Origin of the sequence: Streptomyces hiroshimensis (assembly GCF_014650335.1) — a bacterium.
Lineage (GTDB): Bacteria > Actinomycetota > Actinomycetes > Streptomycetales > Streptomycetaceae > Streptomyces > Streptomyces hiroshimensis.
Window position 1 is genome coordinate 1 of record NZ_BMUT01000010.1, and the last position, 54,894, is coordinate 54,894.

58 protein-coding genes and 1 pseudogene (1 of these 59 only partly in view) are annotated in these 54,894 nt (G+C 72.2%); 23 read left to right on the plus strand and 36 right to left on the minus strand.

The features are described 5' to 3' along the window. Positions 1–348 precede the first annotated feature (348 nt). Positions 349–1,020 carry a DNA-3-methyladenine glycosylase gene (locus tag IE241_RS21990; RefSeq protein ID WP_190023526.1) on the minus strand — a complete coding sequence of 224 codons (672 nt, stop codon included), beginning with the start codon at positions 1,018–1,020 and terminating at the stop codon, positions 349–351. Between the two features lie 82 nt (positions 1,021–1,102). Between IE241_RS21990 and IE241_RS21995 the strand changes: the two genes are divergently transcribed. Continuing rightward, the gene (locus IE241_RS21995; protein ID WP_190023527.1) at positions 1,103–1,885 is read left to right on the plus strand and encodes a sporulation protein; all 783 of its coding nucleotides are present in this window, start codon (positions 1,103–1,105) and stop codon (positions 1,883–1,885) included. A 67-nt stretch (positions 1,886–1,952) separates the two neighbouring features. Here the strand turns inward: IE241_RS21995 and IE241_RS22000 are convergent, their stop codons facing one another. Further along, positions 1,953–2,384, minus strand: coding sequence for a barstar family protein (locus IE241_RS22000; protein WP_190023528.1), 432 nt, complete (start codon positions 2,382–2,384; stop codon positions 1,953–1,955). Further along, the gene (locus IE241_RS22005) at positions 2,381–2,848 is read right to left on the minus strand and encodes a guanyl-specific ribonuclease (protein ID WP_229899637.1); all 468 of its coding nucleotides are present in this window, start codon (positions 2,846–2,848) and stop codon (positions 2,381–2,383) included. Before IE241_RS22005 ends, IE241_RS22000 begins: the two co-directional genes overlap by 4 nt. 93 nt (positions 2,849–2,941) lie before the next feature. On the opposite strand from IE241_RS22005, the gene IE241_RS22010 reads away from it, so the two are divergent. Beyond that, positions 2,942–3,481: a YbhB/YbcL family Raf kinase inhibitor-like protein gene (locus IE241_RS22010; RefSeq protein ID WP_190023529.1), complete on the plus strand. Its 540-nt coding sequence runs from the start codon at positions 2,942–2,944 to the stop codon at positions 3,479–3,481. Between the two features lie 429 nt (positions 3,482–3,910). Then, positions 3,911–4,405 (plus strand): HNH endonuclease, encoded by a 495-nt coding sequence (locus tag IE241_RS22015; protein WP_190023530.1) that lies wholly within the window; start codon positions 3,911–3,913, stop codon positions 4,403–4,405. Between the two features lie 18 nt (positions 4,406–4,423). On the opposite strand, the gene IE241_RS22020 is transcribed toward IE241_RS22015, so the two are convergent. From IE241_RS22020 to IE241_RS22035, 4 genes are all read right to left on the minus strand, one after another. After that, positions 4,424–5,194, minus strand: a complete 771-nt coding sequence (locus tag IE241_RS22020) for a sulfite exporter TauE/SafE family protein (protein WP_190023531.1) — start codon at positions 5,192–5,194, stop codon at positions 4,424–4,426. Positions 5,195–5,295: 101 nt separating this feature from the next. After that, entirely contained in the window at positions 5,296–6,240 is a 945-nt protein-coding gene (locus IE241_RS22025; RefSeq protein ID WP_190023532.1) for an SPFH domain-containing protein, read from the minus strand. A 167-nt stretch (positions 6,241–6,407) separates the two neighbouring features. Beyond that, positions 6,408–6,830, minus strand: coding sequence for an NfeD family protein (locus IE241_RS22030; protein ID WP_229899639.1), 423 nt, complete (start codon positions 6,828–6,830; stop codon positions 6,408–6,410). 116 nt (positions 6,831–6,946) lie between these two features. Further along, on the minus strand, positions 6,947–7,756 hold the full coding sequence (locus tag IE241_RS22035) for an ABC transporter ATP-binding protein (RefSeq protein WP_190023533.1): 810 nt from the start codon (positions 7,754–7,756) through the stop codon (positions 6,947–6,949). Between the two features lie 90 nt (positions 7,757–7,846). Here IE241_RS22035 and IE241_RS22040 point away from each other — a divergent pair, with 90 nt between their 5' ends. Beyond that, positions 7,847–8,653 carry an Rv1486c family protein gene (locus tag IE241_RS22040; protein WP_190023534.1) on the plus strand — a complete coding sequence of 269 codons (807 nt, stop codon included), beginning with the start codon at positions 7,847–7,849 and terminating at the stop codon, positions 8,651–8,653. A 76-nt stretch (positions 8,654–8,729) separates the two neighbouring features. Here IE241_RS22040 and IE241_RS22045 read toward each other — a convergent pair whose 3' ends face one another. From IE241_RS22045 to IE241_RS22060, 4 genes are all read right to left on the minus strand, one after another. After that, positions 8,730–9,158, minus strand: a complete 429-nt coding sequence (locus IE241_RS22045; RefSeq protein ID WP_190023535.1) for a chaplin — start codon at positions 9,156–9,158, stop codon at positions 8,730–8,732. Between the two features lie 180 nt (positions 9,159–9,338). Then, positions 9,339–9,578, minus strand: a complete 240-nt coding sequence (locus IE241_RS22050; protein WP_229899641.1) for a chaplin — start codon at positions 9,576–9,578, stop codon at positions 9,339–9,341. A 163-nt stretch (positions 9,579–9,741) separates the two neighbouring features. Next, positions 9,742–10,389 carry a response regulator gene (locus tag IE241_RS22055; protein ID WP_190023537.1) on the minus strand — a complete coding sequence of 216 codons (648 nt, stop codon included), beginning with the start codon at positions 10,387–10,389 and terminating at the stop codon, positions 9,742–9,744. Then, positions 10,382–11,560 (minus strand): GAF domain-containing sensor histidine kinase, encoded by a 1,179-nt coding sequence (locus IE241_RS22060; protein ID WP_190023538.1) that lies wholly within the window; start codon positions 11,558–11,560, stop codon positions 10,382–10,384. Before IE241_RS22060 ends, IE241_RS22055 begins: the two co-directional genes overlap by 8 nt. A 121-nt stretch (positions 11,561–11,681) precedes the next feature. On the opposite strand from IE241_RS22060, the gene IE241_RS22065 reads away from it, so the two are divergent. Together IE241_RS22065 and IE241_RS22070 are read left to right on the plus strand one after the other, a co-directional pair. Further along, positions 11,682–12,380 (plus strand): nitroreductase family protein, encoded by a 699-nt coding sequence (locus tag IE241_RS22065; RefSeq protein WP_190023539.1) that lies wholly within the window; start codon positions 11,682–11,684, stop codon positions 12,378–12,380. 341 nt (positions 12,381–12,721) lie between these two features. After that, complete coding sequence (locus IE241_RS22070) at positions 12,722–13,429, plus strand: transglycosylase SLT domain-containing protein (RefSeq protein ID WP_190023540.1); 708 nt, start codon at positions 12,722–12,724, stop codon at positions 13,427–13,429. Positions 13,430–13,516: 87 nt separating this feature from the next. Here the strand turns inward: IE241_RS22070 and IE241_RS22075 are convergent, their stop codons facing one another. Then, a complete protein-coding gene (locus tag IE241_RS22075) occupies positions 13,517–16,123 on the minus strand; it encodes an ABC transporter ATP-binding protein/permease (RefSeq protein ID WP_190023541.1) in 2,607 nt (868 codons plus the stop codon). A 230-nt stretch (positions 16,124–16,353) separates the two neighbouring features. Here IE241_RS22075 and IE241_RS22080 point away from each other — a divergent pair, with 230 nt between their 5' ends. Together IE241_RS22080 and serB are read left to right on the plus strand one after the other, a co-directional pair. Continuing rightward, positions 16,354–18,024: a streptophobe family protein gene (locus IE241_RS22080; RefSeq protein ID WP_190023542.1), complete on the plus strand. Its 1,671-nt coding sequence runs from the start codon at positions 16,354–16,356 to the stop codon at positions 18,022–18,024. A 93-nt stretch (positions 18,025–18,117) separates the two neighbouring features. After that, positions 18,118–19,350 carry a phosphoserine phosphatase SerB gene (serB, locus tag IE241_RS22085; protein WP_190023543.1) on the plus strand — a complete coding sequence of 411 codons (1,233 nt, stop codon included), beginning with the start codon at positions 18,118–18,120 and terminating at the stop codon, positions 19,348–19,350. Between the two features lie 126 nt (positions 19,351–19,476). Here the strand turns inward: serB and IE241_RS22090 are convergent, their stop codons facing one another. From IE241_RS22090 to IE241_RS22100, 4 genes are all read right to left on the minus strand, one after another. Continuing rightward, positions 19,477–19,995: a SixA phosphatase family protein gene (locus IE241_RS22090; RefSeq protein ID WP_190023544.1), complete on the minus strand. Its 519-nt coding sequence runs from the start codon at positions 19,993–19,995 to the stop codon at positions 19,477–19,479. Between the two features lie 86 nt (positions 19,996–20,081). Then, positions 20,082–20,294: a hypothetical protein gene (locus IE241_RS22095; RefSeq protein WP_190023545.1), complete on the minus strand. Its 213-nt coding sequence runs from the start codon at positions 20,292–20,294 to the stop codon at positions 20,082–20,084. Positions 20,295–20,513: 219 nt separating this feature from the next. Further along, on the minus strand, positions 20,514–20,633 hold the full coding sequence (locus IE241_RS34660; protein ID WP_268254421.1) for an SGM_5486 family transporter-associated protein: 120 nt from the start codon (positions 20,631–20,633) through the stop codon (positions 20,514–20,516). 94 nt (positions 20,634–20,727) lie between these two features. Beyond that, the gene (locus IE241_RS22100) at positions 20,728–22,005 is read right to left on the minus strand and encodes a CynX/NimT family MFS transporter (RefSeq protein WP_190023546.1); all 1,278 of its coding nucleotides are present in this window, start codon (positions 22,003–22,005) and stop codon (positions 20,728–20,730) included. A gap of 43 nt (positions 22,006–22,048) precedes the next feature. Between IE241_RS22100 and IE241_RS22105 the strand changes: the two genes are divergently transcribed. Beyond that, positions 22,049–22,732: a FadR/GntR family transcriptional regulator gene (locus IE241_RS22105; protein WP_190023547.1), complete on the plus strand. Its 684-nt coding sequence runs from the start codon at positions 22,049–22,051 to the stop codon at positions 22,730–22,732. 33 nt (positions 22,733–22,765) lie between these two features. Here the strand turns inward: IE241_RS22105 and IE241_RS22110 are convergent, their stop codons facing one another. From IE241_RS22110 to fabG, 3 genes are all read right to left on the minus strand, one after another. Beyond that, on the minus strand, positions 22,766–23,161 hold the full coding sequence (locus IE241_RS22110; protein ID WP_190023548.1) for a hypothetical protein: 396 nt from the start codon (positions 23,159–23,161) through the stop codon (positions 22,766–22,768). A 221-nt stretch (positions 23,162–23,382) separates the two neighbouring features. After that, positions 23,383–24,153 (minus strand): enoyl-ACP reductase FabI, encoded by a 771-nt coding sequence (gene fabI / locus IE241_RS22115; protein WP_190023549.1) that lies wholly within the window; start codon positions 24,151–24,153, stop codon positions 23,383–23,385. Between the two features lie 5 nt (positions 24,154–24,158). Further along, positions 24,159–24,878 carry a 3-oxoacyl-[acyl-carrier-protein] reductase gene (gene fabG / locus IE241_RS22120; protein WP_190023550.1) on the minus strand — a complete coding sequence of 240 codons (720 nt, stop codon included), beginning with the start codon at positions 24,876–24,878 and terminating at the stop codon, positions 24,159–24,161. 287 nt (positions 24,879–25,165) lie between these two features. Between fabG and IE241_RS22125 the strand changes: the two genes are divergently transcribed. From IE241_RS22125 to tyrS, 3 genes are all read left to right on the plus strand, one after another. Continuing rightward, positions 25,166–26,689, plus strand: a complete 1,524-nt coding sequence (locus IE241_RS22125) for a TldD/PmbA family protein (RefSeq protein WP_190023551.1) — start codon at positions 25,166–25,168, stop codon at positions 26,687–26,689. An 82-nt stretch (positions 26,690–26,771) separates the two neighbouring features. Further along, complete coding sequence (locus IE241_RS22130) at positions 26,772–28,163, plus strand: metallopeptidase TldD-related protein (RefSeq protein WP_190023552.1); 1,392 nt, start codon at positions 26,772–26,774, stop codon at positions 28,161–28,163. Positions 28,164–28,310: 147 nt separating this feature from the next. Beyond that, positions 28,311–29,711 (plus strand): tyrosine--tRNA ligase, encoded by a 1,401-nt coding sequence (gene tyrS, locus IE241_RS22135; protein ID WP_190023553.1) that lies wholly within the window; start codon positions 28,311–28,313, stop codon positions 29,709–29,711. Between the two features lie 166 nt (positions 29,712–29,877). On the opposite strand, the gene IE241_RS22140 is transcribed toward tyrS, so the two are convergent. Continuing rightward, positions 29,878–30,168, minus strand: coding sequence for a GlsB/YeaQ/YmgE family stress response membrane protein (locus IE241_RS22140; protein ID WP_190023554.1), 291 nt, complete (start codon positions 30,166–30,168; stop codon positions 29,878–29,880). A 230-nt stretch (positions 30,169–30,398) separates the two neighbouring features. Here IE241_RS22140 and IE241_RS22145 point away from each other — a divergent pair, with 230 nt between their 5' ends. Next, positions 30,399–30,773: a DUF3099 domain-containing protein gene (locus IE241_RS22145; RefSeq protein ID WP_190023803.1), complete on the plus strand. Its 375-nt coding sequence runs from the start codon at positions 30,399–30,401 to the stop codon at positions 30,771–30,773. Between the two features lie 215 nt (positions 30,774–30,988). Then, positions 30,989–31,213, plus strand: coding sequence for a hypothetical protein (locus IE241_RS22150; RefSeq protein ID WP_190023555.1), 225 nt, complete (start codon positions 30,989–30,991; stop codon positions 31,211–31,213). A 26-nt stretch (positions 31,214–31,239) separates the two neighbouring features. Here the strand turns inward: IE241_RS22150 and moaA are convergent, their stop codons facing one another. The 3 genes from moaA to IE241_RS22165 form a co-directional block, all read right to left on the minus strand. Then, positions 31,240–32,229 (minus strand): GTP 3',8-cyclase MoaA, encoded by a 990-nt coding sequence (gene moaA / locus IE241_RS22155; RefSeq protein WP_229899643.1) that lies wholly within the window; start codon positions 32,227–32,229, stop codon positions 31,240–31,242. A 188-nt stretch (positions 32,230–32,417) separates the two neighbouring features. Further along, positions 32,418–34,064, minus strand: a complete 1,647-nt coding sequence (locus tag IE241_RS22160) for a monocarboxylic acid transporter (RefSeq protein WP_190023557.1) — start codon at positions 34,062–34,064, stop codon at positions 32,418–32,420. Continuing rightward, the gene (locus IE241_RS22165) at positions 34,061–34,348 is read right to left on the minus strand and encodes a DUF485 domain-containing protein (RefSeq protein ID WP_373300741.1); all 288 of its coding nucleotides are present in this window, start codon (positions 34,346–34,348) and stop codon (positions 34,061–34,063) included. Before IE241_RS22165 ends, IE241_RS22160 begins: the two co-directional genes overlap by 4 nt. Before the next feature lie 686 nt (positions 34,349–35,034). Here IE241_RS22165 and IE241_RS22170 point away from each other — a divergent pair. After that, a complete protein-coding gene (locus IE241_RS22170) occupies positions 35,035–36,576 on the plus strand; it encodes a S8 family peptidase (protein WP_190023559.1) in 1,542 nt (513 codons plus the stop codon). Here IE241_RS22170 and IE241_RS22175 read toward each other — a convergent pair. Beyond that, a complete protein-coding gene (locus IE241_RS22175) occupies positions 36,534–37,229 on the minus strand; it encodes a lysoplasmalogenase (RefSeq protein WP_229899645.1) in 696 nt (231 codons plus the stop codon). The two genes, IE241_RS22170 and IE241_RS22175, sit on opposite strands and share 43 nt — an antisense overlap. Positions 37,230–37,279: 50 nt before the next feature. Continuing rightward, positions 37,280–38,248, minus strand: coding sequence for a sterol desaturase family protein (locus tag IE241_RS22180; RefSeq protein WP_190023560.1), 969 nt, complete (start codon positions 38,246–38,248; stop codon positions 37,280–37,282). Between the two features lie 256 nt (positions 38,249–38,504). On the opposite strand from IE241_RS22180, the gene IE241_RS22185 reads away from it, so the two are divergent. Genes IE241_RS22185 through IE241_RS22200 form a run of 4 tightly spaced genes read left to right on the plus strand, consistent with a single transcriptional unit; the run spans position 38,505 to position 42,939 of the window. Next, positions 38,505–39,512, plus strand: coding sequence for a DEDDh family exonuclease (locus tag IE241_RS22185; protein WP_190023561.1), 1,008 nt, complete (start codon positions 38,505–38,507; stop codon positions 39,510–39,512). A gap of 52 nt (positions 39,513–39,564) precedes the next feature. Beyond that, on the plus strand, positions 39,565–40,365 hold the full coding sequence (locus IE241_RS22190; RefSeq protein WP_190023562.1) for an SURF1 family cytochrome oxidase biogenesis protein: 801 nt from the start codon (positions 39,565–39,567) through the stop codon (positions 40,363–40,365). Between the two features lie 29 nt (positions 40,366–40,394). Next, complete coding sequence (locus IE241_RS22195) at positions 40,395–42,179, plus strand: glycoside hydrolase family 15 protein (RefSeq protein ID WP_190023563.1); 1,785 nt, start codon at positions 40,395–40,397, stop codon at positions 42,177–42,179. Positions 42,180–42,183: 4 nt separating this feature from the next. Then, on the plus strand, positions 42,184–42,939 hold the full coding sequence (locus IE241_RS22200; protein WP_190023564.1) for an SDR family oxidoreductase: 756 nt from the start codon (positions 42,184–42,186) through the stop codon (positions 42,937–42,939). A 63-nt stretch (positions 42,940–43,002) separates the two neighbouring features. On the opposite strand, the gene amaP is transcribed toward IE241_RS22200, so the two are convergent. The 5 genes and pseudogenes from amaP to IE241_RS22225 form a co-directional block, all read right to left on the minus strand. Beyond that, positions 43,003–43,596 carry an alkaline shock response membrane anchor protein AmaP gene (amaP, locus tag IE241_RS22205; RefSeq protein ID WP_229899647.1) on the minus strand — a complete coding sequence of 198 codons (594 nt, stop codon included), beginning with the start codon at positions 43,594–43,596 and terminating at the stop codon, positions 43,003–43,005. Next, positions 43,593–44,237, minus strand: a pseudogene (locus IE241_RS22210) (DUF6286 domain-containing protein); the annotation flags it as partial. The pseudogene IE241_RS22210 and the gene amaP, both read right to left, overlap by 4 nt. Continuing rightward, complete coding sequence (locus IE241_RS22215; RefSeq protein WP_190023805.1) at positions 44,132–44,518, minus strand: Asp23/Gls24 family envelope stress response protein; 387 nt, start codon at positions 44,516–44,518, stop codon at positions 44,132–44,134. The pseudogene IE241_RS22210 and the gene IE241_RS22215, both read right to left, overlap by 106 nt. Positions 44,519–44,562: 44 nt before the next feature. Further along, the gene (locus tag IE241_RS22220; RefSeq protein ID WP_190023565.1) at positions 44,563–44,760 is read right to left on the minus strand and encodes a hypothetical protein; all 198 of its coding nucleotides are present in this window, start codon (positions 44,758–44,760) and stop codon (positions 44,563–44,565) included. A gap of 11 nt (positions 44,761–44,771) precedes the next feature. Next, positions 44,772–45,200 (minus strand): Asp23/Gls24 family envelope stress response protein, encoded by a 429-nt coding sequence (locus tag IE241_RS22225; protein ID WP_190023566.1) that lies wholly within the window; start codon positions 45,198–45,200, stop codon positions 44,772–44,774. Positions 45,201–45,448: 248 nt separating this feature from the next. Between IE241_RS22225 and IE241_RS22230 the strand changes: the two genes are divergently transcribed. Further along, the gene (locus IE241_RS22230) at positions 45,449–46,120 is read left to right on the plus strand and encodes a nucleopolyhedrovirus P10 family protein (protein ID WP_308433735.1); all 672 of its coding nucleotides are present in this window, start codon (positions 45,449–45,451) and stop codon (positions 46,118–46,120) included. A 34-nt stretch (positions 46,121–46,154) separates the two neighbouring features. Continuing rightward, a complete protein-coding gene (locus tag IE241_RS22235) occupies positions 46,155–46,928 on the plus strand; it encodes a hypothetical protein (RefSeq protein WP_190023567.1) in 774 nt (257 codons plus the stop codon). An 83-nt stretch (positions 46,929–47,011) separates the two neighbouring features. On the opposite strand, the gene IE241_RS22240 is transcribed toward IE241_RS22235, so the two are convergent. From IE241_RS22240 to IE241_RS22255, 4 genes are all read right to left on the minus strand, one after another. Further along, positions 47,012–47,803, minus strand: coding sequence for an enoyl-CoA hydratase/isomerase family protein (locus IE241_RS22240; protein WP_190023568.1), 792 nt, complete (start codon positions 47,801–47,803; stop codon positions 47,012–47,014). 117 nt (positions 47,804–47,920) lie between these two features. Beyond that, a complete protein-coding gene (locus IE241_RS22245) occupies positions 47,921–48,142 on the minus strand; it encodes a helix-turn-helix domain-containing protein (protein ID WP_030366669.1) in 222 nt (73 codons plus the stop codon). Positions 48,143–48,555: 413 nt separating this feature from the next. Beyond that, entirely contained in the window at positions 48,556–50,154 is a 1,599-nt protein-coding gene (locus IE241_RS22250) for an ABC-F family ATP-binding cassette domain-containing protein (protein ID WP_190023569.1), read from the minus strand. 247 nt (positions 50,155–50,401) lie between these two features. After that, on the minus strand, positions 50,402–51,067 hold the full coding sequence (locus IE241_RS22255) for a hypothetical protein (protein WP_190023570.1): 666 nt from the start codon (positions 51,065–51,067) through the stop codon (positions 50,402–50,404). 141 nt (positions 51,068–51,208) lie between these two features. Here IE241_RS22255 and ypfJ point away from each other — a divergent pair, with 141 nt between their 5' ends. Both ypfJ and IE241_RS22265 read left to right on the plus strand, forming a co-directional pair. Then, positions 51,209–52,096, plus strand: coding sequence for a KPN_02809 family neutral zinc metallopeptidase (gene ypfJ / locus IE241_RS22260; RefSeq protein WP_190023571.1), 888 nt, complete (start codon positions 51,209–51,211; stop codon positions 52,094–52,096). A 68-nt stretch (positions 52,097–52,164) separates the two neighbouring features. Then, positions 52,165–52,566, plus strand: a complete 402-nt coding sequence (locus tag IE241_RS22265) for a VOC family protein (RefSeq protein ID WP_190023572.1) — start codon at positions 52,165–52,167, stop codon at positions 52,564–52,566. Between the two features lie 40 nt (positions 52,567–52,606). Here the strand turns inward: IE241_RS22265 and IE241_RS22270 are convergent, their stop codons facing one another. Next, positions 52,607–54,019: a hypothetical protein gene (locus tag IE241_RS22270; protein ID WP_190023573.1), complete on the minus strand. Its 1,413-nt coding sequence runs from the start codon at positions 54,017–54,019 to the stop codon at positions 52,607–52,609. Between the two features lie 111 nt (positions 54,020–54,130). Beyond that, on the minus strand, positions 54,131–54,894 hold the 3' portion of the coding sequence (locus IE241_RS22275; protein WP_190023574.1) for an alpha/beta hydrolase. It continues 364 nt past the right edge of the window; the window shows 764 of its 1,128 coding nt (coding positions 365–1,128); its start codon lies beyond the right edge, outside the window; its stop codon occupies positions 54,131–54,133.

Below are 54,894 nucleotides of genomic sequence, written 5' to 3' on the forward strand. Positions count from 1 at the left end.
TCTCAAGGAACGGACGCTTCCTTTGTACTCACCCTCTCGGGCTTTCCTCCGGGCGCTTCCCTTCGGTATTTCGTGTTCCGACTCTATCAGATCGTTTTCCTTGCCGTTTCCGGCTCGAAATTCGTTTTCCGATCCCCGTCGGCGGGGTGTTCACTACTTTAGCGGCTTTCCCGTCCGGCTCCTAATCGAGCCGGTCGAGTCCGTCCGGCGTCATATTTCGGCACAGCAAAATATGACCCCGATCCGGGGCGACCTCGTAGGTAGTGAGTGGTGCCGCCCACCGGTCCGTGCACACGGCACGTCCGTCTCAAGCGGCTCGGGCTACGTTAGGGCCTCGGCGTCCGGGAGTCAAGCACCGGCCTGCCGCCCGGCCTTGTCGCGTCCTGCGCGGTGCCGCGGAACGTGTGCGCGGTACGGACTGACCGTCGGATCGCCGTCGGTCCAGAAGCGCCAGGGGTGGGCCGCCCCCTCGCCGCCCACGCCCGTGCGCGGGCCGTTGCGGATGCGGTCCGGGGAGACGGGGTGGCCGGCGAGGACGGAGAGCGGGGCGCCGGGACCGGCGCAGACGTCGGTGCCGTTCAGGCTGCGGTCGACACTCAGTGCCGTGGCCAGGCGGGCGGGGCCCTGCGCCAGCTCCCGGTCCTTGCGTGCCTTCGGGCGGCGTTCCCGGGCCAGGGCCTGTCCCTTGATCACTTCGCCCGCCCTGAGGAGGACGCCGCTCGCGGTGCCCTCCTCCCCGCAGACGAGGTTGAGGCTGAACCACATGCCGTAGATGAAGTAGACGTACGCGTGCCCCGGCGGTCCGAACATCGAGGCATTGCGCTCGGTCCGGCCGCGGTAGGCGTGCGAGCCGGGGTCCGCTTCGCCCGCGTACGCCTCGACCTCCGTGATGCGGACCTCGATCGGTCCGTCGGAGGTGGTGCGGACGAGGGTCCGGCCCAGCAGCTCGGGGGCGACCTCGAGGACGGGACGGTCGAAGAAGTCGCGGGCGATTGGCATACGGTCAGGCGCGGCGATCATGCCGATCGAGCGTAACGGACAAGAACGGAAGGACCTGCTCCGAATCAGTGGGGGCACGGGTCCGGTGAGGAGAGTCGCGGTCATGGGGTTCAAGAAGCTGCTGGCGAGCCTGGGCGCCGGGGGTGCCTCGGTGGAGACGGTGCTGTTCGAGGAGAACGTCGTCCCGGGCGGCATCGTCCAGGGTGAGGTGCGGATCCAGGGCGGTTCCGTCGCGCAGGAGATCCAGGGGCTGTCCATCGGGCTGCAGGCCCGCGTGGAGGTCGAGGGCGACGACAGCGAGTACAAGCAGGACGTGGAGTTCACCCGCATGCAGCTGGGCGGGGCGTTCACGGTGGAGGCCGGGGCGGTGCACTCCGTGCCGTTCGGGCTGGAGATCCCGTGGGAGACGCCGGTCACCACCTTCCTCGGGCGGCACCTGACGGGCATGGACGTCGGGGTGACGACGCACCTGGCGATCGCCCGCGCCGTCGACTCCAGCGACCTCGATCCGGTGAATGTGCACCCTCTGCCGGCGCAGCAGGCGATCCTGGACGCGTTCGGGCAGCTGGGCTTCGCGTTCAAGAGCGCCGACCTGGAGCGCGGCCACATCCGGGGGACGCGCCAGCGGCTGCCCTTCTACCAGGAGATCGAGTTCCGCGCCCCGGCTCAGTACCGGGGGCTGAACGAGGTCGAGCTGTCGTTCGTCGCGGACGACCGCGAGATGGACGTGGTGCTGGAGATGGACAAGAAGCCGGGGCTGTTCTCCGAGGGCAGCGACACCTACCGGTCGTTCACGGTCGACCTGCACGCGTACGGGCAGACGGACTGGGCGGCGTACCTCAACCAGTGGCTGGCCGAGGTCGGCGGCAAGCGCAACTGGCTCTGACCGTCGCATCCGGCTGCCGCCCGAGGGCCCGCGCCCACCGCGCACGGCCCGCCCCCGCCCATCGCGGTCACCCCAGCAGCACCGCCAGCGGTGACTCCTCCCCGGCCCAGTAGTCGACGGCGTCGCCGAAGATCGCCTCCGCCGTGCGGGCGTCCTTCGGTGCCGCCTTGCGGAAGGCCGTCCACTCCTCGGCGAGGACCAGATAGCCGCGTGCCTTGCCTTCCTCCCGCCACCACGAGAGGTCGGTGAGGCAGTCGGCGAGGGCGTCCCAGTTGCGGCCGAACCACTCGGGGAACTCCAGGTCGGTGGCGCACCGGTCCAGGAAGGCGGTCTTGGTGGTGACTCCGCCGAGGCGCAGGGTGGCTCCGCGCCAGTCGGCCTCGGCGGCGAGCGACACGACGCGCGGCGTGGTGTCGGCGGGGGGCAGCCGGTAGACGCCGGGCGGGGTCGCGCCGAGGAGGAGTCCGGTGAGTCCGGGGGCGGGCAGCAGGTCGGTCATGGCTGTACCACCGCTTCGAAGGTCTCGTAGTGGTCGCTGGTGTAGAAGCGCTCGGCGTGGCTGCCGGCGATGATGCGGCGGGCGCCGCGGTTGCGGGAGCCGGGGGTGGGGACGGTGTACTCGTGGTAGTAGCCGCGGGCCTGCTTCGGCAGCCGGTTCTCGTAGTTGCCGAAGACGGTGCCGTCCTTGTCGTACGGGAAGGGCCCGCCCTTGTCGATGAGGTCGAGGGTCTTGCGGGCCTCGGGCGGCAGCTTCTCCCGGGCGACGGTCTTCATGCCGCGGGCCCACGAGGGAGCGGGCGGCGCGGCGGTCGAGGCTCCGCCTCCCGCGCCCTTCTTGCCGCCCCCGTCGGAGGAGGAAGAGCAGGCGGGCAGGAGGAGCAGGGGGAGGGCCGCGAGGAGGACGGTCAGGGTGCGCAGGGCGCGGCCGGCCGGTCGTCCGATGGGGCCAAACTGTCGAAGCACGCTTCGTATGGTCTCAGCCGGAGGCTCTGAGGGCTCGTTAGGCTGGCGTCTTCAGTGATCCGCAGCATTCCGCGCGTTACAGGAGGCACAGAGGTGTCCGAGCAGAAGCGACGGCCGCTCCCCCACGATTTCCATCCGCCGGTGCCCTCGTTCACGGTGGTGAGCGACGATCTGACGGATGGTGGGACGCTCGGCCGGGAGCAGGTCCACAGCGGCGGGAACGTCTCTCCGCACCTGCGCTGGGAGGGTTTCCCCGCAGGCACGAAGAGCTTCGCGGTGACGTGCTACGACCCGGACGCGCCGACGGGCAGCGGGTTCTGGCACTGGGTGCTGTTCGACATCCCGGCCTCGGTGACGGAGCTGCCGGCGGGTGCGGGCAGCGGGGATATGAAGGGCCTGCCGGCGGGCGTGGTGCACGCACGCAACGACTACGGCACGCGGGACTTCGGCGGAGCCGCTCCGCCGGCGGGCGACGGGCCGCACCGCTACGTGTTCACGGTGTACGCCGTGGACGGGGAGAAGCTCGGCCCGGACGCGGACGCGTCACCGGCCGTGGTGGGCTTCCACCTGCGGTTCCATGCGCTGGGGCGGGGTCAGCTGATCGGCGAGTACGAGGTGCCGGCCGCGGGCTGAGGCCCCTTCACGGGCCCGCTGCAGGCCCGTACCGGCGTGGTGCACCCGGAAATTCCGTTGCGCCCCGCCGCCCTTGAATCGCACAGTGGTGCATGGCTGACGGCTCCGCATAGGCCGTCGGGCAGTGGACACCGCAGTGGCGGGGGCGGCGGGGCGCAGTTGCGTCCGCGGTCTGCCGGAGCCGGGCTGCGTGCCGGGCGACCGCGTCCGCTGCCGTCGCTCCGGGCCCTGTTCGTCACGGGGGAAGGGCCCGGAGCGTCGCCCTCGTCCCTCCGCCCGCCGGTGCCTCCTGCCGCACCGGCACTCCGCCTGCTCTACCTCCCCAACTCCCTTCTGTCGCACCGAAATTACGTTGTCCGTCGTACGAGGTCAGCGGCACAGTTGGGCCATCTCCGCCGCCGGGGCGGGGTGTGCCGGGAGGTGACCGGGATGCGGGAGACGTTGGTCCTCAATGCGAGCTTCGAGCCGTTGGCGACGGTGTCGCTGCGGCGTGCGGTGGTGCTCGTCCTGCAGGGCAAGGCCGTCGTCGAGCAGGCCCGCCCCGGGCGCCGGATGCGAGGTGCGGCGGTCGACGTACCCGTGCCCCAGGTGATCAGGCTCTGCCGGTACGTACGGGTGCCGTTCCGAAGACGGGCGCCCTGGTCGCGGAGGGGGGTGCTGGTGCGGGACAGGCACCGGTGCGCGTACTGCGGGCGGCGGGCCACGACGGTGGACCACGTGGTGCCCCGGTCGCGCGGCGGCGAGGACAGCTGGCTGAACACGGTCGCGGCGTGTGCGGAGGACAACCACCGCAAGGCGGACCGTACGCCGGAGCAGGCGGGGATGCCGCTGCTGAGCCTGCCGTTCGAGCCCACTCCGGCGGAGTCGCTGCTGCTGGCCACGGGGGCGTTCGGCGCTCCCGGCCGCCGCAGCTCCGCGGCCTAGCGCAGCGCCGTACGGCCGCTAGCGCAGCACCATCTGCACGATGGCCACGACGCCCACGGCGACGATGACGCCGCGCAGCGCCGTGGGCGAGAGGCGGCGGCCGACCTTGGCGCCTATCTGACCGCCGAGGGTCGAGCCGGCGGCGACGAGCAGGGCGGCGGTCCAGTCGACGTGGGCGACGCAGACGAAGAAGAGTGCCGCGACGCCGTTGACGATGACGGCCAGCAGGTTCTTGAGGGCGTTGATGCGCTGGAGGTCGTCGCGCAGGAGCAGGCCCATGAGGGAGAGGTAGAGGACTCCCTGGGCCGCGCCGAAGTAGCCGCCGTAAGCGCTGGCGAGCAGCAGGCCGGCGAGGAGGGCGGGGCCGCCGTCGGTGTGCTCGCCCTCGGTGCCGTTGCGTTCGCGGCGGCGGGCGAGAGCCTTGGCGAGCCGGGGCTGGAGGACGACGAGGACCAGGGCGATGCCGATGAGGGCGGGCACGATGGCGTCGAACGCCTTCGAGGGCAGGGCGAGCAGCAGGACGGCTCCGGCGAGGCCGCCGACGAGTGCGGTGAGGCCGAGGCGGACGGCGCGGGCGCGCTGGCCGCGGAGTTCACGCCGGTAGCCGAGGGTTCCGCTGATGTTGCCGGTGACCAGGCCGATGGTGTTGGAGACGTTGGCGGTCACCGGCGGCAGGCCGACGGCGAGGAGCACCGGGAAGGTGAACAGGGTGCCGGAGCCGACGATGGTGTTGATGGTGCCCGCGCCGATGCCGGCGGCGAAGACCGCGAGTGCTTCCCAGATGGACAAGGCCATCTCCTTCATGATCAGGGTGTCGCCTCCCCGCCGTGGAAGGTCGGGGGGCCTTTCTGATCATGCAGGAGGGAGGGGGCGCCGGTCGAGGGTGGCCGTCAGTCGATGCCCGGCTGCTCGCGGCGCGGGGGCTCCTTGGGGGACTTGGGCGACTTGGGCGCCCCGCCCATGGGGCCGAGGCTGCCGACGGCGCCGCTGAGGCCCTTGAGGGCGTCACCGATCTCGCTGGGCACGATCCAGAGCTTGTTGGCATCGCCTTCGGCGATCTTCGGGAGCATCTGGAGGTACTGGTAGGCGAGGAGCTTCTCGTCGGCATCGCCGGCGTGGATGGACTCGAAGACCGTACGGATGGCCTGGGCCTCGCCCTCGGCGCGCAGGGCGGCGGCCCGGGCCTCACCTTCGGCGCGCAGGATCGCGGACTGCTTCTCGCCCTCGGCAGTGAGGATCTGCGACTGGCGGATGCCCTCGGCGGTGAGGATCGCGGCGCGCTTGTCACGGTCGGCGCGCATCTGCTTCTCCATCGAGTCCTGGATGGAGGTCGGGGGCTCGATGGCCTTGAGCTCGACGCGGTTGACGCGGATGCCCCACTTGCCGGTGGCCTCGTCGAGGACGCCGCGGAGGGCGGCGTTGATCTCCTCGCGGGAGGTGAGGGTCCGCTCCAGATCCATGCCACCGATGATGTTGCGCAGGGTGGTGACGGTGAGCTGCTCGATGGCCTGGATGAAGCTGGAGACCTCGTAGGTGGCGGCGCGGGCGTCGGTCACCTGGTAGTAGATGACGGTGTCGATGTTGACGACCAGGTTGTCCTGGGTGATCACCGGCTGCGGGGGGAACGGCACGACCTGCTCGCGCAGGTCGATGCGGTTGCGGATGGAGTCGATGAAGGGGACGACGATGTTCAGGCCGGCGTTGAGGGTGCGGGTGTAGCGGCCGAAGCGTTCCACGATGGCGGCGCTGGCCTGCGGAATGACCTGCACCGTCTTCATGAGGGCGATGAAGACGAGCACCACCAAGATGATCAGGACGATGATGATCGGTTCCATCGGGGCTCCCCGTGCCGCTGGTCGTTGATCGGGTCGATCGGGTGGACCGGGTTGATCCAGTTCGAGTCTTTCAGAACGCGGTGCCGCCGTGCAGGCGTTGACTCCACTTCACGGAGATCGCTTCCTCCGGGATCGCTCCCCCGGAGATCGCCGTCACGGACACCGCGTCACATCACAATGGCCGTGGCGCCCTCGATCTCGACGACGTCGACGTGCTCACCGGCCTCGAACGTGCGCTCGGAGTCGAGTGCGCGGGCCGACCAGATCTCGCCGGCGAGCTTGATGCGGCCGCCGCTGCCGTCGACCCGCTCCAGGACGACGGCCTGCCGTCCCTTGAGGGCCTCCACGCCGCTCGCCAGTTCGGGCCGCTGGGCGCGGTGCCGCATGGCGACCGGGCGCACGACGGCGATGAGGGCGACCGAGACGGCGGCGAAGACGATGAACTGCGCCACGGCGCCCGCACCGAGCGCATTGGTCACGGCGGCGGCGACGGCGCCGAGCGCGAGCATGCCGAACTCGGGCATCGCGGTCACCACCAGCGGGATGCCCAGTCCGACGGCGGCCACCAGCCACCACACCCATGTGTCCACAAGGTCATGGTAGGCGCGGCGACCGCCCCGGGACAGGGTGCCCGGCGGCCGGGCATCCCGGTCGGGCACCCCGGCCGGGCACCCCGGTCGCGGATCCGTCGCGGATCCGCCGCGGGTCAGGAGAGCGGCAGGCCCTGGGCCGTCCAGCGGTCGCCCCTACGCTCGACGACCAGCGGGAGGCCGAAGCAGTGGGAGAGGTTGCGGGAGGTGAGCTCCAGCTCGACGGGGCCGGCGGCCAGCACCTTGCCCTGACGGATCATCAGCACGTGGGTGAAGCCCGCGGGGATCTCCTCGACATGGTGGGTGACCATGATCATCGACGGGGCGAGCGGGTCGCGGGCGAGCCGGCCGAGGCGGCGTACGAGGTCCTCGCGGCCGCCGAGGTCGAGGCCCGCGGCGGGCTCGTCGAGGAGCAGCAGCTCGGGGTCGGTCATCATCGCGCGGGCGATGAGGGTGCGCTTGCGCTCGCCCTCGGAGAGGGTGCCGAACTTGCGCTCCAGCAGGTCCGTCATGCCGAGGACGTCGAGGAAGGCGCGGGCGCGCTGCTCGTCGACCTCCTCGTAGCTCTCCTGCCAGGTGGCCGTCATGCCGTAGGCGGCGGTGAGGACCGTCTCCAGGACGGTCTGGCTGCGCGGCAGCTTGTCGGCGAGGGCGATGCCCGCCACGCCGATGCGCGGGCGCAGCTCGAAGACGTCGACCGCGCCGAGCTTCTCGCCCAGGACCTTGACCGTGCCCGTGGTCGGGAAGAGGTAGCTGGAGGCGACATTCAGGAGGGTGGTCTTGCCGGCGCCGTTGGGGCCGAGGATGACCCAGCGCTCCCCCTCCTTGACCGACCAGGAGACCTGGTCCACCAGAGCCCGGCCCTCGCGGACCACGGATACGTCCACCAGTTCCAGCACTTCGCTCATGAGCGCGTTGTCTCCCATTGCAGTCTCGTCGTCGCGGCGCCGGTAAGCGCAGCCCCCAGGGAAAACCTACGCCACCCGCCGGGGGCGCCAGTCCTTAGGCTGGTGGCCATGCTCGATGAACATCGCTCAGGACGGCTCACCGCCTGGGGAAATGCCCTTATTGCGGGGTTTGCCGCACCTGATGACGCCGCGCACCACATCACCGGGGATGACGCGGTCCACCGCGTCACCGGCCTGCCAGGTGAATCCGGACCCGTCGGCCTGACGCTCGCGCTCGGCCGGCTGCGGGCTCTCGGGGCGACCGGGCTGCGCCTCGCCCTGCCGGCCCCCGGCCACCCGCTGGGCCTCAGCGGCCCGCCGGAGTTCAATGCGCGCGCTCTGGAGGCCGGGGAGGCGGTCGTCGCCACGGGGGCCGCCCTGGGGCTCGTACCGGAGGTCTACGAGGCCGGGCCGGCAGGCGACGTGCACGTCGAGGTCGTCTGGCACTGCCTGCCCGTACGGGATGCGCCGCCGGCGGACGTGCCCTCGCTCGGGGAGGCCGAGCGGGAGCTCGCGGAGGCGCTGCGGGACGCCACGGAGGTGCTCACCCGGTTGGACGTGGCGGGGTCGGGGCCGGTGGCGCAGGCAGCACTGGAGGCGTACCGGGCGCGGGCCGAGCGCGGCCGGGAAGTGCTGGCGCCGGGGTATCCGCCGCGGGCGGTGCGCGTGCTGGAGCTGGCGCAGCGCGTGGGGGCGCTGATCGCGATCGCGCACGAGCCGGGGGACGGCGGCGGCCGGGAGCACGGGGCCGCGGTGAGCGCCTCGGAGATAGCGGCCCGGGCGCAGGCGCTGCGGCCGGTGGAGCGGACGGCGCGGCGAGCCCAGGTGGCGGCGTACAACGCGATCGTGGAGGAGCGGGCCCGGAAGCGGCACTGAGGCGGTGGTCACCGACCGTGCGGGAAGGCCCCGCGGACCTGAGGTTCGCGGGGCCTTGCCGTCGCACCTGAACGGGTCAGTGGCGCCCGTTGTGGCCGTCCCACTTGTCGTGGCCACCGTCGTGCCTGTCGTGGCCGCCGTCGTGCCGGTCATGGCCACCCCAGTGACCGTGGTGGCCCTCACGGTGGCTGTGGAACTCGTCCCACCCGCCGCTGGAGTTGATGCAGGTGTTCCCGAAGGTCGGGTTGAGCAGGCCGATGATGATGTCGATGGTGTTGCCGCAGATGTTCAGCGGCACCTGGATCGGGACCTGGATGACGTTGCCGGAGACGACGCCCGGCGAGCCCTTGGCGACGCCGTTGGCGATGGCGCCCCCGGGGTGGTGACGGTGCTCTTGCACCGAACGGCCGCCACCGTGGTCGTGAGCGGACGCGACGCCCACGGTGGAACCGACGGCGAGCCCCGTGACCGCCAGGGCGAGAGCCGCTTTCTTGGCACTGTTCATGGTGAGGGTCTTCCTTCTGCTGACATTCTCGGCGGCCCCAGCCGCGGGGTCGCGTAGTGATGAACGCCAGCGCACCGCCGACGGCACGGCCATCGGCGGTGTTGCCCTCGTTCGGACGATTGATCGCCCGCACCTGCCCGGGCTATGAAGGGCGCGCCGGGCAGGCGGGATGCGCCGGTACTACTTGTTGATGCAGAAGTTGCCGGCGGCCGGGTTGAGCAGGCCCACCACGTTGATGGTGTTGCCGCAGAGGTTGGTGGCGACCTTGACCGGAACCTGGACGACGTTGCCGGAGGCGACACCCGGGGAGTTCTTCGCCGTGCCGTCGGCCTGGGCGTGCGCAGAGGCGGCACCGGCACCGGCGAGGGCGAGACCGCCGGCGGCGATGGTGATGACTGCGGCCTTCTTCATGTTCTTCACTCTTCTTATGACCTTCCTAGGGCGTTGCCACGGCCAGCCGCCGCGGTACGCCATGGAGAACGGGCCGCGGCCATTCGGGTTGCGGGGCCGGGGCGACCACCACACGGTCGTATGAATCTCTGATCAGAACGCGACGTTCCGCTTTGCCGCGAGACCCTTCCGGTCAAGCTCCGATCCCATGTCGGACGGCCCACAGCGCCGCCTGCGTCCGGTCGGAGAGATCCAGCTTCATCAGAATGTTCGACACGTGGGTCTTGACGGTCTTCTCCGAGAGCACCAGCGCCCGGGCGATCTCCCGGTTCGAGCGGCCGTCCGCGATCAGCGCCAGCACCTCGCGCTCCCGCTCGGTCAGCGCGTTGCCCCGCCCCTGGCCGCCGCCCCCGGCCTCCTCCTGCGACAGCAGCGCCCCGGCCACCTCGGGCTGCAGCAGGACGTGGCCCGCGTGCACCGACCGGATCGCACCCGCCAGGGCGTCGGGGTCCACGTCCTTGTAGACGTAGCCCGCAGCCCCCGCGCGCAGGGCGGGGATGACCGTGCGCTGCTCGGTGAAGCTGGTGACGATCAGCACCCGTGCGGGGTTCTCCAGCTCCCGCAGCCGGCGCAGCGCCTCGATCCCGTCCGTCCCGGGCATCTTCACGTCCATGAGGACGACGTCCGGGCGCAGCTCCTCCGTACGCTCGACGCCCTCCGCGCCGTCCGCCGCCTCGCCCACCACCTCGATGTCGTCCTGGACCTCCAGGAAGGTGCGCAGGCCCCTGCGGACCACCTGGTGGTCGTCCACCAGCACCACCCGGATCACGCCTTCAGCCACCGGGCACCTCCATCTCGATCGCGGTGCCCATCCCGGGCTCCGAGGTAACGGTCAGACTGCCGCCGACGCCGCTCGCGCGGTCCCGCATCGACACGAGGCCCAGGTGGCGGCCCGCCCGGCGGACGGCCTCGGGCTCGAAGCCGCAGCCGTCGTCGGCGACGCACAGCGCCGCCCCCTGGCCCGCCCGGGTGAGGGTGACCTGGACGCGGCCCGCTCCGGAGTGGCGCAGGGCATTGTGCAGGGCCTCCTGGGCCACGCGCAGCAGCGCCTCCTCCTGGGCCGCCGGCAGGGCCCGTATGCCGTGGGAGGCGAAGGTGACCTTGGCGGTGTGGGCCCGGTCGAGGACCTGGACCTGGGTGCGCAGGGTCGCGACGAGGCCGTCCTCGTCCAGCCCTGCGGGCCGCAGCTCCACCACCGCGGCCCGCAGCTCGTCGGTGGCCTCCGCGGCGAGCCGGGCGGCCTCGTGCAGCTCCTCCTTGGCGCGGGCGGGGTCGCGGTCGACGAGCGCGGCGGCGGCCTGGGCGGTCAGCCGCAGCGAGAAGAGCTTCTGGGCGACGGCGTCGTGCAGCTCGTGGGAGAGGCGGGCGCGCTCCTCGGCGATGGTCAGCTCGCGGCTGCGCTCGTAGAGGCGGGCGTTGGTGAGGGCTATGGCCGCGTGCTGGGCGAGCACGCTCAGCAGCTCCTCGTCCTCCGCGGTGAAGCCGCAGGTGGGGCCGGCCTCCTCAAGGCCGCAGGGCGGCTCGCCGGTGCGCACGGGGCGCTTCTTGTTCGCGAGGAAGAGGGCGCCGAGGACCTCGTCGCCGTCGGCGATCGGCATGCCGATGAAGTCGTGCATGTCGGGGTGGGCGGCGGGCCAGCCGCCGAAGCGGGGGTCCGAGCGGACGTCGGCGAGGCGCTCGGGGGTCGCCTGCTGGATCATCGCGGCGAGGACGCCGTGCTGGCGGGGCAAGGGGCCGATGGCCTTCCACTGCTCGTCGCTCACGCCGTCCACGACGAACTGGGCGAAGCCGCCGTGGTCGTCCGGGACGCCGAGGGCCGCGTAGCGGGCGTCCAGCAGTTCCCGGGCGGAGCAGACGATCGTCTTGAGGACGTCGTGCACCTGCAGGTGTCTGCTCATGGCGAGGAGCGCGGTGCTCACGGCGGTGAGGCCGGAGCGGGGGCCGGTGGTCATGGCATCACCGTATCGAGGCCTCCGGGGCGCGGGATCGGACCGGCGGAGGCCGGGCCTGAGTCGTTCGGCTTAGGCCGGTGGTCCTGTTGTGCCCACCTCGTCTCCTGGGCATGTACCCCTCATGTCTATACCAACCCAGTGGACGCCCACCCACGGTGAGCCCTTCCGGCCCGTGCCCTACCGGCCCCCCCGGATGCCCCTGCAGGAGTCGCTCGCCCGCGCCGCGGAGCTGCGCGAGCGGATGGACGGGCGGCGGACGGTGCGGCAGTTCTCCGCCGACCCGGTGCCGGAGCAGGTGGTCCGGGACGCCGTCGCGTGCGCGGCCACCGCGCCCTCCGGTGCGCACCAGCAGCCGTGGACCTTCGTCCTGGTGAAGGACCCCGAGGTGCGGCGGCGCATCCGTGCCGCCGCGGAAGAGGAGGAGCAGCTCTCGTACGCGGGCCGGCTGGGCGAGGAGTGGCTGGCGGCGCTGCGGCCGCTGGGCACGGACGAGGTCAAGCCGCACCTGACGGACGCGCCCGCGCTGATCGTGGTCTTCCAGCAGCGGTACTGGCTCGGCGAGGGCGGGGAGAAGCGCAAGCACTACTACGTGGACGAGTCGGTCGGCATCGCGGTCGGGATGCTGCTGTCCGCGCTGCACCTGTCGGGGCTCGCCGCCCTGGTGCACACGCCGAGCCCGATGCGGTTCCTGTCCGAGGTGCTGGGCCGTCCGGTGAACGAGAAGGCGTTCGCGGTGATCCCCGTCGGCTATCCGGCCGACGACTGCCAGGTGCCCGACCTGGTGCGCAAGAGCCTTGATCAGGTGCTGGTGGAGGTCTGAGCCCGAAGCGGGCACGCTGCGTACGGAATCGGTCGCACCGGGCGACGGGAGCGCTCGCCCGGTGTGACGCCGCGCATAGGACGCACGTCACCTACGACCTCGCCTAGTGGGCGCATAAAACCGGCGTAAGCGGGTGGCAGGGGCCCTTTTGACCTTCCCTTCGCCCCTCCCCGCAGCACCCTCGGCAACGAAGCCGGATAGTACGTCACACCTTTGCCACAGCATTTTGCGGCCGCTAAGAATTGCCCCCGTTGCACGGCGCCGTCGATCGAGACGCGGCGCTTTTCGCGCCGATCCGGGCCACTGCGACTTGAAGCGATCAGAAGAGGTTCAGCACACACATGCGCTCCCCCATCTCTGGCTATAGCCGCCTGACCAAGGTCCAGAAGTTCACCGCCGCCGGCGTCTCCGCCGCGGCCGTCGCCGCCCTCGCCGTCGCCGCGATCCCGGGCTCGGCCGACTCGGACAAGCAGTCCATCGCCGTGAAGCCCGTCGCGTGGAGCACGGAGGCCTTCGGCGTCCAGGACCAGCAGGAGCAGATCGGCAAGCAGGCCGACAACGCCGCCAAGCTGGCGAAGGCCCAGGCCGAGGCCAAGAAGAAGGCGGACGCCGAGGCCGCCGCCAAGGCGAAGGCCGACAAGGAGCGCGCCGAGAAGGAGGCCGCGAGCCGTTCCGAGGAGCGCAAGCCGGTCCAGGCCGCGCCCGCCGCCCCGGCTCCGAAGACCTACGCCAACAACCTTGACGGCTGGATCAAGGAAGCCCTGGACATCATGAAGGCCAAGGGCATCCCGGGTTCCTACAACGGCATCTACCGCAACATCATGCGGGAGTCGACCGGCAACCCGAACGCCATCAACAACTGGGACTCCAACGCCGCCAAGGGCATACCCTCCAAGGGCCTGCTCCAGGTGATCGACCCGACCTTCAAGGCGTACCACGTCGAGGGCACGTCCTGGAACATCTACGACCCGGTCGCCAACATCACCGCCGCCTGCAACTACGCGGCCAAGGTGTACGGCTCGATGGACAACGTGAACTCCGCCTACTAAGAGCGGGAACGCGGACAGCGACATACGCCGAAGGGCGGCACCCCATGCGGGTGCCGCCCTTCGGCGCGTACGGAACGAGGCGTGCGACTACTTGCGCATGACCTCCGGCTCGTGGCGGCGCAGCAAACGTGCGACTGCGAAGCCACAGGCGACGCCGATGACGATCAGGGCCACGATGTCGATGCCCCACTGGGTGGCGGTGTGCTCCCAGAGCGGGTCGAGCTTCGGCGGCCGGCTCTTGTCGAACGGGGCCATGACGTGCGAGAGGTCCAGCGTGGTGCCGGCGCCTGCGATGGCCCAGCGGGCCGGCATCAGCCAGGCGACCTGCTCGACGCCGGGCGAGTCGTAGATCTTGAACAGGATGCCGGTGAAGACGACCTGGACGATGGCGAACATGACCAGCAGCGGCATGGTCTTCTCGGCGGTCTTCACCAGTGCGGAGATGACGAGGCCGATCATCATGCAGGTGAAGCCGAGGGCGATGATCACCAGGCAGAGCTCCAGGGCGGGCGCCGCCTTGAAGACCAGGCCGCTCTCCGGCAGCTTGCGGACCGAGAAGCCGATGGCGCAGATGAGGGCGCCCTGCACCGCGGTGATCAGGCCGAGGACGACCACCTTGGACATCAGGTAGGCGGAGCGGGAGAGGCCGACGGCCCGTTCCCGTTCGTAGATCACCCGCTCCTTGATCAGCTCACGGACGGAGTTGGCGGCGCCGGAGAAGCACATGCCGACCGCGAGGATCAGCATGATCGTGCCGGCGTCCTGGTTGAAGTGGCCCTTGCTGGCGGGGCCGAGGCCGAAGTCGGACGGGATCACCGTGCTGACCCCGCCGAGGACGGCCGGGAGGATCAGCATCAGCGCCATGAAGCCGCGGTCCGAGGCGATGACGGAGGCGTAGCGGCGCATCAGCGTCCACAGCTGGGAGCCCCAGCTCTGGGCCTTCGGCGGGCGCACCATCTGCGGCTGGACGTGCACCGACTGCGGGGCGACGGCGTCGATGTCGGCGGCGTACATCTGGTAGTGCTGCGAGCCGCGCCAGCGGCCCGACCAGTCGTAGTCGCGGTAGTTCTCGAAGGCCGAGAAGACGTCCGCCCAGGTCTCGTAGCCGAAGAAGTTGAGCGCTTCCTCCGGGGGGCCGAAGTAGGCGACGGAGCCGCCGGGGGCCATGACGAGCAGCTTGTCGCAGAGCGCGAGCTCGGCGACGGAGTGGGTGACCACCAGGACCGTGCGGCCGTCGTCCGCGAGGCCGCGCAGCAGCTGCATGACATCGCGGTCCATGCCCGGGTCGAGGCCGGAGGTGGGCTCGTCCAGGAAGATCAGCGAGGGCTTGGTCAGCAGCTCCAGGGCCACCGAGACGCGCTTTCGCTGGCCGCCGGAGAGGGCGGTGACCTTCTTGTCCTTGTGGACGTCGAGCTTGAGCTCGCGCAGGACCTCGTCTATCCGGGCCTCGCGCTCGGAGGCCGCGGTGTCGCCGGGGAAGCGGAGCTTGGCGGCGTAGCGCAGCGCCTTCCGGACGGTGAGCTCCTTGTGCAGGATGTCGTCCTGCGGGACCAGACCGATGCGCTGGCGCAGCTCGGCGAACTGCTTGTAGAGATTCCGGTTGTCGTAGAGGACGTCGCCCTCGTTGGCGGGCCGGTAGCCGGTGAGCGCCTTGAGGAGGGTGGACTTGCCGGAGCCGGAGGGGCCGATGACGGCGATGAGCGACTTCTCGGGGACGCCGAAGGAGACGTCCTTGAGGATCTGCTTGCCGCCCTCGACGGTGACCGTCAGGTGGCGGGCGGAGAAGGAGACGTCGCCGGTGTCGACGAACTCCTCCAGCCGGTCGCCGACCAGGCGGAAGGTGGAGTGACCGACACCGACGATGTCGTTGGGGCCGATGATCTGCTGGCGGACCGGCTGACCGTTGACGTAGGTGCCGTTGTGGCTGCCGAGGTCGACGATCTCGAAGCGGCCGTCGCCGGTGGAGCGGAACTCGGCGTGGTGCCGGGAGACCTGGAGGTCGGAGACGACCAGCTCGTTCTCCAGGGCGCGACCGATGCGCATCGTGCCGCGGCCGACGGCCATCTGGTGGAAGCTCGTCGGGCTGCGGTCGCCGTAGACGGGCGGGGCGCCGCCCTGCGAGGGCGTGCCGCCGTGCGACGGGGGCTGGTGCGCGCCGGGCCCCGGCTGCTGGGGGACGTACGCCTGCTGCTGGGGCTGCTGCCAGCCGCCCTGCTGCGGGTGCTGCTGCGGCTGCTGGTACTGCCCCTGCTGCTGCCAGGCGCCGGGCTGCTGGTGCTGCGGCGGCTGGTGGGGCGTCTGCTGCGGCGGAGCCTGGTGCAGCGGCGCGGCCATGGCGGTCTGCGCGCTGTAGAGGTCCGCGGCCGGGACGCCGACCCCGGCGCCGGCGGCACCGGCGGTCAGGTTCAGCCGCGGGCCGTCCGTCGCATTGCCCAGGTGCACCGTCGAGCCGGGGCCGATCTCCATGTGATGGATCCGCTGGCCCTGCACGTACGTGCCGTTGGTGCTGCCGTGGTCCTCGATGACCCAACTGCGGCCCTCCCACCGTACGGTGGCGTGCCGCCACGAGACGCGGGCGTCCTGCAGCACCATGTCACCCTGCGGATCCCGCCCGAGGGTGTAGGACCTGGACGGATCGAGCGTCCAGGTCTGTCCATTCAATTCCAGTACGAGTTCCGGCACTCCATGCCCCACTACTTGTCCCCCGATGAGCCCCCTGCATCAGGGAGTCTAGGGATGGCGAACATCGGGAGGAACTATTTCAGGCACAGTCCCCGAACCGAAAGTCGGGGATTGCCGCGACCGTGTAACAGGCGCCGTTGACCGATCCGAAACATACCCTGAGAGTGGTTACCGCCATGGATACGTACGGATCATGCGCATCCGGGCAATAGCCCGGCTGCAGACCGGCACGGGGGGCCGTGATGACCGTGGACGGGGGCGGGCGCGCAGTGCGTCCGGCGGAGCTGTTGCTGACTTCGATTGCGGCTGTGAGCTGGTCTTTTCTGGCCATGGCGGGGATTGCGGCGCTCGGGCTGCATCTGCTCGGCGCGGATACGGCGGGCGCGCTGGGGCCGATGACCGCGGCCGCCGTCGTGCTCGCCGTAGGCGGATCACTCACGCCTTCGGGCGATATTGAAGCATTCGGCCTGAAGGGCGCCGGGGCGCACACTGCCATCGATATCGCGCCACTGGGAGTGAGCCTGGCGGGCGCCCTGTTGCTGGGAATGATCTTTGCACGATCGTTGCGCAAGGCCGGTGCCACGATCGGCGCCGGAGAGCTTGCGGCCCGGGCCGCCACGGTGGTCGTACTCTTCCTCTTCCTGCTCGGCGGCCTCGCCTGGGCCGGGGAGGACTCGATCACCCTCGACGGCAGCAGCCTGGGCCTGGGCGGAGGCGGGGGCGGGGGCGGCCCCAAGCTGGTGATCCCGGGGGTCGGCGACATCGGGGACATCGCGGGCGGGCTGCCGGACCGGCTCGCCGGCCTGGCCGACGCCAAGGCCGCCGTCGGCTTCAGCGTGCGGACCGGGCCCTCGCTGCTCGGGGGCGCCGCCTGGGTCCTGGGCGTCCTGCTGATCGCGGTGCTGGGCGCGCGCCGGGCACCGCTCCCCCGCGGCTGGCAGGCGCTGCACCGGGGGCTGCGCCCGGCGGTCTCGGCGCTGTGCACGGTGCTGGTGCTCGCGGTGGCGGCGGGCCTGGCCGCCGCGGCGTACGCGGCCTCGGGCGACGACCAGCCCAAGCGGGTGCTCGGCGCCGCGCTGCTCGGGGCGCCCAACGGGGTGTTCCTCGCAGTGCCGCTGGGGCTCTTCGTCTCCTGGCGCGGTACGGCCACGGGCGCACTGACCAAGGTGCTGCCCTCCCCGCTGGACGAGCTGCTCAGCGCGCGGGCCGATGAGCCGGTCACGCTGGGGCGGCTGGCGGAGCTGGAGGGGACGGTGTGGCTGCTGGCCGTGGCCTGTGCGCTGATGATGCTGGGCGTCGGGGTGCTCACCGCGGTCCGTGCGCCGCGGGAGGGCCTGGGCCCCACGGCGTTCGCCGCGCGCTGCGCCGTGGCACTGGGCACGGCCACGGCCCTGGCCCTGCCGCTGCTGGTGCTCGCGACCCGGGTGAAGGCGGACGCCAGCCTGTCGGTGCTGGGCTTCGACGCCTTCGGGGCGGGCCTGGAGCTGCGCGGCAACGCCCCGATGGCGCTGGCCCTCGGCGCCGCGTGGGGCGCCGCCGCCGGTGCGGTCGGAGGCCTCCTCGCGTGTGCGACCGGCACGGCGGGGCGGCGGGCGGCGGCCTTCGGGCGCCCGGAGACCGCCGCTGCGGCCCACCCCGCCGGGGCGGCGCCGCCCGGGCCGTACCGTCCCTCGCCGGGGCCGCCCGGGCAGGACGACGCCAACCCCTACCGGCGCCCCGCACGGGACGACACCAACCCGTACAAGCGCCCGCTCTTCGGCCCGCGGCCCGACGACCCCTCCAGCGCTCCGACGCAGACGGGCCGGCCGCTGCCGCCGCCCCGGCGCCCCCGGAGCAGCGGATACCGCTACGGGGCGCCGCCGCCGGAGGAACCGCCGCCTCCGCCGCCCGGGCCGCCGCCATGGCAGCGTTGACCGCGGTTCACGCGGCGTAGGCCGTGTCTTCGCCGTCCGCTCCCCGGGACACCTGTACGTATCGCGCGTGGGGCCCGATACGGTAAGAGGACCATGAGTGCATCGCAGACCTCGACTGCCACCCCCGTCCCCGGCGACGACGAGCCGACTCTCCTCGTCAAGATCTTCGGGAAGGACCGGCCGGGCATCACCGCCGGCCTGTTCGACACGCTCGCCGCGTACGCCGTCGACGTCGTCGACATCGAGCAGGTCGTCACCCGGGGTCGGATCACGCTGTGCGCGCTGGTGACGGCGCCGGAGGGCGGCGGGCACGGCGAGGGCGAGCTGCGCGCCACGGTGCACAGCTGGGCCGAGTCGATGCACATGCAGGCCGAGATCATCTCAGGCCGGGGCGACAACCGCCCGCGCGGCACCGGCCGTTCCCACGTCACGGTGCTGGGCCACCCGCTCACCGCCGAGTCGACGGCCGCCATCGCGGCGCGGATCACCGGCACGGGCGGCAACATCGACCGCATCTTCCGCCTCGCCAAGTACCCCGTGACCGCCGTGGAATTCGCGGTGTCCGGCACGGAGACCGAGGCGCTGCGCACCGCACTCGCCCTGGAGGCGCACGAGCGTGGGGTCGACGTGGCGGTCGTGGCGGCGGGTCTGCAGCGGCGGGCCCAGCGGCTGATCGTGATGGACGTCGACTCCACGCTGATCCAGGACGAGGTCATCGAGCTGTTCGCGGCGCACGCGGGCTGCGAGGCCGAGGTCGCGGAGGTGACCGCGCGGGCGATGCGCGGCGAGCTGGACTTCGAGGAGTCGCTGCACGCCCGGGTGGCGCTGCTGGCGGGCCTGGACGAGTCCGTCGTGGACAAGGTGCGGGCGGAGGTGCGGCTGACGCCGGGCGCCCGGACGCTGATCCGCACGCTCAAGCGGCTCGGCTATCAGGTGGGCGTGGTCTCCGGCGGGTTCACCCAGGTCACCGACGACCTGCAGGAGCGGCTCGGGCTGGACTTCGCCTCGGCGAACACCCTGGAGATCGTCGACGGCCGGCTGACCGGGCGGGTGACCGGCGAGATCGTGGACCGGGCGGGCAAGGCCCGGCTGCTGCGGCGGTTCGCCGCCGAGGCGGGGGTGCCGCTCGCGCAGACCGTGGCCATCGGCGACGGCGCGAACGACCTCGACATGCTCAATGCGGCGGGGCTGGGCGTGGCCTTCAACGCCAAGCCGGTGGTGCGCCAGGCGGCGCACACGGCCGTGAACGTCCCGTTCCTGGACACGGTGCTCTACCTGCTGGGTGTCACCCGCGAAGAGGTCGAGGCGGCGAACACCCACGAGTAGCCTCCGGCGGATCTCTGTGCCTGCCGGCGCCGGTGGCACCACGGCTGCGAGGTCCGCGACGGCGAGGGTCCGGCGGAGTGAGCGGCGGCCGGAATCGATGCGGGCGTCTCATCCGCCGGACGGGCGCTACGCGTGGGGCGCCCAGAAGGCGACCAGCCGGCCGACGCCGTGCTCGACGGCCTTCCACGATCCGGTGAAGGCGAGCACCGCGATGGCGGAGGTGGGGAACCCGGTGCGGTTCATCCGCGGCAGCAGATCGCCGTCGGACTCGCCCGCGAGGGCGTCGGCCAGGGCGTGCATGCCGGGGTTGTGCCCGATCACGATGAGGTCCTGGACCTCGTCGGAGACCTCGTTGAGCACGGCGATCAGCTCGCCGAGCGAGGCCTCGTACATCCGGTCCTCGTAGACCGTCCGGGGGCGCTCGGGCAGCTCGGAGACGGCGAGCTTCCACGTCTCGCGGGTGCGGGCGGAGGTGGAGCAGAGGGCCAGCTCAGGGGTGATGCCGGAACCGGCGAGCCAGCGGCCTGCGACCGGGGCGTCCTTGCGGCCGCGGTCGGCGAGGGGGCGTTCGTGGTCGTCGCCGTCGGACCATTCGGCTTTGGCGTGCCGGAGGATGACGATCCTGCGGGTCGGTTCGGAGCTCATGCCGTCCAGCTTCGCACGAAACCAACGGCGAGGCGCGGGGTGTTGGGAGGGTTGCACCCGAAGCGGCGCACGCGCCCCACCTGCCCTCACGGCGCCTCCTGGCCCAGCGCGAGCCGGACGAAGGCGACCACCCGCTCGACGGCGCCCGAGGCGGCGGGATCCGGACCGGGGTCCGCCGTGGCGGGAGCGGCCAGCAGGGTGCAGAAGACGGTGAAGGCCGCGGCGGCGAGCGCGAGGGCCCACCAGGGCAGCCGCGTCTGCACGGTGCCGGGAGTCCGGGCTTTCGTACCGGCGCGCATGGGGATCGCCTCCGAGTCGTTCGGTGCACCGCCGCGTCGCGGTGTACTACGAACCTACGGAGAACGGGAGCCCGCTCCCATCCGGTGGACCACCCACTTGCCCCTGACCTGGCCCCCCTAGGGGACGGGGGGTTAGCCCCACCATCGCCTGGAGGCAGACCGGAAGCAGACCGGAAAAGGGCCGCGGTCAGGGGGAGAGGTCAGGGAGGTCAGAGGAGGTCAGGGAGAGAAGACCGTCGCAATGACCGAGATGACGACCGTGATGCCCAGCATCGCGCCGAGGATCGTCAGCAGGGTCTTCTGACCGTTCTTGGGGTGAGGATCGAGCACAGGCTGCATGCGACCAGTCTCCCACCCCGCGCACCCGCGGCCGCGTCCGGGTCCGAGCCCGTCGGCAGAACTCGTGGTCGGAGCCCGCTGTAGGGCCCCGCCGTCAGAGCTCGTCCTCCACGGTGCGGGCGCGCCCGGCCAGCACGCCCGCCACCACCTGAGGCACCATCAGCGCGGCCATGAGGGCGATCGGCACGTCCCACCCGCCGGTGCGCTCGTTGAGCCACCCCACGAGCAGCGGGCCGGGGATCGAGATCAGGTAGCCGGTGCTCTGGGCGAAGGCCGACAGCCGCACCACGCCGCCGCCCGTGCGGGCGCGCATGCCGATCAGCGTCAGGGCGAGCGTGAAGGAGCTGTTGGACACGCCGAGCAGCACGGCCCAGGCCCAGGCGCCGCCGGCCGGAGCCAGCCACAGCCCGGTGTAACCGGCCAGCCCGAAGCAGGCGAGGGTGGCGACCAGGACGCCCTGGTGCGGCAGGCGGGCGGCAAGGCGCGGCAGCACGAAGGCGAGGGGGATGCCCGTCAGCATCGTGACGGCGCTCAGGACACCCGCGGTGGAGGCGGACACCCCGGCGTCGCGGAAGATCGCCGGCATCCAGCCCATGACGATGTAGGCACCGGTGGCCTGGATGCCGAAGAAGATGCCGAGCGCCCAGGCGGTCGGGCTGCGCGTGATGCTGGTGCGGGGGCCGTCCTGCGCTGCGGCTGCGGGGGCGGCGCCGCTGCCCGTACGGCCGCGGCGGGCGGTCACCAGCCACAGCAGTGCGGCCGCGGCGGCGAGCAGGCCCCACGAGCCGAGGCCGAGCCGCCAGCTGTGGCCCATCGCGTCGGCGAGCGGCACGGTGACGGCGGCGGCACCCGCGGCGCCCGCGGCGATGGCCATGGAGTACACGCCGGTCATCGGGCCGACGCGGTCGGGGAACCAGCGCCTGACGACCAGCGGCATCAGGACGTTGCTGACGGCGATACCGGCGAGCGCGAGCACGCTCAGGGCGAGGAAGCCGGGGACGCCGCCCGCGTACGGCCGCAGGGCGAGACCGGCGGCTATCGCCGCCATGCCGGCGCAGACGACGGCTGCGGGGCCGAAGCGGCGGGCCAGCCGGGGTGCGGCGAGGCCGAAGACGGCGAAGCAGAACGCGGGCACGGACGTCAGCAGGCCGGCCACGGTGCCGCTCATGCCGAGGTCGGCGCGGACCTCCTTCAGCAGCGCGCCGAGGCTCGTCACGGCGGGGCGGAGGTTGAGGGCGGCGAGGACGAGCCCGGCGACCAGGAGCCGGGCCGGCCACGCGGACCCCGGGCTCTGCCGTGGCCCGGCTGGATCGGCCGGATCGGCGGTGGCGGTCTCGGCCGCTCTCAGGTCTTCGTCTGCCGTGGATGCCATGACGACATCATAGATAGAATCATAGGATGAATGGAGGCTGTCGATGCCACTGAATTCGCCCAAGCGCTCCCGCCTCGTCGACCAGGTCATCGCCGGGCTGCGCGCCCAGATCACGTCCGGTGAGTGGCCCGTCGGCTCGCGCATCCCCACCGAGCCGGAGCTGGTCGAGCAGCTCGGCGTCGCGCGCAACACCGTGCGCGAGGCCGTGCGCGCCCTCGCGCACAACGGCCTGCTGGACATCCGGCAGGGCTCCGGCACCTACGTCGTCGCGACCAGCGAGCTGGCGGGCGTGATGAACCGCCGCTTCGCCGACGCCGACCCCCAGCACGTGGCGGAGCTCCGTAGCGCCCTGGAGGCGTCGGCCGCCCGGCTCGCGGCCCGCCGGCGCACCGAGCAGGACCTGGTGCAGCTGGCCGCCCTGCTGGAGCGGCGCGAGGAGGCGTGGCGCTCGGGCGACGCCGAGCGGTTCGTGGAGGCGGACGCCACGCTGCACGCGGCCGTCGTCTCCGCCGCGCACAACGAGGTGATGTCCGAGGTGTACGCGGACCTCGGCGGGGTGATGCGCGAGTTCCTGCGGGCCGGCGTGGGGACGGCGCTGCACCCCGAGGGGCTCGTGGACCACGGGCGGCTGGTCGCGGCCATCGAGCAGGGGGACGAGGAGACCGCGGGCGCGGAGGCGAGCACGTATCCCTTCGGCTGCCGGGGTGTGTCGCAAGCGCGCGGCTGACGCGCCGGGCGGGCCCAGCCGGGTCCGGCGGCCTCAGCCAGGTCCGGGTCTGTGGGTCACCCACGCCTTGCGTATGCCGAGCCAGCAGCGCTGGCTGAGGGTGACGTGCCCGGCGGGGCCGACGGTGGCCTGCGCGGTGTCCATGTCCGGGTCCCACCAGCGCACGCACTCGATGTGCAGCTGGACGCGGTCGGTGGTGGCGTTGCCGTTGAAGCAGTGGGCGGTGGCGTGGGAGCCGTGGACGCGGGTGCGGCACTCGGCGTGCCGGGGGGTGGGCGGGGCGACCGGGGCGACCGGGGCGACCGGGGCAGCCTGGGCGACCGGGGCAGCCTGGGCGGCGGCCGCCGCCGGGGACACCGGGGCGATCGAGCCGGCCAGGGCCGCGGCCGCGAACAGCAGGGCCGTGGTGCGGCGGAGCGGAGAGCTCATGCGCGTACCTCCTCCCGCCCTTCAGTGTGCGGGGGCGGGCTCCGGCGCACGAGCCGGAAAAGCCCGGTGCCCGTTCCGGCGTAACGGAACGGGCACCGGGCGTGCGCTTCGGGGTGGGGGCGTCCATCATGTGACCGCCCCCGGGCGGGGCGATAAGCATGAGTGCCGGCTGCGGACCGTCCGTGGCTGGTCGCGCAGTTCCCCGCGCCCCTACAGGGCGACTAGGCGCCCATCATGTGCACGCCGCCGTCCACGTGGACGATCTCGCCCGTGGTGCGCGGGAAGAAGTCCGACAGCAGGCCGACGACGCCGCGGCCGGCCGGCTCCGGGTCGGCCAGGTCCCAGCCGATGGGGGCGCGGTGGTTCCACACGTCCGCGAGCTCCTCGAAGCCCGGGATGGACTTGGCGGCCATCGACTTGAGGGGGCCGGCGGAGACCAGGTTGCAGCGGATGCCCTTGGGGCCCAGGTCGCGCGCGAGGTAACGGTTGGTGGACTCCAGGGCGGCCTTGGCCACGCCCATCCAGTCGTACTTCGGCCAGGCGATCTGCGCGTCGAAGGTCAGGCCGACGACCGAGCCGCCCTCGCGCATCAGCGGCAGCAGGGCCATGGTCAGCGACTTGTAGGAGTACGCCGAGACCTGCACGGCCGTGGAGACGTCCTCCCAGGTGCCCTCCAGGAAGTTGAAGGCGCCCTGGGGGCCGAAGGCGATGGAGTGCACGATGCCGTCGAGGGGCACGTCGTCGCCGAGGTGCTCGCGGACCTTGTCGGCGAGACCGTCGAGGTGCTCCTGGTTGGTGACGTCCAGCTCGATGACCGGCGCGGGCTTCGGCAGCCGCTTGGCGATCCGCTCGACCAGGGAGAGCCGGCCGAAGCCGGTCAGGATGACCTCGGCGCCCTCGTTCTGGGCGACCTTGGCGGCCTGGAAGGCGATCGACGACTCGGTGAGGACGCCGGTGACCAGGATGCGCTTGCCTGCAAGGATTCCACTCATGACGTTCAGTGACCCATGCCCAATCCGCCGTCGACAGGAATGACGGCTCCAGTGATGTATGCGGCCTCGTCGGAGGCGAGGAAGCGGACCGAGGCGGCGATCTCCTCGGGCTGCGCGTAGCGCGCGAGCGGAACCTGCTTGGTGATGCCCTCGCGCTGCTCGTCGGTGAGCACGCGGGTCATGTCGGTGTCGACGAAGCCGGGGGCGACGACGTTACAGGTGATGTTCCGGGAGCCCAGCTCACGGGCGATCGAGCGGGCGAAGCCCACCAGGCCGGCCTTGGAGGCGGCGTAGTTGGCCTGGCCCGCGGAGCCCAGCAGGCCCACCACGGAGGAGATCAGCACGATGCGGCCCTTGCGGGCGCGCAGCATGCCCTTCGAAGCCCGCTTGACGACCCGGAAGGTGCCGGTGAGGTTGGTGTCGACGACGGAGGTGAAGTCCTCCTCCGACATGCGCAGCAGCAGCTGGTCGCGGGTGACGCCGGCGTTGGCCACCAGCACCTCGACCGCGCCCTGCTTCTCCTCGATCTCCTTGTAGGCCTGATCGACCTGCTCGGGGTCCGTGATGTCGCACTTCACGGGGAGGCACCCCAGGTCCAGGAGGGCGGCCGGCGGCTCTCCCGAGCGGTAGGTGAAGGCGACCTTGTCGCCCGCCTCCGCGAAGGCGCGGGCGATGGAGAGGCCGATGCCCCGGTTTCCTCCGGTGACCAGAACCGAGCGGCTCAAAGGACCACCCTTCCTTCACGTGTGGCTGCCGGCTGGCTGCCATTGGTCGTCTGTACCGTACGAAAACTATCGGGCCGCGGCCTCTGACGTGCAGCCCGCCCCTAACAGGAGCGCATGGCGGACCCTGTGGGGTCCCTACAGAAAACGGAGCCGTAAGGCCCGTCCGGACCCGTGCGGGGGGCATTCCCCGATCTGCCCCTGATCTGCGCAAAAGCCCGGGACCATGGGCGGCGGAGCGTGATTCACTGCGTCTTCGGGAGACATCGCACGCCTAGGGGAGGCCATCCGTGCCACATGAAATCGACGAGTCGTTCCTCGCGCTGCCGCTGCGGCAACTCGCCGACGCGGCCCTCGCGCGCGCCCGCGCGCTGGGGGCCGACCATGCGGACTTCCGCCTGGAGCGCGTACGCAGCGCCTCCTGGCGGCTGAGGGACGCCCGCCCGGCCGGCACCTCGGACACCACCGACCTGGGGTATGCGGTGCGGGTGGTGCACGGCGGGAGCTGGGGCTTCGCGGCGGGCGTCGAGCTGACGATGGACGCGGCGGCACGGGTGGCCGGGCAGGCGGTCGCGATGGCGCGGCTGTCGGCGAAGGTGATCGCGGCGGCAGGGTCCGACGAGAGGGTGGAGCTGGCGGACGAGCCGGTGCACGCCGAGCGGACCTGGGTGTCGTCCTACGAGATCAACCCCTTCGACGTGCCGGACGCCGAGAAGAGCGCGCTGCTCGCGGACTGGAGCTCGCGGCTGCTGGCGGCGGACGGGGTGGCGCACGCGGACGCCTCGCTGCTGACCGTCCAGGAGAACAAGTTCTACGCCGACTCGGCGGGCACGGCCACCACCCAGCAGCGCGTCCGGCTGCACCCGCAGCTGACGGCGGTCGCGGTCGACCCCGTCACCGGCGGCTTCGACGCGATGCGCACGATCGCGCCCCCGGCGGGCCGCGGCTGGGAGTACCTGACGGGCACCGGCTGGGACTGGGACGCCGAGCTGGCGGAGATCCCCGCGCTGCTGGCCGAGAAGATGCACGCCCCGAGCGTCGAGGCGGGCTCGTACGACCTGGTGGTCGACCCGTCCAACCTGTGGCTGACGATCCACGAGTCGATCGGCCACGCCACCGAGCTGGACCGCGCGCTGGGCTACGAGGCGGCGTACGCGGGCACGTCCTTCGCGACGTTCGACAAGCTGGGCTCGCTGAAGTACGGCTCGGAGCTGATGAACGTGACCGGCGACCGCACCGCCGAGCACGGTCTCGCGACCATCGGCTACGACGACGAGGGCGTCGCGGCCCAGTCCTGGGACCTCGTCAAGGACGGCGTCCTCGTCGGCTACCAGCTGGACCGGCGCATCGCGAAGCTCACCGGCTTCGAGCGCTCCAACGGCTGCGCGTTCGCCGACTCCCCGTCCCACGTGCCGGTCCAGCGGATGGCCAACGTCTCCCTGCAGCCGGCGCCCGGCGGGCCGTCGACGGAGGAGATGATCTCCGGCGTGGAGCGCGGGATCTATGTGGTCGGCGACCGCTCGTGGTCGATCGACATGCAGAGGTACAACTTCCAGTTCACCGGGCAGCGCTTCTTCCGGATCGAGAACGGCCGCCTGGCGGGGCAGCTGCGCGACGTCGCCTACCAGGCCACGACCACGGACTTCTGGGGCTCGATGAGTGCCGTCGGCGGGCCGCAGACGTACGTCCTGGGCGGCGCGTTCAACTGCGGCAAGGCCCAGCCCGGGCAGGTCGCGGCCGTCTCCCACGGCTGCCCCTCGGCCCTCTTCGAGAACGTCAACATCCTGAACACGACCGAGGAGGCGGGTCAGTGAGCGGTCACCACGGCATCGGCCGGGGGTCCGGGGGTTGCCCCCCGGAAAAGCACAGCCTCAATACCACTGAGGAGGCGGGTCAGTGAGCCCTCGTAACAAGCCGCACGAGATCGTCGAGCGCGCCCTGGAGCTGTCCCGCTCCGACGGCTGCATGGTGATCGCCGGCGAGCGCTCCACCGCCAACCTCCGCTGGGCGCGCAACGCGCTCACCACCAACGGCGTCACCCGCGGCCGCACCGTCACCGTGATCGCCACCGTGGACGGCGCGGAAGGCACCGCCTCGGGCGTCGTCTCCCGGTCGGCGGTCACGGCCGCGGAGCTGGAGCCGCTGGTGCGGGCCGCCGAGGCCGCCGCGCGCGAGGCCGGGCCCGCCGAGGACGCCCAGCCGCTGGTGTCGGGCGTGCCGCACTCCCCCGACTTCACCGCCCCGCCGGCCGAGACCTCCTCCGCGGTCTTCGACGGCTTCGCGCCCGCGCTCGGCGAGTCCTTCGCCGGTGCCCGCTCCCAGGGCCGCGAGCTCTACGGCTTCGCCCTGCACGAGGTCTCCTCGTACTACCTCGGCACGTCCACCGGGCTGCGGCTGCGCCACGACCAGCCGACCGGGTCCCTGGAGCTCAACGCCAAGTCGCCGGACGGCACCCGTTCCGCGTGGGCGGGCCGGGCCACGCGTGACTTCACCGACGTCGACCCGCAGGCCCTGGACGCCGAGCTGGCGCAGCGCCTGGCGTGGGCCGGGCGGAAGGTCGAGCTGCCGGCCGGGCGGTACGAGACGCTGCTGCCGCCGACGGCCGTCGCGGACCTGCTCGTCTACCAGATGTGGTCGGCGGCCGCCCGTGACGCCGCCGAGGGCCGGACGGTCTTCTCGAAGACGGGCGGCGGCACCCGGGTCGGGGAGAAGCTGTCCCCGCTGCCGCTGTCGCTGCGCAGCGACCCGCACGCCGCGGGCCTGGAGTGCGCGCCGTTCGTGCTCACGACGGCCTCGGGGGACGACGCGTCGGTCTTCGACAACGGCCTGCCGCTCGGCCCGACGGACTGGATCCGCGACGGCGTGCTGGAGCACCTGGTCACCACGCGGCACAGCGCCGGGCTCACGGACCTGCCGGTCACCCCGCTCGTGGACAACCTCATCCTGGACGCGGGCGGCACCACCTCCCTCGACGAGATGGTCGCGGCCACCGAGCGCGGTCTGCTGCTGACCTCTCTGTGGTACATCCGCGAGGTCGACCCCGCGTCGCTGCTGCTGACGGGGCTGACCCGGGACGGCGTCTATCTCGTGGAGAACGGCGAGGTCGTCGGCGAGGTCAACAACTTCCGCTTCAACGAGTCCCCGGTGTCGCTGCTCTCGCGCGCCACCGAGGCGGGCCGCACCGAGCCGACGCTGCCGCGCGAGTGGGGCGACTACTTCACCCGGGCCGCGATGCCCTCCCTGCGCGTGCCGGACTTCAACATGAGCTCCGTCAGCCGGGGGGTGTGACCTCCGGGGGTGTGACAGCCGGGACGCGGCACCGGGCCGAATAGACTGGTCCGCGTCCACCTGTCCCCCGCTCGCATACGTCTTCCGTATGCGTCCCTTTTCTTCTCCACCCGTTTCTCATCCGTCCCATCGATCCCCAGGAATGTCATGACACGCCTCGGCGAATCCGTCGCCCGCGCCGGTGAGCTCCTCGCGCAGGACCTCTCCTCCGACCAGACCGTCCAGCGGCTGCTCCAGGAGACGGGCTCGCGGCGCTATCTCGATCTGACGGATCTGTCGGCGAAGGAGCAGGCCGAGCTGATCGCCGCCCGCACCGTCGAGGTGCTCCCGGGCGTGGAGAAGCTGGCCGAGCGCATCGAGGAGCGCCGCGCGGCGGGCAAGGGCCTGCACCTCAAGCTGGGCATCGACCCGACCGCGGCCGACGTCCACCTGGGCCACGCCGTGCCGATGATCATCCTCAGCCGCTTCCAGCGCATGGGCCACGACGTCACCCTCCTCATCGGTGACTTCACGGCCAAGATCGGTGACCCGACGGGCCGTACGGCCGAGCGCCCGCCGCTGACCGACGACGACATCGCGAAGAACCTCGCGGGCTACCGCGAGCAGGTCCGCCCGTTCTTCGACTTCGAGAAGGTCACGTTCGTCCAGAACAGCACCTGGCTGGCCCCGTACACCTTCCCGGAGCTGCTCGGTCTGCTCTCGCAGGTGCCGGTCTCGCAGCTGCTGCAGCGTGAGGACTTCCGCAACCGCCTGGCGGCCGGCTCGGGCCTGACGATGTCGGAGCTGCTGTACCCGATCGCCCAGGGCCTGGACTCGGTCGCGCTGGACTGCGACGTGGAGCTGGGCGGCGCCGACCAGCTGCTGAACCTGCAGATGGGCCGCAAGCTCATGGAGCTGAAGGGCCAGCGGCCGCAGCTCGTCGTCACCATGCCGCTGATCGAGGGCACGGACGGCACCGGCGCGAAGATGTCCAAGTCCAAGGGCAACTACGTGGGCCTGTCGGCTCCCGCCGACGATGTCTTCGGCAAGATCATGTCGGTCCCGGACCGGCTGATGGAGCCGTACCTGAAGGCCTGGACCGAGTGGACGGACGAGGAGATCGCCCGCGCGCTGTCCCGGGTCGAGGAGCGCTCGCTGCACCCGATGGATCTGAAGAAGATCCTCGCGGGTGAGGTCGTGACCGCGCTGTACGGGATCGAGGCGGCGATGGCGGCCCGCGCCGGGTTCGTCGCGCAGTTCTCGAAGAAGAGCTTCTCCGACGTGGAGACGCCCGTGGTGGAGCTCTCGGAGCACGGCGCCTCGCCGGCGACGGCCGTGCTCAGCCAGGTCCTGGGCTTCCAGCCGTCCGCCTCGGCGGCCCGCCGGGTCGCCAAGCAGAACGGCCTGCGCCTCGTGGTCGAGACGGACGGCGGCCAGGAGGCCGTCGTGCTGGCCGAGGCCGATGCGATCCGCCCGCTGGGCGAGGTCGTGACGGAGACGGTCGCCAAGGTCGCCGGGGCCGGGAAGGTCTACCTGAAGGCCGGGCGGAAGATCGCGGAGCTTCGGTAGCGGCTCCGCCGCCGGGGACTACGGGCTCGGGGCGGCCCGTGCGCATCTCGCGCACGGGCCGCCCCGAGGCGTTTTACGTCCCGTGCCGTCACGGCCCCACGCCGACCCGCGCCGACCCCGCGCCGTACGCCACGTGCCGTACGCCACGCGCCGTCGCGCCCGGCCGCTACGCCGCGTGTCTCCCGCCGCTTCTGTTGCCGCCGCGTACGGCGACCCACAGCCGGTCGCCGACGGCGACCACGAGGACCGCTCCCGCCAGCTGCAGCAAGTGCCGGCCCCAGTCGATGCCCTTGGTCTCGTTGATGCCGAGCCCGGTGGCCGCCCAGTTGCCGAGCAGGCTGCCGATCATGCCCAGGATGATCGTCAGCCAGAGCGGGATCTGCTGTTTGCCCGGCAGGATCGCCTTGGCGATCAGACCCAGGACAAGTCCGACGATGATGGCCCACAACCAGCTCATGTCGCCTCCTCAGCGGCGCGATGTGCCGTGCCCCGCCATTCTGGGGCCACTGTCCGTACGGCGCACGCCGGAGCGGCCCGTCCGCCACGGTGCGGCCGTGGCGTACGCAGCCGCAGGTCGGAGCGGGGACGGCGGGGGACCCGCTCTCGTACCCGGCGGCCACGCGGCGTAACGTGGAGGGTGTCCCGCCTCAGGGCGTGCGGGCGCGGTGGATCAGGTGGTGGAACGTGATGCGGAAGCAGGGCGGGGCGGCGGTCTTCAGGATCACCGGCGCCCGTCAGGGGCTGGCCGAGGATGTGCGCGGCCGCCAGCGCCGCTACGTCATCTCGATGGGGATCCGCACCCTGTCGGTGGTGCTCACCGTGGTGCTGTGGAACGTCGAGCGCTATGTGGCGGTGGGCACGCTGATCCTGGGTGCCCTGCTGCCCTACGTGGCGGTCGTGATCGCCAACGCGGGCCGGGAGAACGCCCCTTCGCTCCCCGGCACGTTCATACCGGCAGCGACGCGGCCGGTGCTGCTGCCCGGGCCCGGCGAGGGGACGGCGGAATCCGTCCCGGAGGCCACCCGTGGCCCCGAGGGCGATCAAGGGCGTGACCACGGCTGATGCCCCGCGGGGGCGCGGCGGGCAAGGGCGCGTTCCGCAAAGCTCAAGAAAACCTCAGATCAATCATGTGGTTTCAGTGCCGCGCGCCGGGCACCCCGTGACATACTTCCTAAGCGCTCCGCATCCCCCGTCGGAGCGACAGACCGACGCCGGGCGGCTCCCCCCGTGGCTGCCCGGCGTCGCCGTGTCTGCACGCGGTTCGTAGAGTCAGGGGTGTGAATTCCCCCGATGACGCCGTGATCTGTTCCGCCAAGGGCTGCCGCGCCCCCGCCGTGTGGGTGCTGGCGTGGAACAACCCCAAGCTGCACACCCCCGACCGCCGCAAGACGTGGCTCGCGTGCGACGAGCACCGCGAGCACCTGTCCAACTTCCTCGGCCTGCGGGGCTTCCTGAAGGACGTGGTGACGCTGGCGGAGTGGGAGGCCTCTCCGCGGCCGTAGGACGCGGTCCTGGGCTCCGGCGGGGCTCAGCCCCCGATCGCCGACATGGGCCGCTGCGGCTGCAGGAAGGACGGGTCGTCCAGGCCCGACCCCGCCTTCTTCCCCCACATCGCCTGCTTCCACCGCCCGGCTATCTCCTCGTCCGTCGCCCCGGAGCGCAGCGCCGCCCGCAGGTCGGACTCCTCGCGCGCGAAGAGGCAGTTGCGGATCTGCCCGTCGGCGGTGAGGCGGGTGCGGTCGCAGGCGCCGCAGAAGGGGCGGGTGACGGAGGCGATGACGCCGACGCGGCCGGGACCGCCGTCGACGAGCCAGCGTTCGGCCGGGGCGGCGCCGCGCTCGTCCGCGCCCTCGGGGGTGAGGGCGAAGCGGGTGCCCAGGCTCGCCAGGATGTCCGCCGCGGTGATCATGCCGTCGCGGCGCCAGCCGTGCTGGGCGTCGAGCGGCATCTGCTCGATGAAGCGCAGTTCGTAGCCGTGGTCGAGGGCCCAGGACAGCAGGTCGGGGGCCTCGTCGTCGTTGAGGCCGGGCATCAGCACGGTATTGATCTTGACGGGTGCGAGGCCGGCGGCGTGGGCCGCGGCGAGGCCGTCGAGGACGTCCTGGTGGCGCTTGCGGCGGGTCAGCTTCTGAAAGACGTCGGGGCGCAGGGTGTCGAGGGAGACGTTGACCCGGTCCAGGCCTGCGTCCGCGAGGGCGGCCGCGGTGCGCGCGAGGCCGATGCCGTTGGTGGTGAGGGAGATCCGGGGGCGCGGCCGCAGGGCTGCGCAGCGCTCGACGAGGGAGACGAGGCCGGGACGCAGCAGGGGCTCGCCGCCGGTGAAGCGGATCTCGTCGACGCCGAGGGTGGTCACGGCGATGCGGACCAGGCGGACGATCTCGTCGTCGGTGAGCAGGTCCGGCTTGGCGAGCCACTGCAGGCCCTCTTCGGGCATGCAGTAGGTGCAGCGCAGGTTGCAGCGGTCGGTCAGGGAGACACGGAGGTCGGTGGCGACGCGACCGTAGGTGTCGATGAGCACGCTGCGCCTCCGGCTGACTGGACTTGAACGTTCGTTCGCTGTCCGCAGCGTACGTGATGGGCGGGGGCGGCGGGTCCTGCCGGAGCCTGGCATGCGAACGCCGGACGGGCTTCGTCAGCCCGTCCGGCGCGGCGGCGCGGCGGCGGAGCGCCGGTGCGCCACGCGTCAGTACGTCAGTCGTCAGTGCGTCAGTGCGCGCCGTAGCCCGTGAGGGAGCGGACCTCGAGCTCCGCGTACTTCGCGTCCGCCTCCGGCTGCGGCTTGGACAGCAGCGAACCCAGCCAGCCCAGCAGGAAGCCGAGCGGGATGGAGACCAGGCCGGGGTTGCCGAGCGGGAAGTAGTCGAAGCTCATCCCGGGGAAGAGCGCCTTCTCGTTGCCGGAGACGACCGGGGAGAAGATCACCAGGCCCACGGAGGAGATCAGCCCGCCGTAGATCGACCACAGGGCCCCCTGGGTGGTGAAGCGCTTCCAGAAGAGGCTGTAGAGGATGGTGGGGAGGTTGGCGGAGGCCGCGACAGCGAAGGCGAGGGCCACGACGGCGGCGGCGTTCAGCCGGTGGGCGAAGATGCTCAGGGCGATGGCGATCGCGCCGATGACGACGGCGGCGATCTTGGCGGTGAGCAGCTCCTCCTTCTCGCTGGTCTTTCCCTTGCGGATGACGTTGGCCCACAGGTCGTGCGCGAAGGACGCCGAGGAGGCGAGCGTGAGCCCCGCGACCACCGCGAGGATCGTCGCGAAGGCGACGGCGGAGATCACGGCGAGGAGGACCGCGCCGCCGGTGGAGCCGGCGCCGCCGCCGACCTCCCGGGCGAGCAGCGGGGCCGCGGTGTTCCCCGAGGGGTCCGAGGCGGTGATCGACTTCGAGCCGACCAGGGCGGCGGCGCCGAAACCCAGGGCGATGGTCATCAGATAGAAGGCGCCGATGATGCCGATGGCCCAGTTCACGGACTTACGGGCGGCCTTGGCGGTGGGCACCGTGTAGAAGCGGATGAGGATGTGCGGCAGGCCGGCGGTGCCCAGGACGAGGGCGAGGCCGAGCGAGATGAAGTTGAGCTTGGTGGTGCCGTCCTTGCCGTACTGCAGGCCCGGTTCGAGGAAGGCCTTGCCCTTGCCGCTCTCCTCGGCGGCGCGCCCGAGCAGCGTGGAGATGTTCCAGCCGACCTTGTTGAGCACGAGGACGGTGATCAGCATGGTGCCCAGGATGAGCAGGACCGCCTTGACGATCTGCACCCACGTGGTGCCCTTCATCCCGCCGATGGTCACGTAGAGGACCATCACCAGGCCGACCAGGCCGATGATCCAGCGCCGCGAGCCCTCGCCCGAGGCCCCGAGCAGCAGCGCCACGAGCGCGCCCGCGCCGATCATCTGCGCGAGCAGGTAGAAGATCGAGACGACGATGGTGGAGGTGCCGGCGGCGGTCCGGACGGGCCGCTGCTTGAGCCGGTAGGCGAGTGCGTCGGCCATGGTGAAGCGGCCGGAGTTGCGCAGCGGTTCGGCGACGAGCAGCAGGGCGACCAGCCAGGCGACGAGGAAGCCGATGGAGTAGAGGAATCCGTCGTAGCCGAAGAGGGAGATGGCACCCGCGATGCCGAGGAAGGACGCGGCGGACATGTAGTCGCCGGAGATGGCGAGGCCGTTCTGGAAGCCGGTGAAGGAGCGGCCGCCGGCGTAGAAGTCGGTGGCGTCCTTGGTCTGCCGTCCGGCCCAGACGGTGATGGCGAGGGTGGCGGCGACGAAGACGGAGAAAAGCGTGATGATCAAGGTGCGGTGCTCGCTCGCGGCGCCGGCCGCGAGCGGGAGGCCCGACTGCAGGGCACTGGTCATACCGGTCATTCCCCCGCTTCCAGACGGGCCCGCAGGGCCTCGGCCCTGGGGTCGAGCTTCGCGGCCGCGTGCCGCGAGTACCACCAGGCGATCAGGAAGGTGGTGAGGAACTGGGCCAGCCCGAAGACGAACGCCACGTTGACGTTGCCCACGACCGTGGTGCCCATGAAGTCGCCCGCGTAGTTCGAGAGCAGGACGTACAGCAGGTACCAGGAGACGAAGGCGATGGTGAGCGGAAAGGCGAACGAACGCTGTGCGCGGCGCAGTTCACCGAACTCGGCGCTCGACTGCACCGTGCTGAAACGATCGTTCCCGGCCGCCGGCGGGGCGGCTGCGGCGGTTTCTGGGTCGTCGGGCTCGTCCGGCCCCTGTGTGGTGGTTGGTGCGGTGTCCACGGTCTCTCCTGACAAGGGGGGTGTGAGGCGCGAGCCGATGGCTTGTGATCCGGATCACGCATCGTAGAGGCAGGTCGCAGTATGCGACAGGGGGGAGGTGCGGAATTCGGCAGCAGCTGCCGCCGGGGGCGACACCGCCTGCCCGCGGCCTCGTTGACCCTGGTGTGAGCGATGCGCCTCCTCCCACGCCGCCGTCCCCCGGTCGACGACCGTTCGGGATCGTCAGGTTGACGGCGCCCATAGCGGCGGTGACGACCGGCCGGTCCATCCCCCTCCCGAGAGCAGGGCGGTGGTACGGGCCCCGGGTTCCGCTTCCGCCGCTGAGCATCGATGCCCTGCGCGACAGCGATCTGGCGCCCTGACCCGGCGATCCCGCCCCGGCCCTGCGTCGGGCGATCCCGTCCAGGCTCCGCGTCAGGCGATCTCGCCCCGGCTCTGCGCCATTTGTTGCCGGGTCATGGCCACTCTGGGCATTTGTTCCGGAATGCATTGCCCGGTGCCATGATCGGCGCTAGCTTCACTCGTCATGTACCCGCCCGCGCGCAGCCCGCGCTCCGGCGGTTTTCGGATGATGTGGAGAACCCATGGCTCCTCTGCGTTCAAGACGGCACGCCCTGCTGGCCGTTCCCGTCGGCCTCGCCCTCACCGCCTCGCTCGGCCTCCTGCCCGGGGTGGCCGCCGCCGCCCCGCAGGACGGGCCGCGGGCGACGACGGCCGCCACCGACGGCCCCCTCCTGTCGTACGTGGTGAACACCGCCGCCGACCGCGCCACCGTCGCCAAGGTGAAGAAGGCCGTCGCCGAGGCCGGCGGCACCGTCGTGACCGCCTATCAGCAGATAGGCGTGATCGTCGCCCACTCCAAGAACCCCGGCTTCGCCGCGGCGCTGCGCACGGTCCCCGGCGTGCAGTCGGCGGGCGCCACCCGCACCGGGCCGATCGCCCCGGCAAGCACGACCGACGTCGGCAAGCCCGAGAAGGTGAAGCTGCCCAAGAGCAGCGCGGCGGCGGCCGCCCGTCAGCAGGACACCGGCGCCGAGCCGCTGGAGAGCCTGCAGTGGGACCTCCCCGCCATCAAGGCGGACCAGGCCGCGAAGGTGAACCCGGGCAGCCGCAAGGTCACCGTCGGCGTCATCGACACCGGCGTGGACGACACCCACCCGGATCTCGCTCCCAACTTCTCCCGGAGCCAGTCGGCGAGCTGCGTCACCGGCAAGGCCGACACCGGCCCGGGCTCGTGGCGGCCGTACAACCCGGACAAGGACTACCACGGCACGCACGTGGCCGGCACGATAGCCGCGGCCCGCAACGGCGTCGGCGTCGCGGGCGTCGCCCCGAACGTCAAGGTCTCGGGCATCAAGGTGTCGGACAAGGACAGCTTCTTCTACGCCGAGAGCGTGGTCTGCGCGTTCGTCTTCGCCGCCGAGCACGACATAGCGGTGACGAACAACAGCTACTACGTCGACCCGTGGATGTTCAACTGTGCGGACGACCCCGACCAGAAGGCGATAGCCGAGTCCGTCACCCGCGCCACGAAGTACGCCCAGGACAAGGGCACCGTCAACGTCGCCTCGGCCGGCAACTCCAACTTCGACCTGGCGGCCAAGGAGATCACCGACACCTCCAGCCCGAACGACAAGGGCCGGCCCGCGCAGAACCGCAAGATCGACCCGTCCGTCTGCCTCGACGTCCCGGCCCAGCTGCCCGGCGTCGTCACCGTCTCGTCGACCGGCGTGAAGTCCGCGAAGGCGTACTACTCCAACTACGGCCTGAACCAGATCGACGTGGCGGCCCCCGGCGGCGACAAGTACCAGGTCCCCGACCTGCCGGCCAAGGACGGCCGGATCCTCTCCACGCTGCCCGGCGGCGACTGGGGCTACCTCCAGGGCACTTCGATGGCCGGTCCGCACGTGGCCGGCGTGGCGGCGCTGCTGAAGAGCGCGCACCCCAAGTCGTCCCCGCAGGAGATCCAGTGGCTCCTCAAGGCGCAGGCCGACAACCCCGGCTGCCCGGCGGGCCCGTACGACGGTGACGGCGACGGCAAGGCCGACGCCGTCTGCACCGGCAACAAGAACGTCAACGGCTTCTACGGCTTCGGCATCGTCGACGCCCTGGACGCGGTGCGCTGACGCTCGCGCTTGTCCGAGGAGGGGCCGGGCGTCCGCCCGGCCCCTTCCGCGCTGCGAAGGAACCCCTCGGCGAGCAGGAACTGCGCGCCGAGGTAGGTGAGCATGACCCAGAACTGGGGGGCGGGCGCCTGGGGCCAGTCGGCGACGCCGGTGGCGATGAGGGTGTCCGACACCACGAACAGCGCCCCGCCGGCCGCGGCGAGCGCCCCGGCCCGGGTCGCCCGCAGCGCCATCGTGACCAGCAGCAGGCTGTAGAGCGCGACGGGCACCCGCAGGCCGGCCTCCAGGTCGGGCCACAGCAGCACGACGGTGACGAGCCAGGCCGACCCGTAGCCGAGGGCCGGCGGAAGCGTGCGGGCGCTGCCCGGGGTGCCGTGCCGCGAGCACAGCACGAGGTAGCAGCCGTGCCCGGCGGCGAACGACGCCATGCCGAGCAGGAACGGCAGGTCCCCGCCGACCTGCAGGAGCGTGTCACCGCCGCATCCGAACAGCAGCGCCACGGCGAGCAGCCGGGGCCCGCCGCGCGTGAGGACGTACGCCGCGAGCAGGGGCATCAGGGCGGGCTTGGTGACGAGCGCGACGGCGGACCCGGCCAGCAGGGCGCCGAGGTGGGCGAGGGCGAGGCCGCCGAAGACGGCGGGGAGCGGGCGCACGGGGAACGGTCGGGCGGGGAGCCGGCGGATGGGAAGCAGGCGGGCGGCCCTCACGCGGCCTGCTCGTGCCGGGGAGCGGGGGCCTTGCCCGCGTCGCCGGCCCTGTCGGCCCTATCGGCCCCGCCTGCCTCGGCGGTGGCCGCTGCCTCGGCCGCCGTCTCAGCCGCGGCCTCGGCCCGCACGGACGCCGGCTGCCAGCCCGGCCCGCGGAACACCCTCCCCAGCCGTTCCTTCCAGTCACGCGCCGCGCGCAGGTCGCGGGCGATGGCGGCGTACTCGTGGGTGGCGACGCGCAGCGGGTTGTAGGTGTCGATGTTCTTGGTCAGCCCGTAGACCGGCCGCTCGCCCTCGGGGACGAAGGACCCGAAGAGCCGGTCCCAGACGATGAGGATCCCACCGAAGTTGCGGTCCAGGTAGCCGCCCTGCGAGGCGTGGTGGACACGGTGGTGGGAGGCCGTGTTCAGCACGTACTCGACGGGCCGGGGCAGCTTGCGCACCCGCTCGGTGTGCACCCAGAACTGGTAGACGAGGTTGGCGGACGAGCAGAAGGCCAGCGCGGCCGGATGCACGCCCACGGCGATCATCGGCAGGTAGAAGGGCCACACGGTCAGCGTCGTCCAGGGCTGGCGCAGCGCGGTCGTGAGGTTGAACTTCCGGCTGGAGTGGTGCACCACGTGGCAGGCCCACAGGATCCTGATGACGTGGTGGCCGCGGTGCGACCAGTAGTAGAAGAAGTCCTGCACCAGGAGCATCAGCGGCAGCGTCCACCACAGCACGGGGACGCGCAGCGGCGTGAGCTCGTAGAGGGCGGTGTAGACGGCGACGATCGGAATCTTCCACAGCGCATCGAAGACGAGACTGCCGGCGCCCATTCCGATACTGGTCGCCGCGTCCTTGGCCTCGTAGCCCGCGTCACCGCTCTCCTCGGCGGGATGCAGCCGGTAGCTCACCAGCTCCAGCGCGGTGAGCAGGAGGAAGGCGGGTATGGACCACAGCACGACATCGGGAAGGTGCGGCATGGGCGCACGATAGACACGTCATCAGCCGTGCCGCTAGGGGTAGTTACCCATCGGTATGAAATCGTGTTACCGAGGGTTCGAAGCAAGAGAGGGATCACCGGGCCGCTGCGGGAACGGACACCCCCGTCAAGGGCGTGGAGCTCTTCTCACCCGGGCGTCTCGACATCCGCCCGGGCCGTGGTGTCTTCCTCGGCTGACGCCTCGCGCCCCCGCCCGCTCCCCTCGCTGTCAGTACGCCCCCGTATTCTCTGTGACCATGCTCGAAGACCAGACCACCGCCGACACTCCGACTCCGTGGCCGGCCGCGTATCCCGAGGGATATGCGGTCGTCGACGTGGAGACCACCGGGCTCGCCCGGGACGACCGGATAGTGTCGGCGGCGGTCTACCAGCTGGACGCCCGCGGGCAGGTCGAGGACCACTGGTACACGCTGGTCAACCCCGAGCGGGACCCCGGGCCCGTGTGGATCCACGGGCTGACGACGGCCGTGCTCTCCTCCGCGCCTCTCTTCCCCGAGATCGCGGACGAGTTCGCCAAGCGCCTCGCGGGCCGCGTCCTCGTGGCGCACAACGCCGCCTTCGACTGGTCGATGATCGCCCGTGAGTACGCCCGCGCGAAGGCCACCGCCCCGGTGCGGCAGCGGCTGTGCACGATCGCGCTCTCCAAGGAGCTGCAGCTGCCGCTGCCCAATCACAAGCTGGAGTCGCTCGCGGCGCACTACGGCGTCGTGCAGCAGCGTGCTCACCACGCGCTCGATGACGCCCGTGTGCTCGCCGAGGCGTTCCGGCCGAGCCTGCAGCTGGCGGCCGAGGCAAATCTGCGGCTGCCGCTGCTCGCCTGCCAGCCCCTCACGGAGTGGTCCGACGGGCCGGCGGCAACCCCCCGCTCTTCGGGATATATCGGGCATCAGCGTTCATACGGCTCGTCCAACAGCTGGCGGCCCAGCCGTAAGCGGCCCGCCTGCCCGTATCCCAACCCCGGGCGGTACAAAGAGGGCGAACAGCTCATTCAGGGCATGCGGGTGGCGTTCTCGGGCGACACCTCCATCGACCGCGAGCTGCTGGAGGACCGCGCCATCGAGGCGGGGCTGCACATCGCCACCAGCGTCTCCCGCCTCACGAGCGTGCTGGTCACCAATGATCCCGGCTCCCCGACGACCAAGACCTCCAAGGCGCGCTCCTTCGGCACCCCGGTGATCGACGAGGCGGTCTTCGTCCAGCTGCTCTCCCACGTGCTCCCGGCGCCCGGCGGCCCCAAGAGCTGAGGGAAGCCACCCGCTGCTCCCGGGGCGAACCGGGCCAGGTACCGTCAAATGCGTGTACCGCTTCCTGTTGTCCCGGCAGTGGGTGATCCTCACCCTCGTGGGGCTCGTCCTCATCCCGGTGATGATCAAACTGGGCTTCTGGCAGTTCCACCGCCACGAGCACCGGGTCGCGCGCAACGACTTCGTCGCCCGCAGCCTCGCCGCCGACCCCGTGCCGGTCACCGAGCTGTCCGAGCCCGGCAAGGACGTCTCCGACGACGTCTGGCGCCGGGTCACCGCGAGCGGCACCTTCGACACCAAGGGCGAGGTCGTCGTCCGGCTGCGCACCGACGCCGACGGCAAGTCCGGCTACATGGTCCTCACCCCGCTCCTGCTGGCCGACGGGCGGGCCGTCCTCGTCAACCGCGGCTGGATCCCCTCCACCGGCGATCTGACGAAGTTCCCCGAGGTCCCCGCCCCGCCCGCCGGCAGGGTCACCGTCACCGGCCGGCTGCGCGCCGACGAGACCGACTCCAGCGGCATCAAGGACACCCGCGGCCTGCCGCCCCGTCAGGTCATGCGCATCAACAGCGAGCGTCAGGCCGAGGCCCTGCACCGCCCCGTCCTCGGCGGCTACATCGAGCTCACCGACCCGGACCCCGGCGACAAGGGCCCCGAGCCCGTGGCCGCCCCGGACCACGACAGCATCGGCCCGCACATGGCGTACGCCGTCCAGTGGTGGCTGTTCACCGCCTTCGTGCCCGTCGGCTGGATCATCCTCGTCCGCCGCGAGCGCCGCGACCGCGCCGCCGGGGCCGCGGACGCCACCGGCGCACAGCCCGCGGTCGCCCGTACAGCCGCCACCCCGGAGTAGCCGCCCCGCCCCGGGGGAAGACGCAGCCCGTGGCACGCATCGAGGACTACGCGCTCATCGGCGATCTGCAGACCTCCGCCCTGGTCGGCCGTGACGGCTCGATCGACTGGCTCTGTCTGCCCCGCTTCGACTCCGCCGCCTGCTTCGCCGCCCTCCTCGGCGACGAGGACAACGGCCACTGGCGGCTGGCCCCCACGAGCGCCGGCCCCGGCACTCCGTGCACCCGCCGCTCCTACCTCCCAAACTCCCTCGTCCTCGAAACCGTCTGGGAGACGGCCACCGGCACCGCCAAAGTCACCGACTTCATGCCCCAGCGCGACCGCGCCCCCGACGTCGTCCGCATCGTCGAGGGCGTCTCCGGCAGCGTCGACATGCTCGGCGTCCTCCGTCTGCGCTTCGACTACGGCAGCGTCGTGCCGTGGATACGGCGCGCCGACGGCCACCGCGTCGCCGTCGCCGGGCCCGACTCCGCCTGGCTGCGCAGCGAGCCCCCCGTCAAGACCTATGGCCGCGACTTCAGCACCCGCTCCGAATTCACCGTCTCCACCGGCGACAAGACCGCCTTCGTCCTCACCTGGCACCCCTCCCACCAGCCGCGCCCCGACCTCGTCGACCCCCACGAATCCCTGCGCCACAGCCTGGAGGACTGGCGCGAGTGGGCCGGCCGCTGCCGCTACCGCGGCCCCCACCGCGAAGCCGTCGTCCGCTCCCTCATCACCCTCAAGGCGCTCACCTACGCCCCCACCGGAGGCATCGCCGCCGCCGGCACCACCTCCCTCCCCGAGGAGATCGGCGGCGTCCGCAACTGGGACTACCGCTACTGCTGGCTGCGCGACTCCACGCTCACCCTCGGCGCCCTCCTCTCCGCAGGCTACGGCGACGAGGCCGCCGCCTGGCGCGCCTGGCTCCTGCGCGCCGCCGCCGGCGACCCCGCCGACCTGCAGGTCATGTACGGCCTCGGCGGCGAGCGCCGGCTGACCGAACACGAGCTCCCCTGGCTCTCCGGCTACGAGCGCTCCGCCCCCGTCCGCGTCGGCAACAGCGCCGTCAAACAGCTCCAGCTCGACGTCTACGGCGAGGTCATGGACTCCCTCCACCTCACCCGCAGCTGGGGCCTGCCCGCCAAGCCCCACGAGTGGAAGCTCCAGCGCTCCCTGATGGAGCACATCAAGAACCACTGGCACGAGCCCGACGAGGGCATCTGGGAGATCCGCAGCCCCCGCCGCCACTTCGTCCACTCCAAGGTCATGGCCTGGGTGGCCGCCGACCGCGCCGTCCGAGCCCTCGAAGCCGACCCCGGCCTGGACGGCGACATCGACGGCTGGCGGGCCATGCGCGACGAAGTCCACCGCGAGGTCTGCGAACGCGGCTACGACGCCGAGCGCGGCACCTTCACCCAGTCCTACGGCTCGCAGGAGCTCGACGCCGCCACCCTCCTGATCCCCCGCGTCGGCTTCCTCCCGCCCGACGACCCCCGGGTGACCGGCACCGTCGACGCGATCCGCCGCGAGCTGGACCACGGCGGCCTGGTCCGCCGCTACAGCACCGACGGAAAACCCATGGACGGCCTCCCCGGCAACGAGGGCGCCTTCCTGGCCTGCTCCTTCTGGCTGGCCGACGCCCTGCACATGACCGGGCGCACCGAGGAGGCCCGCGCCCTGTTCGAGCGCCTGCTCTCCCTCCGCAGCGACGTGGGCCTGCTGGCCGAGGAATACGACCCCCAGGCCCTGCGCCATCTGGGCAACTACCCTCAGGCATTCAGCCACATCGGCCTCGTGAACACGGCCCTCACGCTCTTCCCTCGGCAAGACTGAGGTCATGGATCTTGGGCTGAGGGACCGGGTGTACGTCCTCACCGGAGCAACGAGGGGCCTCGGCAGGGCCACGGCGGAAGAGCTCGTGGCCGACGGGGCGAACGTGGTCGTCACCGGCCGCACCGAGCAGTCCGCGGCCGCCGCCGCCGCGGCACTGGGCCCCCGCGCGCTCGGCGCGGCCGCCGACAACGCGGACCCCACGGCCGCCGACCGCCTGATCACCGCCGCCAGGGACCGCTTCGGCCGCTTCGACGGCATCCTCATCAGCGTGGGAGGCCCACCCGCGGGCGGCGCGGCCGACGTCACCGACGACCAGTGGCACCGCGCAGTCGACACGATCTTCCTCGGTGCGATCCGCATGGCCCGCACGGCAGCGGCCGCGCTCCCCCCGGGAGGCGTGATCGCCTTCGTCCTGTCGGCATCGGTCCACGAACCGATCCCGGGCCTCACCATCTCCAACGCCCTGCGCCCGGGCCTGGCGGGCTTCGCGAAATCCCTTTCCCGGGAACTGGGCCCCAGAGGCATCCGGGTCGCAGGTCTCCTCCCGCACCGCATCGACACGGACAGAGTCAGAGAACTGGACGCCCGCTCAACCGACCCGGAACAAGCCCGGAAGAGCCACACCGCCCAGATCCCCCTGGGCCGCTACGGCACCCCCGCCGAATTCGGCAAGACAGCGGCCTTCCTCCTCTCCCCCGCGGCCTCGTACCTCACCGGCGTGATGCTCCCGGTGGACGGCGGCGCCCGCCACGGCTTCTGACGGACGGACCCCTGCCCCGGAGGCCCCGGCCCCGCACCCCCACCGACCCCCACCGGCCCGCACTCAACCGACCCGCTCAGCCCGGTGCCGCACGGCCCGCAACCGCACCTCCACCGGCAACCGCCCCACCCCCGCCGAAACCCGCGCATGCTCCAGCGCCTCCCCGTCCAGCCGCGACAGCGCCGCCGCCGGCGACGCATGGGGCGCCAGCGTCAGCCCCACCCACGCCTCCGGCGCCGTCCGCCGCCCGAGCAGCGTGACAAGCGCATGCTCCACCCCCTCCAGCGCCTCGGCCTCCGCACAGACCGCCTCCTCCAGCGCCCGCCCCCGCAGAACCGCCTCCTCACCGTCCCCGCTGTCCACGACCAGCTCCCTCAGGCGCCGCCGCCGCAGCTGCGCCAGCAGCCACCACAGCGCCAGCAGGACCACCACACCCAGCCCGGCGATGACCGCGGGCCACCACCACCCCTCGCCACGCCACTTCGTCTGCGCGGCCCGGCTCAGCAGCACGTCCCGCGGCCCGTCGAACGGCCAGGCCGACGGCAGGGGCAACCCCCACCGCCGCCGCAGATCGAACGCCCCGACGAGAACGGCCGCGCCGACCCCGGCCAGAATCAACCCGACGACGCCCACCAGCACCCGATTGACGGCTTTCACCGCTTCACCGGCCGACTCACCCGCACCGACACCCCGGGCTCACGCGCAAGCCCCAACTTCCGCACCCCCTCGGCAATCACCGCATCCACATCCGCCCGTACGTCGTCCAGATCCCGGAAGTGGGACCGGGCCCGCACCGTCACCCGGCGCCGGCCGACGCCGACCCGTACCGACTGCACCCCCGCCACCTCCATGGCCCGGTCCCGCAGCACCAGCGCCGCGGCCCGCCGGTCGATGCCGGCCCTGAGGTCCGCACGGTCGCGCCGCATGGGCAGGACGGCCCGCAGCCCGGGCGTGAGGGCGAGCACGACGAGCCACACCCCCGCCACCACGGCCGCACAGGCGATGACGACGACCCACCCGTCCTCCAGGGGCCGCGTGGCCAGCTCGTGCGCGAGCCTCCGCCGCCACCCCATGGCGGGCCGGTGCGCGCGGACGGCCGCCACGTCGTACAGGAAGAGACCGGCCGCCCCCAGCACCACCGCCGCCACCAGAAACGCGGGCACCCGCCGCACGGACCAGAACCTGCTCCCGCTCACCGCACCCGCTCCCGCCCCGCCGACACCGTGTGCACGGAGTGCAGCCGCTCCACCGTGACCGCCACCTCCGGCACCTCCATCCCCACCAGTGCCCGCACCCGCTCGGCGATCCGCCGCCGCACGGCACCGCACTGCGCGCCGATGTCGGAGGGATAGCCCAGCTCGACGGCGACGCGTACGCGGGCGGTGTCCTCGTGCACGGCGACCGTGGCGTACGGCGGAGCGAACTCCGCACCCCTTGCGGCAGCCCCGCCCACCGAGGTCCCGCCCACCGAAGTCCCACTCGCCGAAGCCCCGGCCAACGCCTCCCGAGCCGCCTGCGAAGCGATCTTCGCGACGACACGATCGGCGATCCGGGTAGCACCGCGCTCAGCGGCCTCCACCACCGACCGTCACCCCCTCACGCACCGCATGCCGGGCCCGTACGTCACCGCCGCCGCCCCTCCCGGTCCCGGTCCCGGGTCCGGAAGAACTCCCCCGGATCCAGGTCCCCGTCCAGGAAGCGGCCCACCACGAACCCGACCGCACCCAGGGCAGCCACGAGCAGAAAGGCTCCGAACCCGCCGAAGTACCCGGCGAACCCGAGCGCCAAGCCGGCGATCATGCCGGCCACGGCCATGCTCATCGTGCGCTCCTCTACTGGAGCCTCGGCTCCGGCTCTTCCTCTTCCTCGTCGGGCAGCTTCACGTCACTGACGGCGATGTTGACCTCGACGACTTCGAGGCCGGTCATGCGTTCCACCGCCGCAATGACGTTTTCCCGCACGGAGCGGGCGACATCCGCGATCGCCACCCCGTAGTCCACGACGATCTCCAGGTCGAGCGCCGTCTGAACCTCACCGACCTCGGCCTTCACACCCCGGGCGACGGACCTGCTGCCGCCGGGGACCCGGTCCCGGACGGCCCCGAAGGTGCGGGAGAGGCCGCTGCCCATCGCGTGGACGCCGAGGACGTCACGGGCCGCGAGCCCGGCGATCTTCTCCACGACCCCGTCGGCGATGGTGGTGCGGCCACGGTCGGCCGGGGCGGTCGGAACGGTCTCCTTGCCGCTTACGGTCTCGCTCATCGTCCATTCGCCTCTTTCACGTGGAAGGAAAACGTCATGGCTGACGGGGCCGCCGCGCCCTGCAGGACGCCCCTACGGGCTCCTTTTGCCACCTTAGGTGCGCTTCACCCGTACCGCTCGGGGGATCCGGGGAAAACGGCCGGAGCGAACCGCTGTCCGAGTGAGCCGCCCGTCCGGAACGCGCCGGGTGGGGCAGGCTGAAGGCGAGGGGGCGGCGAAGGCCTGCCCCACAGGGCTGAGGGGTGACCGTGGTGGCCGCGGACCAGTGGGCACAGACCGTACGGCGGCAACTCGCACTCGGCAGGCTGCTCCCGCTGGGCGGCGCGGCGGACGGCGCCTGGATCACGGAGTCGGCGGCCGCGGGCGTACTGCGCCGTGCGGCGCACGCCGCGCTCCCGGCGGTGCGCCTGGAAGCGGTCCGCATCGCCCTGGTGAACCCGGACTCCCCGCCGGCGGTGCCGCCGCCCCCGAGCGCGCTCCCGCCGGGGCCGCTGCGCATCGAGGCGGACTGCGCGACGACGGCGGAGGTCCCGTTCCCGGAGACGGCGGCCCGGCTGCGGGCGGTGCTGGGGCGGTGCGCCGCGGAGCGGATCGGCCTGCGCGTCGAGTCGGTCGACCTCCGTCTGACGGAGCTGCTGGACGCGGAACCGCCACCCCGGACGGCGGACCCGACTCCACCCCAGGCCCAGGCCCAGACTCAGACTCAACAAGACCCCCTGACCCGGGCCGTCCTCGCCGTCCCGGGCGTCGCCCGCCTGACGCTCCGCCACCGTGACGGCCACGTCCAAGCGGACATCGCCGTCACGTCGGACCACCGCCCGCTGGATGTCGCACGAGCCGTCCGCACGGCGGTGGCCCGGGCATCGACACAGGTCACCACCCCGCCGTCCACGATTTCTGTCATGGTCACAGCGATATAATCCCCGCCTGTTTGATCAAGGGGGAGAAAGACTCATGGCGCTGAGACAGCTGATGGCCTTCGGCGGCAACACCTGGCTGGGAGGCGTACGCCACGCCCGCCGCCACGCCAACAGCATCTTCGCCACCGCCGGCCCCGGCCGCACCACCGACCCGTCCATAGGCCGTGTCCAGGCGGCACGGGCCGTCGTCGGAGCCCTCACCACGTTCGGGCTGATATCCGTCTACGGCGTCGACGGCGGCTGGAGCGCGGTGTTCGAGGACGGGGTCACCAAGCTGTTCGTGGCGCCGCTGGTCCTGCTGCTCGTCGGCCCGCTCGTCATCGCCGGCTTCATCTGGTACGTGCCGCCGCAGCACCGCCCGGTGCTGCGCTCACGGCTCCGGTACCCGCTCAAGGCCATCGGCTGGTACCTGGGCATACCGCTCGGCACGATCGCCGGATACGCGATCGTGGCCCTGCTGCTCAAGGCCACGCAAGGGATCTTCGTCGCCCAGGCGGTCATCTCCCTGTTCGTCCTCGTCGTGGCCCTGCCGTTCACGATCTGGGCGGCGGCCTTCCTGTTCTTCTCCTCCGGCGCCGCCGCCCGTTACGCCTTCAACACGGCCGATGTGCACGCCGCACTGCCGGCCGTCCTCACGGCGGTCCTCGTGTGGGTGCTGAACATCGTCCAGCTCGGAGACGGCCTGCCGAACGGGCCGCTGGCCGTGCAGATAGCCGCCTTCCTCGGCGGACCCCTGTCCGTCACGGCCGTCTCCGTCTGGGAGCTGCACGTGCTGCGCACCCGCCACAACGTCCGCGTCCGCGGCTGAGACACAGAGGGCTCAGACGCAGGGGGCTCAGACGCAGAGGGCTCAGACGCAGAGGGCTTAAAGGGGGACCTGGGACCCGGAACCTACTCCCCCAGCCCCGCCAGATCCCGCAGCCGCCGCCCCTGCGCGGCCCGCTCGGCCGCGCGCTGGTCGTCGTACGTCCGGCCGGCCGCGCCGCGCAGCAGTGCCTTGGTCTCGACGACGGCGTCCCGCGGCGCGGCGAGGACGGCCGCGGCGAGGTCCTGGACGGCGGCGTCGAGCTCGCCCGCGGGCACGACCAGGTTGGCGAGGCCGGTGCGCTCGGCCTCCTCGGCGTGCACGAAGCGCCCCGTGGCGCAGATCTCCAGCGCACGGGCGTAGCCGACGAGGGAGACCAGCGGCTGGGTGCCGCCGAGGTCCGGCACCAGGCCCAGGCTGGGCTCGCGCATGGCGAACTGCACGTCCTCGGCGCAGACCCGCAGGTCGCAGGCGAGGGCGAGCTGGAAGCCGGCGCCTATGGCATGGCCCTGGACGGCGGCGATGGAGACGATGTCGTTCCGTCGCCACCAGGTGAAGGCGGACTGGTACGCGGAGATCTCGGCGTCGAGCGCCTCGTCGCTCCCGCGGGCCAGGTCGATGAACGAGGGCTCGCCCTCGAAGCCCTCGGGGGTGAAGGCCTGCCGGTCGAGACCGGCCGAGAAGGACTTGCCCTCCCCGCGCAGCACGACGATCCGCACGCTGCCCGGCAGCAGCCGTCCGGTTTCGGCCAGCGCACGCCAGAGGGCGGGCGACTGGGCATTGCGCTTGGCGGGGTTGGTGAGGGTGACGGTGGCCACCGCGTCATCCACGGTGAGCCGTACGCCGTCCTGGTCGAGCAGAGTCTTGGGGGTAGTCACAGGGTCTCCGATCGGACTACTGCACAGTAGGTGACTGCACAGTAACCACCCGGTCGACTGCTCGACCGACCGGGTGGCACTGTCCACACTGTCGGTTGCCCTGGGGTGCGCGGGGCGTCAGGCCGAGGCGGCCTTCTTGCCGCGCGTCGCTCCGCCGCGACCCCGGAGGATCACGCCGGATTCACTGAGCATCCGATGAACGAAGCCGTAGGAGCGGCCGGTCTCTTCGGCCAGCGCCCTGATGCTCGCACCGGAGTCGTACTTCTTCTTCAGGTCTGCCGCGAGCTTCTCGCGCGCGGCGCCGGTTACCCGGCTGCCCTTCTTCAGAGTCTCGGCCACCCGTGCCTCCTCATGGGAGATGCGCCTCTTGACTCTCATGATCACCCCTATACGGCCTCCTGGCCACCCATTCGACAAGGTCCATGAGAAGTCCACGGCCCTCGGGGGCCCTGAAATCGGGCGTCGACGGCCCTCGGAACAGAAAATTCCGAACGGGCGCGCTCGTACGGCCGTACGGGTGGCGTAGCGAAGGGGCAGGTCAGACGGGGCACTCCCGACCGGTGGTGCGAACGCCCCGGCGCATGGCACTGGTCGTGCGCCGGGGCAGCGGGCGGCAGCGGGGTACGAGCCGCTCTCACTCAGATGAAGGATCACCCGTCGGCCGAATGATCGGGACGGCACCGATCACGGCCGGTACGGGGCCGGGCCGGGCGGGGCCGGGCAGGTGCCGGGCGGGCCCGGCCGGGCCGGGGTCAGGCGAGGGCGACCAGGTCCGCGTAGTCCGGGCCCCAGAGGTCCTCGACGCCGTCCGGCAGCAGGATGATGCGCTCCGGCTCCAGCGCGTCGACGGCGCCCTCGTCGTGGGTCACCAGCACCACCGCGCCCTTGTAGGTGCGCAGCGCGCCCAGGATCTCCTCGCGGCTGGCGGGGTCGAGGTTGTTGGTGGGCTCGTCCAGGAGCAGCACGTTGGCGGAGGAGACGACCAGGGTGGCCAGGGCCAGCCGGGTCTTCTCGCCGCCGGAGAGCACGCCCGCGGGCTTGTCGACGTCGTCGCCGGAGAACAGGAAGGAGCCCAGCGTCTTGCGGACCTCGACGAGGTCGAGGTCGGGCGCGGACGAGCGCATGTTCTCCAGGACCGTGCGGTCCGGGTCGAGCGTCTCGTGCTCCTGGGCGTAGTAGCCGAGCTTGAGGCCGTGACCGGGGGTGACCGCGCCGGTGTCGGGCTTCTCGGCGCCGGCGAGCAGCCGCAGCAGCGTGGTCTTGCCCGCGCCGTTGAGGCCGAGGATGACGACGCGCGAGCCCTTGTCGATGGCCAGGTCGACGTCGGTGAAGATCTCCAGGGAGCCGTAGGACTTCGACAGGCCCTCGGCGGTGAGCGGCGTCTTGCCGCAGGGCGCGGGCTCGGGGAAGCGGAGCTTGGCGACCTTGTCGGAGACGCGGACCTCGTCCAGGCCCTTCAGCAGCCGCTCGGCGCGCTTGGCCATGTTCTGCGCGGCGACGGTCTTGGTGGCCTTGGCGCGCATCTTGTCGGCCTGCGAGTTGAGGGCCGCGGCCTTCTTCTCGGCGTTCTGGCGCTCGCGCTTGCGGCGCTTCTCGTCGGCCTCGCGCTGCTGCTGGTAGAGCTTCCAGCCCATGTTGTAGACGTCGATATGGGCGCGGTTGGCGTCCAGGTAGAAGACCTTGTTGACGACCGTCTCGACGAGGTCCACGTCGTGGGAGATCACGATGAAGCCGCCGCGGTACGTCTTGAGGTAGTCCCGCAGCCAGGCGATGGAGTCGGCGTCGAGGTGGTTGGTGGGCTCGTCCAGCAGCAGGATGTCGGCGTCGGAGAAGAGGATCCGGGCCAGCTCGACGCGGCGGCGCTGACCGCCGGAGAGGGTGTGCAGGGGCTGGCCGAGGATGCGGTCGGGCAGGCCGAGGGCGGCCGCGATGGTGGCGGCCTCCGCCTCGGCCGCATAGCCGCCCTTGGTGAGGAACTCGGTCTCCAGGCGGGCGTACTTCTTCATCGCGTTGTCGCGCGTGGCGCCCTTGCCGTTGGCCATGCGGTCCTCGTTCTCCCGCATCTTGCGCAGGACGGTGTCGAGGCCGCGGGCGGAGAGGATGCGGTCGCGGGCGAGCACGTCGAGGTCGCCGGTGCGCGGGTCCTGCGGAAGGTAGCCGACCTCGCCGGAGCGGCTGATCGTGCCGCCGGCGGGCATGCCCTCGCCGGCCAGGCACTTGGTGAGAGTGGTCTTGCCCGCACCGTTGCGGCCGACGAGGCCGATGCGGTCGCCCCTGGCGATGCGGAAGGAAGCGTTCTCGATGAGGATGCGGGCGCCGGCGCGCAGCTCGATGCCGGAGGCGGTGATCACGGGGGATTACTCCAGGGCGTGGTGGACGGCGGTGGGGACGGGGGTGAACTCGGCTGCGCTCGGGCGCGCCCCTGCGGGCGCGGGCGACGGGCGGCCGGCGCCGTCTAATGCACGAGGAGGAATGCCATACCCATCAGTCTAACGGGGAAGTGCAACCGTGATTCCGGGGCCGCCGGGCCGTCCCGTGGCGCCCCGGCCCCCCGTATCCGGGTCCGCGGCCGTTACGCGCCAGGTCAACCGCGCCGGGTCAGGCGAAGGGCCCCGCCTCGGAGACCGCGGCGATGCAGGACGTCCACGGCGCCCCGGGAGCGCAGTGCCGCGCGATCAGCAGGACGCCGGCGCGGTGGGCCGTGCGGGCCGGGTCGAAGGCGCAGCCGGGTCCCGCCTCGCGGTGCCACCGGAGACCGCCGTCGCCGGGCCCGTAGGCGGTGATCAGCTGCGGGGTGACGACGGCCACAGCGCCCGGCTGCGGGCCGAGGAGGTGGAGGGCGGCGAGGCGCGCGGGCCGGGCGGCAGCGCCCGGGACGCCGCGGTGCCAGACGGAGAGGGCGCCGTCGTGCAGGGCGGTGCCGGTGACGAGGCCGTCGTCCCAGAGGGCGAGGGCGCGGTCGCGGGCGGTGCGGGCCTGGAGCGGGCGGTGGCCCGTGCGGGCGTACGTCCAGCGGCGGGCGCCGGTGGCCGGGTCGTAGGCCTCCAGGCCGTCCGGGGCGAGGTGCAACCGGGCGGGGGCGTCCGCTGCGCCGCGGGCGTGCCGGGCGGCGGGGTGCACGGTGAGCCGGTCGCCGAAGGGGGCGGGGCGGGCGTGGTGGGCGGCGGCCAGGAACAGGGCCAGGAGCGCGGTGGCGAGGAGGAGCGCGAGGGAGGCCGGGGAGGGTGTGCCGCGGCCGTTGTGCACCGTGTCCGCCGTCGCCATGGGGGCACTCCTTCCGTACCGTTTGTCCTGGATATCCGGGCACCGCCGGCCGGCCCCGCCGACACGCCGGACCAGGCACTCCCGCAATAGCCACATATGGGGCGATTCGCCGATACTCAGGAATGGGAAGGCGGTGGGCGCATGCAGTTCGACGACGACGCGGGGCTGGACACCTCCCAGGTCCAGGACGAGCGCGGGAGCCGGATCCCGGGCGGCGGGGTGACCATCGGGGGCGGCATCGTCGGGCTGGTCGCCCTCGTCCTCGGGCTGTTCTTCGGCATCGGCCCGCAGGAGCTCGGGCTCACCTCCGAGCCGGCGCCGGGCGGCACCGCGAGGAGCGACGCCCAGGTCGGCCGGGACTGCAGGACGGGCCAGGACGCCAACGCCCGCGAGGACTGCCGGATCGTCGCCGTGGTCAACAGCGCCCAGTCCTTCTGGAGCCAGGAGTTCGCCCGCCGCTCGGCCGCGTACACCCCGGCGTCGACCGTCTTCTTCACCGGCCAGGTCCGTACGGCCTGCGGGGCCGCGTCCTCGGCCGTGGGGCCCTTCTACTGCCCGGCCGACCGGAAGGTCTACCTCGACCTCGGGTTCTTCAACGAGCTGCGGACGAAGTTCGGGGCGAGCGGCGGCCCGTTCGCGCAGGCCTACGTCGTCGCGCACGAGTACGGGCACCACGTCCAGAACCTGATGGGCACGCTCGGCCGCTCCGAGGACCGCCGCACGGGCGCCGGGAGCAACGCCGTCAAGGTCGAGCTGCAGGCCGACTGCTACGCGGGGGTCTGGGCCCGGCACGCGACGACGACGCCCGAGAAGTCCACGGGGCGGCCGCTCGTCAAGCAGCTGACCAAGGCGGACATCGACGACGGCCTGTCGGCGGCGGCGGCCGTCGGCGACGACCGCATCCAGGAGAAGTTCCAGGGCCGGGTGACCCCGGAGAGCTGGACGCACGGCTCGGCCGCGCAGCGGCAGCAGTGGTTCAACACGGGGTACAGCACGGGGGACATGGCCCGGTGCAACACCTTCCGCTGACCGGCACCACCGACCGATACCGCTGACCGGTTCCGCCGACCGATACCGCCGACGAGGAGTGACTTCGGATGACAGGCACACACACGCCGAGCATCTACCCCACGCTGCTCTACCGCGACGCGAAGGCGGCGATCGCCCAGCTCACCAAGGCGTTCGGCTTCACCCGGGCCGCCCTGTACGAGAGCCAGGACGGCACGGTCCTGCACGCCGAACTCGCCTACGGGAACGGCAGGGTGATGATCGGTTCGAAGGGCCGGGTGGGGGTGTTCGCCGAGGCCATGCGCGAGAGCGGGCCGGTGGGCGTCTACGTCGTGGTCGAGGACACCGACGCGCACTTCCGGAAGGCCGAGAAGAGCGGGGTGGAGATCCTGATGCCGCCGACGGACCAGGAGTACGGCTCGCGGGACTACATGGCGCGGGACCTGGAGGGGAACGTGTGGAGCTTCGGGACGTACGTCCCGGCGGGGTGAGCCCGGCGCGACCCACGGGAGCCGGCCGGGCTCCGGACTCCTAGGCTCCGCCCGTGTGGACCTGGAAAGCCGCCTTGCGGACGGCCTTGGCCAGGGCCGGATCCGGATGCGCCGCCGCCAGGGCGACCAGCACCTGCACCGTGCGCGGGTGCCCCACCGCCCGCACCTCCTCCAGCAGCCCCGGCACCGTGCCCTGCACCGCCGAGTCGAGATGCCGCACCAGCAGCCGGCTCTCCCCGTGGTCGGCGACGGCCGCGGCGGTGTCCACCCACAGCCAGGTGGCCTCCTCGCGGGTGAGCACCTCGGTGGCCTGCTCGGGGTCGCGCCCCTCGTGCTCGGCGAGCCACAGCAGGGCGTAGGGCCGCAGGCAGGGCTCGTCGACCACGGCCCGCACCGCCGGCTCCGCGGCCGCGCCGACCGCGCGCAGGGCCTCGAAGGCCAGGCCCCGTACGAGGGCGTCGTCGCCGCGGGCGGCGTCGAGGAGCTCGCTGAGGGCGCTGCCGGCGGGACGGGCGGCGAGCCAGGCGCGGTACTCGGCGCGGGCCGGGCCCGGGGTGAGGTCGGCGCAGCCGCGCAGCATGGCCTCGGCGGACAGCTCGATGTTGCCCGCGGGGCTCTGGGCGGCGACGCAGATCTGCTCCAGCTTGACCCACACCGCCCAGTTGCCGAGCGGGGTCAGCACGGCCTCGGCACCGGGCCCGGTGCCGCCGGGCACGACGAGGGCGCCGACGGAGGCGAGCCCTTCGAGCGCCCAGGCCAGCAGTTCCTCCAGGGGGTCCTCGTCGGTGGGCGCGGACCGGGCCGGGGGCACCGGCTGGGTACCGTACGGCACTTCGCAGCGCTCGGCGCGGATCTCGGCGACCCGCTGCTGGAGCAGGTCGAGGAGCATCGCGACGGCGACGGGCCCGGCCGACAGGTGCATGACGGACAGCAGCTGCGGCGCGGCCTCGACGACCTCGGCGGCCACCGTCGCGTCGGTGCCCGCGGGCGCGGGGTGGGCGAGGGACCAGGCGTCGAAGAGGGCGACCCAGCCGCGCAGGACGGCGCCGTCGTCGCGGTCCCACGCCTGCAGGCGCCAGCCGGGACGGGCGGTGCCGCCGTGGAGCTCGACGAGCCCGGCGAGGCGGGCGTGGTCCCAGTCGGTGCGCGCCTGGTGGGGCGTCAGACGCAGGGCCGCGGCGGCCCGCTCGGCCGTCTCCGCGGAGAGCCCGCCGGTGGTGCCGGGGCGCAGGGTGGCGCCGCGGCCGCGCTCGTCGGCCGCCCAGCGGGCCACGCGGACCGCGCCGGTGAGACAGTTTCTGGCCTGCCGGGCCAGCTCCGCCGGTGCCGGTGTGCCGGCGGGCGGGCGGGGTGCCGGGCGGGAGCCTCGGTTCGCCACGGCCCGGCGGGCAGCGGCGATCGGCTGTCGGGGGACAAGTCTGAGCCGGGAGTCGCGCGGAGTACGGGACGTCACAGGAGCAGTCTTGCCGCTGCCGCTCCGAAAACCCAATCGGAATCAATTGTCCGGTCGTCCGTCATTCACTTCCTGCCGCTGGATCAGGGCTGCTTGGAGGCTGTAAGGGCGTCACATCAGGGGGATGAGGAACCTCCGCAGGGCCTCCTCGTAGCGCCTCGGGGCGGCATTCCACATCGCGGCGTGCGGGGCCCGGCGGACGGTGTGCAGGACGATCAGATCGGGGCGGCCGGCCGCGAGTTCGCGTGACGTGTGCCACGGTGCGACGGTGTCGTCGGGGCCGTGGGCGAGGAGCACGGGCACGCTCAGCCGGGCCGGGTCCCGGACCCGGTCCAGCCCGCCGGGGGCCATTCCGGTCCGGCCGCGGGCGGCGTGCAGGGCGAGCGGGAGCAGCGGGGCGGGCACGCCGCGGGCGGCGGCCAGGGAGTGCAGGGCGGCCGGCCAGTCGAGCACGGGCGAATCCATGACCAGGCCACTGATGTGCGGGCGCAGGGCGGGGTCGGTGGCGGCCAGCAGCGCCATGGTGGCGCCGGTGGACCAGCCGTGGAGGACGATGCGGCGGGCGCCCTGGGCCACGGCGTAGCGGACGGCAGCGGCGAGATCGTGCCATTCGGCGAGCCCGAAACGGCTTATTCCGTCCGGTGGCCGGGGGGCTCCGGGGTCGCCCCGGTAGGCGAGGTCGAGGACCGGCAGCCGCAGGCCGTGCAGGAACGGCATGACGACCATGGGGTGCTCGCGGGTGGCGCCCAGGCCGTGCACGGTGATCACCCAGGTGTCGCGGGCCGCGGGCAGGAACCAGGCGGGCAGCGGGCCGAGCTCGCCGGGGACCACGACGTCGGCGTGGTCGAGGCCGAGGGCGTCGCGGGGGTTCCCGG

What these genes read in the sequence shown, in the direction of transcription:
- IE241_RS22225 (WP_190023566.1), bottom strand. Translation starts at nt 45,200, where the DNA reads ATGAGCGAGACCGTAAGCGGCAAGGAGACCGTTCCGACCGCCCCGGCC.
- IE241_RS22110 (WP_190023548.1), bottom strand. Translation starts at nt 23,161, where the DNA reads ATGAGCTCTCCGCTCCGCCGCACCACGGCCCTGCTGTTCGCGGCCGCG.
- IE241_RS34660 (WP_268254421.1), bottom strand. Translation starts at nt 20,633, where the DNA reads ATGCAGCCTGTGCTCGATCCTCACCCCAAGAACGGTCAGAAGACCCTG.
- tyrS (WP_190023553.1), top strand. Translation starts at nt 28,311, where the DNA reads ATGACACGCCTCGGCGAATCCGTCGCCCGCGCCGGTGAGCTCCTCGCG.
- IE241_RS22170 (WP_190023559.1), top strand. Translation starts at nt 35,035, where the DNA reads ATGGCTCCTCTGCGTTCAAGACGGCACGCCCTGCTGGCCGTTCCCGTC.
- IE241_RS22220 (WP_190023565.1), bottom strand. Translation starts at nt 44,760, where the DNA reads ATGAGCATGGCCGTGGCCGGCATGATCGCCGGCTTGGCGCTCGGGTTC.
- IE241_RS22000 (WP_190023528.1), bottom strand. Translation starts at nt 2,384, where the DNA reads ATGACCGACCTGCTGCCCGCCCCCGGACTCACCGGACTCCTCCTCGGC.
- IE241_RS22070 (WP_190023540.1), top strand. Translation starts at nt 12,722, where the DNA reads ATGCGCTCCCCCATCTCTGGCTATAGCCGCCTGACCAAGGTCCAGAAG.
- IE241_RS22025 (WP_190023532.1), bottom strand. Translation starts at nt 6,240, where the DNA reads ATGGAACCGATCATCATCGTCCTGATCATCTTGGTGGTGCTCGTCTTC.
- IE241_RS22145 (WP_190023803.1), top strand. Translation starts at nt 30,399, where the DNA reads ATGCGGAAGCAGGGCGGGGCGGCGGTCTTCAGGATCACCGGCGCCCGT.
- IE241_RS22060 (WP_190023538.1), bottom strand. Translation starts at nt 11,560, where the DNA reads ATGACCACCGGCCCCCGCTCCGGCCTCACCGCCGTGAGCACCGCGCTC.
- IE241_RS22200 (WP_190023564.1), top strand. Translation starts at nt 42,184, where the DNA reads ATGGATCTTGGGCTGAGGGACCGGGTGTACGTCCTCACCGGAGCAACG.
- ypfJ (WP_190023571.1), top strand. Translation starts at nt 51,209, where the DNA reads ATGCAGTTCGACGACGACGCGGGGCTGGACACCTCCCAGGTCCAGGAC.
- IE241_RS22045 (WP_190023535.1), bottom strand. Translation starts at nt 9,158, where the DNA reads ATGAACAGTGCCAAGAAAGCGGCTCTCGCCCTGGCGGTCACGGGGCTC.
- IE241_RS22180 (WP_190023560.1), bottom strand. Translation starts at nt 38,248, where the DNA reads ATGCCGCACCTTCCCGATGTCGTGCTGTGGTCCATACCCGCCTTCCTC.
- IE241_RS22160 (WP_190023557.1), bottom strand. Translation starts at nt 34,064, where the DNA reads ATGACCGGTATGACCAGTGCCCTGCAGTCGGGCCTCCCGCTCGCGGCC.
- IE241_RS21990 (WP_190023526.1), bottom strand. Translation starts at nt 1,020, where the DNA reads ATGATCGCCGCGCCTGACCGTATGCCAATCGCCCGCGACTTCTTCGAC.
- fabI (WP_190023549.1), bottom strand. Translation starts at nt 24,153, where the DNA reads ATGAGTGGAATCCTTGCAGGCAAGCGCATCCTGGTCACCGGCGTCCTC.
- IE241_RS22265 (WP_190023572.1), top strand. Translation starts at nt 52,165, where the DNA reads ATGACAGGCACACACACGCCGAGCATCTACCCCACGCTGCTCTACCGC.
- IE241_RS22095 (WP_190023545.1), bottom strand. Translation starts at nt 20,294, where the DNA reads ATGCGCGCCGGTACGAAAGCCCGGACTCCCGGCACCGTGCAGACGCGG.
- IE241_RS22090 (WP_190023544.1), bottom strand. Translation starts at nt 19,995, where the DNA reads ATGAGCTCCGAACCGACCCGCAGGATCGTCATCCTCCGGCACGCCAAA.
- IE241_RS22065 (WP_190023539.1), top strand. Translation starts at nt 11,682, where the DNA reads ATGTCTATACCAACCCAGTGGACGCCCACCCACGGTGAGCCCTTCCGG.
- IE241_RS22015 (WP_190023530.1), top strand. Translation starts at nt 3,911, where the DNA reads ATGCGGGAGACGTTGGTCCTCAATGCGAGCTTCGAGCCGTTGGCGACG.
- IE241_RS22100 (WP_190023546.1), bottom strand. Translation starts at nt 22,005, where the DNA reads ATGGCATCCACGGCAGACGAAGACCTGAGAGCGGCCGAGACCGCCACC.
- serB (WP_190023543.1), top strand. Translation starts at nt 18,118, where the DNA reads ATGAGTGCATCGCAGACCTCGACTGCCACCCCCGTCCCCGGCGACGAC.
- IE241_RS22255 (WP_190023570.1), bottom strand. Translation starts at nt 51,067, where the DNA reads ATGGCGACGGCGGACACGGTGCACAACGGCCGCGGCACACCCTCCCCG.
- IE241_RS22035 (WP_190023533.1), bottom strand. Translation starts at nt 7,756, where the DNA reads ATGGGAGACAACGCGCTCATGAGCGAAGTGCTGGAACTGGTGGACGTA.
- IE241_RS22040 (WP_190023534.1), top strand. Translation starts at nt 7,847, where the DNA reads ATGCTCGATGAACATCGCTCAGGACGGCTCACCGCCTGGGGAAATGCC.
- IE241_RS22105 (WP_190023547.1), top strand. Translation starts at nt 22,049, where the DNA reads ATGCCACTGAATTCGCCCAAGCGCTCCCGCCTCGTCGACCAGGTCATC.
- IE241_RS22140 (WP_190023554.1), bottom strand. Translation starts at nt 30,168, where the DNA reads ATGAGCTGGTTGTGGGCCATCATCGTCGGACTTGTCCTGGGTCTGATC.
- IE241_RS21995 (WP_190023527.1), top strand. Translation starts at nt 1,103, where the DNA reads ATGGGGTTCAAGAAGCTGCTGGCGAGCCTGGGCGCCGGGGGTGCCTCG.
- IE241_RS22080 (WP_190023542.1), top strand. Translation starts at nt 16,354, where the DNA reads ATGACCGTGGACGGGGGCGGGCGCGCAGTGCGTCCGGCGGAGCTGTTG.
- IE241_RS22235 (WP_190023567.1), top strand. Translation starts at nt 46,155, where the DNA reads ATGGCGCTGAGACAGCTGATGGCCTTCGGCGGCAACACCTGGCTGGGA.
- IE241_RS22185 (WP_190023561.1), top strand. Translation starts at nt 38,505, where the DNA reads ATGCTCGAAGACCAGACCACCGCCGACACTCCGACTCCGTGGCCGGCC.